Origin of the sequence: Wielerella bovis (assembly GCF_022354465.1) — a bacterium.
In the GTDB taxonomy this organism is placed as follows: Bacteria; Pseudomonadota; Gammaproteobacteria; order Burkholderiales; family Neisseriaceae; genus Wielerella; species Wielerella bovis.
In genome coordinates, this window is the sequence record NZ_CP092361.1 from 921,885 (window position 1) to 979,555 (window position 57,671).

The 57,671-nt window shown below is 42.9% G+C and carries 50 protein-coding genes (2 of these 50 cut by a window edge); 23 read left to right on the plus strand and 27 right to left on the minus strand.

All coding sequences use genetic code 11. The features are described from left to right. A protein-coding gene (gene pncB / locus MIS45_RS04605; protein WP_249451165.1) for a nicotinate phosphoribosyltransferase crosses the window boundary here: on the minus strand, positions 1-788 show its 5' portion. 409 nt of this gene lie to the left of the window's left edge; the window shows 788 of its 1,197 coding nt (coding positions 1-788); it begins with the start codon at positions 786-788; the stop codon falls past the left edge of the window. A 187-nt stretch (positions 789-975) separates the two neighbouring features. On the opposite strand from pncB, the gene ubiA reads away from it, so the two are divergent. After that, positions 976-1,851 (plus strand): 4-hydroxybenzoate octaprenyltransferase, encoded by an 876-nt coding sequence (ubiA, locus tag MIS45_RS04610; RefSeq protein WP_249451166.1) that lies wholly within the window; start codon positions 976-978, stop codon positions 1,849-1,851. A 289-nt stretch (positions 1,852-2,140) separates the two neighbouring features. On the opposite strand, the gene lpdA is transcribed toward ubiA, so the two are convergent. Further along, positions 2,141-3,931, minus strand: coding sequence for a dihydrolipoyl dehydrogenase (gene lpdA / locus MIS45_RS04615; protein ID WP_249451167.1), 1,791 nt, complete (start codon positions 3,929-3,931; stop codon positions 2,141-2,143). A 482-nt stretch (positions 3,932-4,413) separates the two neighbouring features. Between lpdA and dapC the strand changes: the two genes are divergently transcribed. The 3 genes from dapC to MIS45_RS04630 all read left to right on the plus strand — a co-directional run bounded on the left by dapC (position 4,414) and on the right by MIS45_RS04630 (position 8,688). Beyond that, complete coding sequence (gene dapC / locus MIS45_RS04620) at positions 4,414-5,601, plus strand: succinyldiaminopimelate transaminase (RefSeq protein WP_249451168.1); 1,188 nt, start codon at positions 4,414-4,416, stop codon at positions 5,599-5,601. 30 nt (positions 5,602-5,631) lie between these two features. Beyond that, complete coding sequence (locus MIS45_RS04625) at positions 5,632-5,802, plus strand: hypothetical protein (protein WP_249451169.1); 171 nt, start codon at positions 5,632-5,634, stop codon at positions 5,800-5,802. A 762-nt stretch (positions 5,803-6,564) separates the two neighbouring features. Then, on the plus strand, positions 6,565-8,688 hold the full coding sequence (locus MIS45_RS04630; RefSeq protein WP_249451170.1) for an AsmA family protein: 2,124 nt from the start codon (positions 6,565-6,567) through the stop codon (positions 8,686-8,688). 44 nt (positions 8,689-8,732) lie between these two features. Here the strand turns inward: MIS45_RS04630 and MIS45_RS04635 are convergent, their stop codons facing one another. The 4 genes from MIS45_RS04635 to MIS45_RS04650 all read right to left on the minus strand — a co-directional run bounded on the left by MIS45_RS04635 (position 8,733) and on the right by MIS45_RS04650 (position 12,667). Further along, positions 8,733-9,524: a polyamine aminopropyltransferase gene (locus MIS45_RS04635; RefSeq protein ID WP_430472157.1), complete on the minus strand. Its 792-nt coding sequence runs from the start codon at positions 9,522-9,524 to the stop codon at positions 8,733-8,735. Between the two features lie 302 nt (positions 9,525-9,826). Then, the gene (locus tag MIS45_RS04640) at positions 9,827-10,561 is read right to left on the minus strand and encodes a UDP-2,3-diacylglucosamine diphosphatase (protein WP_249451171.1); all 735 of its coding nucleotides are present in this window, start codon (positions 10,559-10,561) and stop codon (positions 9,827-9,829) included. A gap of 62 nt (positions 10,562-10,623) precedes the next feature. Further along, positions 10,624-11,433: an XAC2610-related protein gene (locus MIS45_RS04645; protein WP_249451172.1), complete on the minus strand. Its 810-nt coding sequence runs from the start codon at positions 11,431-11,433 to the stop codon at positions 10,624-10,626. 193 nt (positions 11,434-11,626) lie between these two features. Next, positions 11,627-12,667: a zinc-dependent alcohol dehydrogenase family protein gene (locus MIS45_RS04650; RefSeq protein WP_249443526.1), complete on the minus strand. Its 1,041-nt coding sequence runs from the start codon at positions 12,665-12,667 to the stop codon at positions 11,627-11,629. A 654-nt stretch (positions 12,668-13,321) separates the two neighbouring features. Between MIS45_RS04650 and MIS45_RS04655 the strand changes: the two genes are divergently transcribed. Further along, positions 13,322-14,011, plus strand: a complete 690-nt coding sequence (locus tag MIS45_RS04655) for a substrate-binding periplasmic protein (RefSeq protein ID WP_249451173.1) — start codon at positions 13,322-13,324, stop codon at positions 14,009-14,011. A gap of 187 nt (positions 14,012-14,198) precedes the next feature. Here MIS45_RS04655 and MIS45_RS04660 read toward each other — a convergent pair whose 3' ends face one another. Beyond that, positions 14,199-15,665 carry a DUF6882 domain-containing protein gene (locus MIS45_RS04660; protein WP_249451174.1) on the minus strand — a complete coding sequence of 489 codons (1,467 nt, stop codon included), beginning with the start codon at positions 15,663-15,665 and terminating at the stop codon, positions 14,199-14,201. A gap of 450 nt (positions 15,666-16,115) precedes the next feature. Continuing rightward, positions 16,116-20,003 (minus strand): phosphoribosylformylglycinamidine synthase, encoded by a 3,888-nt coding sequence (gene purL, locus MIS45_RS04665; RefSeq protein ID WP_249451175.1) that lies wholly within the window; start codon positions 20,001-20,003, stop codon positions 16,116-16,118. A 233-nt stretch (positions 20,004-20,236) separates the two neighbouring features. On the opposite strand from purL, the gene MIS45_RS04670 reads away from it, so the two are divergent. Beyond that, positions 20,237-21,007, plus strand: a complete 771-nt coding sequence (locus MIS45_RS04670) for a ferredoxin--NADP reductase (protein ID WP_249451176.1) — start codon at positions 20,237-20,239, stop codon at positions 21,005-21,007. 48 nt (positions 21,008-21,055) lie between these two features. Here MIS45_RS04670 and MIS45_RS04675 read toward each other — a convergent pair whose 3' ends face one another. The 3 genes from MIS45_RS04675 to MIS45_RS04685 form a co-directional block, all read right to left on the minus strand. Continuing rightward, the gene (locus MIS45_RS04675) at positions 21,056-21,910 is read right to left on the minus strand and encodes a mechanosensitive ion channel family protein (protein ID WP_249451177.1); all 855 of its coding nucleotides are present in this window, start codon (positions 21,908-21,910) and stop codon (positions 21,056-21,058) included. Positions 21,911-21,998: 88 nt separating this feature from the next. Continuing rightward, complete coding sequence (gene rep / locus MIS45_RS04680) at positions 21,999-23,999, minus strand: DNA helicase Rep (protein WP_249451178.1); 2,001 nt, start codon at positions 23,997-23,999, stop codon at positions 21,999-22,001. Positions 24,000-24,379: 380 nt separating this feature from the next. Further along, positions 24,380-26,767 carry a penicillin-binding protein 1A gene (locus tag MIS45_RS04685; RefSeq protein WP_249451179.1) on the minus strand — a complete coding sequence of 796 codons (2,388 nt, stop codon included), beginning with the start codon at positions 26,765-26,767 and terminating at the stop codon, positions 24,380-24,382. A 144-nt stretch (positions 26,768-26,911) separates the two neighbouring features. Here MIS45_RS04685 and pilM point away from each other — a divergent pair, with 144 nt between their 5' ends. The 16 genes from pilM to MIS45_RS04765 all read left to right on the plus strand — a co-directional run bounded on the left by pilM (position 26,912) and on the right by MIS45_RS04765 (position 41,397). Next, on the plus strand, positions 26,912-28,024 hold the full coding sequence (pilM, locus tag MIS45_RS04690) for a type IV pilus biogenesis protein PilM (RefSeq protein ID WP_249451180.1): 1,113 nt from the start codon (positions 26,912-26,914) through the stop codon (positions 28,022-28,024). A gap of 1 nt (position 28,025) precedes the next feature. Then, positions 28,026-28,643, plus strand: a complete 618-nt coding sequence (locus MIS45_RS04695; protein ID WP_249443535.1) for a PilN domain-containing protein — start codon at positions 28,026-28,028, stop codon at positions 28,641-28,643. Continuing rightward, the gene (locus MIS45_RS04700) at positions 28,640-29,284 is read left to right on the plus strand and encodes a type IV pilus inner membrane component PilO (RefSeq protein ID WP_249451181.1); all 645 of its coding nucleotides are present in this window, start codon (positions 28,640-28,642) and stop codon (positions 29,282-29,284) included. The genes MIS45_RS04695 and MIS45_RS04700 overlap by 4 nt, the downstream gene beginning before the upstream one ends. Before the next feature lie 25 nt (positions 29,285-29,309). Then, complete coding sequence (locus MIS45_RS04705) at positions 29,310-29,837, plus strand: pilus assembly protein PilP (RefSeq protein WP_249443537.1); 528 nt, start codon at positions 29,310-29,312, stop codon at positions 29,835-29,837. A gap of 37 nt (positions 29,838-29,874) precedes the next feature. Continuing rightward, positions 29,875-31,977, plus strand: a complete 2,103-nt coding sequence (locus MIS45_RS04710; protein ID WP_249451182.1) for a type IV pilus secretin PilQ — start codon at positions 29,875-29,877, stop codon at positions 31,975-31,977. Between the two features lie 43 nt (positions 31,978-32,020). Beyond that, positions 32,021-32,542, plus strand: a complete 522-nt coding sequence (locus MIS45_RS04715; protein ID WP_430472158.1) for a shikimate kinase — start codon at positions 32,021-32,023, stop codon at positions 32,540-32,542. 9 nt (positions 32,543-32,551) lie between these two features. Beyond that, complete coding sequence (gene aroB, locus MIS45_RS04720) at positions 32,552-33,634, plus strand: 3-dehydroquinate synthase (protein WP_249451184.1); 1,083 nt, start codon at positions 32,552-32,554, stop codon at positions 33,632-33,634. Between the two features lie 29 nt (positions 33,635-33,663). Beyond that, complete coding sequence (locus MIS45_RS04725) at positions 33,664-34,083, plus strand: ProQ/FINO family protein (protein WP_249443540.1); 420 nt, start codon at positions 33,664-33,666, stop codon at positions 34,081-34,083. Between the two features lie 117 nt (positions 34,084-34,200). After that, complete coding sequence (locus MIS45_RS04730) at positions 34,201-34,770, plus strand: peptidylprolyl isomerase (protein ID WP_249451185.1); 570 nt, start codon at positions 34,201-34,203, stop codon at positions 34,768-34,770. Positions 34,771-34,860: 90 nt separating this feature from the next. Then, positions 34,861-35,370 (plus strand): peptidylprolyl isomerase, encoded by a 510-nt coding sequence (locus MIS45_RS04735; protein ID WP_249443541.1) that lies wholly within the window; start codon positions 34,861-34,863, stop codon positions 35,368-35,370. 244 nt (positions 35,371-35,614) lie between these two features. Continuing rightward, positions 35,615-37,033 (plus strand): type I glutamate--ammonia ligase, encoded by a 1,419-nt coding sequence (gene glnA / locus MIS45_RS04740; protein WP_249449429.1) that lies wholly within the window; start codon positions 35,615-35,617, stop codon positions 37,031-37,033. A gap of 73 nt (positions 37,034-37,106) precedes the next feature. Then, positions 37,107-37,457 carry a RidA family protein gene (locus MIS45_RS04745; RefSeq protein WP_249449430.1) on the plus strand — a complete coding sequence of 117 codons (351 nt, stop codon included), beginning with the start codon at positions 37,107-37,109 and terminating at the stop codon, positions 37,455-37,457. Between the two features lie 94 nt (positions 37,458-37,551). Continuing rightward, on the plus strand, positions 37,552-38,229 hold the full coding sequence (locus MIS45_RS04750) for a lysophospholipid acyltransferase family protein (RefSeq protein WP_249444842.1): 678 nt from the start codon (positions 37,552-37,554) through the stop codon (positions 38,227-38,229). Further along, a complete protein-coding gene (locus MIS45_RS04755) occupies positions 38,226-39,176 on the plus strand; it encodes a phosphatidate cytidylyltransferase (RefSeq protein ID WP_249451186.1) in 951 nt (316 codons plus the stop codon). Before MIS45_RS04750 ends, MIS45_RS04755 begins: the two co-directional genes overlap by 4 nt. A gap of 164 nt (positions 39,177-39,340) precedes the next feature. Next, on the plus strand, positions 39,341-40,339 hold the full coding sequence (locus MIS45_RS04760) for a quinone-dependent dihydroorotate dehydrogenase (RefSeq protein ID WP_249451187.1): 999 nt from the start codon (positions 39,341-39,343) through the stop codon (positions 40,337-40,339). 182 nt (positions 40,340-40,521) lie between these two features. After that, positions 40,522-41,397 (plus strand): IS982 family transposase, encoded by an 876-nt coding sequence (locus tag MIS45_RS04765; RefSeq protein WP_249451188.1) that lies wholly within the window; start codon positions 40,522-40,524, stop codon positions 41,395-41,397. Between the two features lie 7 nt (positions 41,398-41,404). Here the strand turns inward: MIS45_RS04765 and MIS45_RS04770 are convergent, their stop codons facing one another. The 9 genes from MIS45_RS04770 to fabG all read right to left on the minus strand — a co-directional run bounded on the left by MIS45_RS04770 (position 41,405) and on the right by fabG (position 49,547). Further along, positions 41,405-41,638, minus strand: a complete 234-nt coding sequence (locus MIS45_RS04770) for a hypothetical protein (protein WP_249451189.1) — start codon at positions 41,636-41,638, stop codon at positions 41,405-41,407. A gap of 403 nt (positions 41,639-42,041) precedes the next feature. Continuing rightward, positions 42,042-44,021 (minus strand): ATP-dependent zinc metalloprotease FtsH, encoded by a 1,980-nt coding sequence (ftsH, locus tag MIS45_RS04775; protein ID WP_249451190.1) that lies wholly within the window; start codon positions 44,019-44,021, stop codon positions 42,042-42,044. Between the two features lie 66 nt (positions 44,022-44,087). Next, positions 44,088-44,708, minus strand: coding sequence for a 23S rRNA (uridine(2552)-2'-O)-methyltransferase RlmE (gene rlmE, locus MIS45_RS04780; protein WP_249451191.1), 621 nt, complete (start codon positions 44,706-44,708; stop codon positions 44,088-44,090). Between the two features lie 77 nt (positions 44,709-44,785). Continuing rightward, complete coding sequence (locus MIS45_RS04785; RefSeq protein WP_249451192.1) at positions 44,786-45,565, minus strand: ferredoxin--NADP reductase; 780 nt, start codon at positions 45,563-45,565, stop codon at positions 44,786-44,788. Between the two features lie 146 nt (positions 45,566-45,711). Further along, positions 45,712-46,083, minus strand: coding sequence for a hypothetical protein (locus tag MIS45_RS04790; RefSeq protein ID WP_249451193.1), 372 nt, complete (start codon positions 46,081-46,083; stop codon positions 45,712-45,714). A 157-nt stretch (positions 46,084-46,240) separates the two neighbouring features. Beyond that, positions 46,241-47,098, minus strand: a complete 858-nt coding sequence (locus tag MIS45_RS04795; RefSeq protein ID WP_249451194.1) for a DUF808 domain-containing protein — start codon at positions 47,096-47,098, stop codon at positions 46,241-46,243. Between the two features lie 127 nt (positions 47,099-47,225). Beyond that, on the minus strand, positions 47,226-48,167 hold the full coding sequence (locus MIS45_RS04800) for a CAP domain-containing protein (protein ID WP_249451195.1): 942 nt from the start codon (positions 48,165-48,167) through the stop codon (positions 47,226-47,228). Positions 48,168-48,261: 94 nt separating this feature from the next. Next, positions 48,262-48,678 carry a DUF2147 domain-containing protein gene (locus MIS45_RS04805; RefSeq protein ID WP_249443553.1) on the minus strand — a complete coding sequence of 139 codons (417 nt, stop codon included), beginning with the start codon at positions 48,676-48,678 and terminating at the stop codon, positions 48,262-48,264. Positions 48,679-48,800: 122 nt separating this feature from the next. Further along, positions 48,801-49,547 (minus strand): 3-oxoacyl-ACP reductase FabG, encoded by a 747-nt coding sequence (gene fabG / locus MIS45_RS04810; protein WP_249451196.1) that lies wholly within the window; start codon positions 49,545-49,547, stop codon positions 48,801-48,803. A 624-nt stretch (positions 49,548-50,171) separates the two neighbouring features. Here fabG and serC point away from each other — a divergent pair. Next, positions 50,172-51,269 (plus strand): 3-phosphoserine/phosphohydroxythreonine transaminase, encoded by a 1,098-nt coding sequence (serC, locus tag MIS45_RS04815; protein WP_249451197.1) that lies wholly within the window; start codon positions 50,172-50,174, stop codon positions 51,267-51,269. Positions 51,270-51,493: 224 nt separating this feature from the next. Here the strand turns inward: serC and hisD are convergent, their stop codons facing one another. The 7 genes from hisD to MIS45_RS04850 form a co-directional block, all read right to left on the minus strand. Beyond that, a complete protein-coding gene (gene hisD, locus MIS45_RS04820; protein WP_249451198.1) occupies positions 51,494-52,786 on the minus strand; it encodes a histidinol dehydrogenase in 1,293 nt (430 codons plus the stop codon). Positions 52,787-52,877: 91 nt separating this feature from the next. Next, entirely contained in the window at positions 52,878-53,546 is a 669-nt protein-coding gene (locus MIS45_RS04825; RefSeq protein WP_249451199.1) for a hypothetical protein, read from the minus strand. A gap of 209 nt (positions 53,547-53,755) precedes the next feature. Further along, positions 53,756-54,400 (minus strand): ATP phosphoribosyltransferase, encoded by a 645-nt coding sequence (gene hisG / locus MIS45_RS04830; protein WP_249444915.1) that lies wholly within the window; start codon positions 54,398-54,400, stop codon positions 53,756-53,758. A gap of 93 nt (positions 54,401-54,493) precedes the next feature. Further along, positions 54,494-55,183 (minus strand): SCO family protein, encoded by a 690-nt coding sequence (locus MIS45_RS04835; protein ID WP_249451200.1) that lies wholly within the window; start codon positions 55,181-55,183, stop codon positions 54,494-54,496. 60 nt (positions 55,184-55,243) lie between these two features. Further along, positions 55,244-55,930 (minus strand): monofunctional biosynthetic peptidoglycan transglycosylase, encoded by a 687-nt coding sequence (mtgA, locus tag MIS45_RS04840; protein ID WP_249443560.1) that lies wholly within the window; start codon positions 55,928-55,930, stop codon positions 55,244-55,246. Then, on the minus strand, positions 55,927-56,745 hold the full coding sequence (aroE, locus tag MIS45_RS04845) for a shikimate dehydrogenase (protein WP_249451201.1): 819 nt from the start codon (positions 56,743-56,745) through the stop codon (positions 55,927-55,929). The genes mtgA and aroE overlap by 4 nt, the downstream gene beginning before the upstream one ends. Positions 56,746-56,883: 138 nt before the next feature. Further along, positions 56,884-57,671 carry the 3' portion of a CorC family transporter gene (locus tag MIS45_RS04850; protein WP_249451202.1) on the minus strand. Its footprint extends 55 nt past the window's final position, so only the last 788 of its 843 coding nucleotides appear in the window; the start codon falls outside the window, past its right edge — the gene reads right to left on this strand; the stop codon is at positions 56,884-56,886.

Consider the following 57,671-nt stretch of genomic DNA (forward strand, 5'->3'; position numbering starts at 1 on the left):
ACCACATCGGTCAGCGCAATCCCTAAATCGCCGCGATATTCGTGTACCCATGCTTCCAATGCGGCTTTTTGGAAATCGCGCAATTTAACATTAAGCGCTTGAAAAGCTTGCAAAAATTCGTGAGCCATTGTACCGATTGGCGTGATATTGAGTTCTTTGGCAAGATACACATTGCTGGTACCGCGAAAAATTTCGGGGGCAGCCTGAACCAAGGTTTCCACCACATGTTTTTGCCATGCAAAATGATAACGGCGGCGTGTACCAAAATCGGATACCAAAAATGGATTATCATCAGGGTGTTGGCGATTAGATAAATTTTTGATAAATTTTGCTTTTTCTTGTAAACGGCGTTCGCCTTCTGCCAGTACTGCAGGTGTTTCCAAACGGCGGAAATATAATTCATTGACCATCGCTAAAATGTAAATTTCAAAGAACATCGCTTGAATCAATGGACCTTTCACATGGATATTGAGTTGCCCGTGTTCATTTGCCCAAACGCTAACAAAACGGCGTTTGAGTTGAAAAAGTTCCAAATAATCAACAAAATCGCTTTTAATAAAACGCAGACTACGCAAATAATCCAGTTCATCTGCTTGAAAACGCAATTCGCATAAATGATCCAATTCGCGTTCCAAATCGGGCAGAATTTCGGCGAGCGGATAGGCGGTTTGTTTGTTGCGACAGCGAAATTCATACACGCCATGTGCGGCTGGAAATTGGTGCAGCACGACTTGCAGCATGGTAAATTTGTATAAATCGCAATCCAAAAGTGAGCGGATGGTAGCCATAATTGTGTGCCATGTATGGTGATAAATGCGCTTATTTTAAACGATGTGGCATCAAATGCGTGTATTTTTTCAGGCTGCCTATTGTGGGGATAGGCAGCCTGAAAATCTGTTTAAAATCCAGTAAAATGTTATCATACGTTTTTTTTGAATCACTTATCTTTTCAATATGATAAATAGCAAAATATGGATGCAGCCTGAAAACGATTGGCGCAAACGATTGAATGTTTATATAAAATTAATGCGTGCGGATAAACCGATTGGCACTTTATTATTATTGTACCCAACTTTATGGGCAGTTTGGATTGCATCGGAAGGGCAGCCTGAATTTTTAACGGTTGCCATGTTTAGTTTGGGCACTTTTTTGATGCGTAGCGCAGGTTGCGTGGCAAATGATTGGGCGGATAGAAATTTTGATGGGCATGTGGAGCGTACCAAAAATCGCCCCTTTGCAACAGGTGCTGTGAGTGGCAAAGAGGCGAAAATGTTAATTGTGGCATTGTGTGCGTGCGCGGCAATGTGTTTGATTCCATTTTCTTGGCAAACTTGGGCTTTAGCATTACCTGCTTTATTTTTGGCATTTACCTATCCATTTATGAAGCGATTTTTTCCTGTGCCGCAATTTTATTTGGGTTTGGCATTTTCATTTGGTATTCCAATGGCGTTTATGGCGATTCGTGGCGAAGTGCCAGCCATTGCGTGGTGGCTATTCGCTGCGAATGTGTTTTGGACGCTGGCGTATGACACGATTTATGCGATGGCGGATAAGCCTGATGATGTAAAAATTGGCATGAAAACCAGCGCAATTACTTTTGGTATTTTTGATGCGGAAGTAGCGATGTTGTGCCATTTTGTGTTTGATGTACTGATGATACGCGTAGGTTTGTTACTGGGCGCAAATTGGGTCATTTGGACAGCATTGATTATTGTGATTATGTGGCAATGGCAACAATATCAGCGTATTTTTTCGCGTGATAGACAAGCATGTTTTGAAACATTTTTGTCTAATAATCAAATTGGTTGGTTGTGGTTGAGTGCGATTGCGGCACATTTTGCGTTTGTGTAATGGGTCTTTAGGCTGTCTAAATGAGTTAGGCAGCCTGAAATTTTTATAGTCGTTTAAAATAGAAATAAGACAAGACGATAGCGATTGCTATGTACTGGAACAGCACCAAAATACAGGCATCAAATTCCGAGTTAGCGGCTCAAATGGTGGCGAAAATTACACCGTTTCCCCTGCATACATCAAAGCATTTTTAGCCAAAGTACCATTTTAAAAATATCCCAAGTATTTTATTGTGAAGGCTGCCTGAAAAATTTTTCAGGCAGCCTTTTTACTTCACTGTTTCAAAACATCATTTCTTTTTGCGTTGCGGTGGTAAATCGGTACATACGCCCAATGCCACTTCCGCTGCCAAACCAATGGATTCGCCTAAAGTTGGGTGTGGATGAATGGTTTTGCCAATATCGGTCGCATCACAACCCATTTCAATGGCTAAACAGATTTCGCCAATCATGTCGCCGCCGTTTGGTCCAACAATCGCGCCACCAATAATGCGACCGCTTTGCGCATCAAAAATCAATTTTGTCATGCCATTATCGCAACCATTGGCAATGGCACGACCCGAAGCCGCCCATGGGAAAACAGATTTTGTGATGTTCAAACCTTGTGCTTTTGCTTGCGTTTCGGTTACGCCGACCCAAGCCACTTCTGGCGAAGTAAACGCTACACCAGGAATCACACGCGCATCAAAATATGCCTTGTGTCCCGCGCAGTTTTCGGCGGCAACGTGTCCTTCATGCACCGCTTTGTGCGCCAACATCGGCTGACCAACAATGTCGCCAATCGCATAAATATGCGGCACATTGGTACGTTGTTGTTTGTCCACTTCAATAAAGCCACGCTCAGTTACGGCAACACCTGCTTTTTCCGCGCCAATCAATTTACCATTCGGTGCGCGACCTGCTGCCACCAACACGCAATCGTAGCGTTGTGGCTCTTTTGGTGCGTTTTCGCCTTCAAATGTAACGTAAATGCCGTCTTCTTTGGCTTCAACTGCCACGGTTTTGGTGTTAATCATGATGCGGTCAAAACGGTGCTCGTTGGCTTTTTGCCATACTTTTACCATATCGCGGTCTGCGCCTTGCATTAAACCGTCCATCATTTCCACGACTTCCAAACGCGTACCCAAAGTGCTGTACACCGTACCCATTTCCAAGCCAATAATGCCACCGCCAATAATCAGCATGTTTTTCGGTACTTCTTTCAATGCCAACGCGCCTGATGAATCAATAATGCGCGGGTCTTGCGGAATAAATGGCAAATTCATCACGCGGCTGCCTGCGGCGATAATCGCGTTTTTGAATGCCACCACTTTTTTCTCGCCTGTTTCGCTGGCTTGCTCGTATTCGCTGCTGGTGGTCAGGGCAACTTCAATATGGTTCGGGCTGATGAATTGACCGTTACCTTGAATGATGTCTACTTTGCGTGCTTTTGCCATGCCTGCTAAGCCACCAGTTAATTTGCCAATCACTTTGTCTTTGTAACCACGTAACATATCCAAATCCACTTCAGGTTCTGGATATTTAATGCCATTGGCAGCCAAATGGCGCACTTCATCAATCACATTGGCATTGTGCAACAAAGCTTTCGATGGAATGCAACCCACATTCAAACACACACCACCCAAAGTAGCATAGCGTTCCACAATAGCCACTTTCAAGCCTTCGTCTGCTGCGGCAAATGCGGCTGAATAACCACCAGGGCCACCGCCCAATACCACAACATCGTATTCAGAATCTGCGCTGCCTGAAAAATTAGCTGCTTGTGGTGCAGGAGCAGCGGCTTTTGGAGCTTCCGCTGCAGGTGCTGGTTTTGTTTCGGTTTTTGGAGCAGATGCTGTTGCGCCAGCCGCCTCAATCACGGCAATCACGCCACCTTCAGAAATTTTGTCGCCTACTTTCACGCGCACTTCTTTTACCACACCAGCAGCATCAGCAGGCACATCCATGGTGGCTTTATCGGTTTCCAAAGTAATTAAAGTTTGTTCTACTTCTACGGTATCGCCTGTTTTTACTTCAACAGCGATGATGTCCACATTTTCGTGTCCGCCAATATCGGGCACTTTCAGCTCTATTAAGCTCATATTAAACCTTTCTGTATGTGCTTACATTTCATCAAAATCAGACCAAGGCAGCCTGAAAAAACACACTATTATACGCCTACATCAAATAATCGCGAAATTTTTGTTTGATAGCGTGGATTAGATTGAGTTTCTATGTATCGTCGTTTGAAATAGAAATTAAGATAATGCGACCGCCGTGTGCATCTAGTAATAATGGAGCTGGTAACGATGTATGGGTTAATTTGAAACAACTATAAATTAAATGATTGATATGCTTTCAGGCTGCCTTAATCCAAAATTTTCATATAATGCAGCCTGAAAAAGTTTATAATCCACTTGATTTTATAGTCGTTTTAAAATGGAAATTAAGGCAAGATACAGCGATTGCCGTGTACAAAATAGTATTTTAACGGAGCTGGCAACGCTGTATTATTCTTAAATGACGATAATCGTCATCCAATCATAGGCAGCCTGAAAAATACCTCAACTCAAAGGAAAATTGTATGAATAGTCATTTTAATCAACTCCAACCGTATCCGTTTGCCCGATTGCGTGAAGCTATGCAGGGAATTGATGCACCTGCAAATCTTTCCACTATTCCTTTACACATTGGCGAACCCAAACACCCTACGCCGAAAGTACTGACCGATGCGTTGGTTCAATCGCTCAACGAGTTAGCCAAATACCCACTCGCATTGGGTTTGCCTGAATTGCGCCAAGCCTGTGCCGACTGGTTACACCGTCGTTACGATGGTTTGACACTCAATCCAGAAACCGAAATTTTACCCGTTTTGGGTAGCCGTGAAGCCCTGTTTTCCTTTGTTCAGGCTGCCATAGACCCATTGGCGGATGAAAAACCCGTTATTGTATCGCCCAATCCGTTTTACCAAATTTACGAAGGCGCAACTTTGTTTGCTGGAGGCGAAATCGTATTTGCCAACACCAATGCACCACGTTTTTTACCCGATTGGTCAAGCGTATCCGCCGATAAATGGGCGCGTTGCAAAATCGTCTTTGTGTGTTCGCCCGATAATCCAACAGGCAGCGTATTAACACGCGAAGATTGGGCGGAATTATTTGATTTACAAGATAAATATGGTTTCATCATCGCGTCAGACGAATGCTATGCTGAAATCTATTTTGACGGACACAAACCGCTCGGCTGTCTGCAAGCTGCCGCAGAATGTGGACGCTCGTTTGACAACATCATCATGTTTACCAGTTTATCTAAACGCTCCAATGCCCCTGGTTTGCGTTCAGGTTTTGTGGCAGGCGATGAAAAACTCATCAAACCATTTTTGTTGTATCGCACCTATCACGGCAGCGCGATGAGCTATCCCGTACAACGTGCCAGCATCGCCGCATGGAACGATGAAGCGCATGTGGAAGAAAATCGCCGCCAATATCAACAGAAATTTGACCGCGTTGTCCCGATTTTGCAGCAAAAATTTGATGTGCGTATGCCAGAAGCATCGTTTTATTTGTGGCTACCTGTTCCCGATGGCGATGATTTAACCTTTACGCAAGAATTATTCCGTGCCACAGGCGTGCAAGTTTTACCCGGTAGATTTTTTGCGCGTGATACCGAGCACGGCAACCCTGGTAAAGGTTTTGTACGTATCGCCTTGGTGGATGAAGTGGAAAAATGCGTGGAAGCAGCGGAAAGAATGGTGGCTTGGTATCAGAAATAATTTTCAGGCAGCCTATCTAGCAAAAAAATCATGGAAACAGAATTATCATTTACTTGGCATTTTGCAATCGGATTTTTAGGTACGCTGGCAACATTATTGTGGCAAATTATTTGGCACAATGATGATTTGAATTGGCGAGAAATATTGTTGATTTCACTTGTATTTCCTTTAATTTATGCTGTTTTAGCAATGATTTTTTAGTATTTAGGCAGCCTGAAAAAATATTAGGCGCAACCGTATTCAGTACACGCGTTGCGCCGCGTACCACGCTGCTTTGACTCGAAATTGTGTATTTATTCGCTATTTTCAGGCTAAGACTTTTAGCAAAACTCAAAATTGTGGGTCGGATTCTTGAGTCCGACATTAAATATTTGTTTTGATTTGTAACGTTGGATACGAGTATCCAACTTGCGCGTTTTAAGGTAGCCTAAAATGGGTTTTGCAAAAGTTTCAGGCTGCCTTGCCACGTTAAAAAATATCATAGTCTATGAGACAGAAGTAAATTGAATTTTTGAATCCGATAAATTGATTAATTAACACAAATATTTCTGTAGAAAATATTGGGTATTAGGGGATAATGACAGCATAGTATAGTGAATTCAATTTAAACCAGTACAGCGTTGCCAGCTCCCTTATGTACTAGGTTGTACACGGCGGCCGCTGTCGCCTTGTCCTGATTTAAATTGAATCCACTATTAATGTTGTTTGCGGTTACTTTTTAGCTGCGCCAGTCCGTTTCGTCATCTTATTTTGACGATTTTGCCTGAAAATTCAACTTTATGCCTAAAATTGCTTTGACTGTCATTAGTCGCCATAATTTGGCTTGTTTTTATTTTAACCGACTATAATTGAATAAATAGATTGTTCTATTTAGTTTTCATTTAGTCTTCATGTAGCATATCTACACAGATTCAGCCTATTTTGTTAGAATATTCCCTTAAATTATCCTATTTTTTATTACTTATGTCGCTTGTTTCTAAAATCAGCCATTCACATATCAGTAAAACCGCGATTGCGATTATCGCGGTGCTTGGTTTGTATGTGGGCGGATATGCCACACTTTATCGTATGTCGGATGCAAATGTTTTGCAGCAACATGCGCAAAAGTGGCTATCTGGCACTGACCGAACGCTGAATTTTGATGCTGATGTAGGGCGACGCTTGTTCCCACGTCCAACGGTGATTATTCGTAATGCGGTATTAAGCGAAATGGACGGCACAACGCCAGCAATGAAAGTGCGTGAAATGCGTGTTGGGATTGCTTGGACAAGTTTGTGGGGCGAGCCAACAGTAGAAAAATTGGTATTAAACGACCCTGAAGTGCAATTTTCGCGTGATGCTTCGGGCTATTGGAACATCAGCGATTTGTGGCGCACTAGTGATAAACGTACAATTGTATTCAATCGTGTGCAACTACATAACGGTACACTCATTTTGCGTGATGAGCAATTAGGCAGCCTGAAACTTGGGCAAATGAATTTGGCTGTGTCGCGCTTGGGCGAAAATTTATCTTATGTATTATCTGCTAATAGTCAATCTCCATATTGGGAAACGCTGACTTTAAATGCCAAAGGAAATGCGCAAACAGCTTCAGGCAGCCTGAAACTGCCTGATGTTTATATGCAATTTAATGGTAAAGAAAATGGTTATACTTTTTCAGGCAGCCTGAAAACCGATGCTCAATGGCAAGGCGAAGATTTTATGGCAGATAATACGCGTTTGGAAATGGCAAGCCATCGCTACAACAGCACTTTTAACGCGACAGTCAATAAATTCAATAGTCGGCATGGTAATGCTAATTTAACAGGCATTAACGCAGTGTTTACCGCACCCAATGCGCATTATCAGCCCAACGGTACATTATCTGCCGCACAAGTTTCATGGCGCGATTATCATTTGCATAGTAGCGAAGTTAATTTAGGTTTTACGGCGCGTAGTTTGGATAGCATTTTTGATGCATCGGTTAAAGCCAATGTGGATTGGTCTATGCAAGCAGGAGTGCAGTTTCATAATGCCAAAATTGTTACGCTGCAAACGCCAACACAAGGATTACCTCGTTTTGCAAGCGAATGGGAAGGCAGCCTGAATGCTCCCACGCCTACTTTGTGGCAAGTTAATTTGCACGGTCTATTTGACCGCCAGCCCAGCACCATTGATTTGCGTCGTGAAGGCAATATTGTTTCAGGCAGCCTGAAATTTTCCAAGCTCAATATTAACAATTATTTGAGCCATTTGGATGACAGCATACCCAATATTAACCTGTTTCCCAAGCAAGATGTTTCATGGAAAATTGGATTGGATATCAATACATTGGAAACGCCAGCTGCGCGAGTGGATAATATTCATACCGATATTCATGTGGATAGCAAACGCGCTCTTTTCAAGCCGCTGTCAGCCGATTTGTATAGCGGACACACGACAGGCAGCTTATTGATTAGCAATACCGCGCCGATGAATTACCATTTGCAACAAAAAGCGCAAGATGTACAAATCCGCCCCTTAATACAAGATTTGTTGAAAATCAGCCGTATTACAGGTAAGGGGACAGCTGAATTTGATTTAAAAACATCGGGTAATACACATCAAGAAATGTTGAGCCAGTTGAATGGTAAAGTAAATTTGGATATTAATGATGGCGAATTATCGGGTTTGAGTTTGGCACGATTACGCAATATTTTGGTTGGTAGCCCAATCGGGCAGGGCGATGACGTAGATGATACCGAGCAAACCATGCCATTTGCTCATTTTGTTCTCAATGCCAATATCAAAAATGGCGTAAGTCGCCATCAAGCGCAAGCGGATTTGGTATCGCCAACTGCTACTATGAACAGCAAAGGCGAAATGGATTTTGCAAATGCGCGGATTTTGGAAGACATTGTTTTTCAAGGTGCTGACAGTAGCATTCCGTTACCGATTCGCGTGAGTGGCGATATTGTTAAGCCTGCGGTTAGTTTGAATTATCAACAAATTACATCGGGGATTACATCGCCAGAAGAACGCAAACAAGCAGTTAGCGATGCGTTGAAGCAACAATGGCAATGGTTTTTGAAACAAACACCAACTTCGGCTTCACAATCTGCGCAATAAAGTAAAGGCAGCCTGAAAATAAATTTTCAGGCTGCCTTTTGAGTTTATTTATGAAACAAAAATTGCTTTCCATTATTTGCATTTTTTCCTTTGGCATCATACAACATACGGAAAAAATCCAATTCATATTTATCCGATAATTTATCTGCCCGTTTTTTTAATTTTTCAATATTCAGTTCAGGCATAAAATTGAAAGCCAACACTGCCACATTGCCATGCGTTGCCGCAGGAAATTCCAGCACGCGATTGTTGAATACATCACGCAAACGCTTTAAAAACAAAGGATAACGCTTGTCGCCACTCCACCAATTTGTGATAAAAATACCATGCCCACTTAACGCATAACGACAATCATGGAAAAACGGCTCGCCGACCAAATCATCAATAATCTGCACGCCATCAAATCCGTCCACCATCATCACATCTACATTACCACGCAAAATTTGGACATATTCCGCACCATCTGTTTCCACAATATCAAAATTTTGTCCTTCAAAATCAAGGCAAAACGAAGTTCGTGCAATATGAATAACCTGCGGATTAATTTCCACTGCTACTTGATGCGTATCAGGCAAATAAGCATGCAACCAACGCGCAAACGAGCCACCACCCAAACCAATTTGTGTGATGTGCTTGGGCAACTCGTTCGCAAACAGCAGCCATGCCATCATTACACGGCTATACGACAACACCAATTCAGGTGGATTGTGGATATTCATGGAACTTTGAATGGTTGGCGTACCCAAATGCAGCGAGCGAATATTGCCCAGTTCGGACACATTGGCATCGGGCAGCGTGTTGCGAAAAAAACGATTGCGGCGGAAAGGGTGAGTCATAATGGTACTTTTTAAAGAAATAATGAATATTTTTCAGGCTGCATTACAGTTACACGATACAAATCTTTAATATTACCTGAAATCTATCCCCTCCCACGCTAGCGGGGGAGGGTTAGGGTGGGGGGGTTCTTTGATTTTCAGAAAAATAAATTTGTTTTCACATATTTCCCCACCCTAGCCCTCCCCCGTTGGAGACGGGGGAGGGGACAGGTTGGTGGTAACTTCAAAAAATTGTCGTGTACTGTCAGGCTGCATGAAAGATGAATGCAGCCTGAAAACAAAAATGAGCTTATTTTAACAAATTATATTTTTTCAGGCAGCCTGAAAAACGCAATTCCCGTTTCATCAACTGCCAAATAACCACCGGCGCCATCATACCAATCGGGCAGTACATAGCGCGTGATTTTACGTTGGGCAAAATGATGGCGATGCGTATTCGGTCTATGCGTATGCCCATGAATAATCAAAGAAATATCCGAAAATTGACGCAAGGCAGCCTGAACACCTGCTTCGGTTACATCTGAAATCGCATACACATTGGTGTATTGTTTACGCGACCGACTTTTGGCACGAAGATTTTCAGCGATTTGTTTGCGTTTACGAAACGGTAGCGCAAGCAATATTTTTTGTACTATGGCGCAACGCATCACACGCCGATAGCGCAAATATGCCACATCATCGGTACACATTTCATCGCCATGCGTGAGCAGAATTTTTTGTCCAAATAATTCAATCAAATGATTTTCAGGCAGCAGCGTCATATTGGCTTGCGCGGCATAGTGTTTACCAAGCAAAAAATCGCGGTTACCTGCGATAAAATACACGGGCGCAGTTTGGCTGAATGCACGGATTTCGGTGGCAACTTGTGCGGCGGTTGCACTATCGTCATCATCGCCTGTCCATGCTTCAAACAAATCGCCCAAAATATACAACGCGGCGGCTTTGCCTGCATGGTCGCGCAAAAATTGAGCGAATAGGGCGTTTAAATCGGGGGTGTTGTCTGAAAGATGAAGGTCGGCAATAAAAAGCGTTTGCATATTTTTTGATTTTTCGTGTTTTCAGGCTGCATGATTTAATAGGTAGCCTGAAAAAAATAGATTTAGTTAAGTGCAGCGCAACACGGTAAGTCATACCATTTGCCATTGCGCATTTCTAATAAGGTATTGTTAAAACGTAAAATGTTTTTTTCAGGATAGCGGCTTGGCGAGCCAGTCATTGAGCTTAATAATTCATCACGCACGAATTTGCCGCTGGTGGGATTGTAAAGCCAATATTGATGACACGAATCCAAAGTGGCTTGTTCGCCGATGTCTAGGCGCAAGTCAAAATATCCGTCAAAATTGTAATCGGCATAAATCGCTTCGTAATCACGCGCTTCAAAACCGCTCAATGTTTGTACCACTTTGCCTTGACTGATGACTTGAATTTGTTTGATGGTACGGATATAACTGGCATTGGGGTCGGTTACGCCGAAAAATTTAAACTGAAATTGTGGGCGATTTTTGATGGGAATATATGGCTCAAACGTGATGGCTTGTTGTTTATTGGGTGTGGTTAATACGCCGTCAATGCGATTATTGGGCAGATTAAGCGTGCCTGTGAAAATAAACTCGTCTGCTTGTTGTGCATTGCTGGGCGATTTGAGTGTGAGATTGTAGCCTTTTTGAGTGCCGATAAAATTCAGTTGATGATTATTGGCGCGATTGAGCATGATACCGTTCACTCGCCACGTTCCTGTATTGACCCAAAATAAATAGCGCCCATCTTTGCTGATTAAATCGCGTTCTACCGTCACGCCGCGTTCTAATTTCATTGGCTCAAGAATGGGCGAATTAGGTGTGGCGGTGTTGGTTCTGGCGTGTATGGGCAAGATGCTGAATAATAAAACAAATGGGATTATTTTTTTCATTTGGATTTTCTTTATGCTTGGATATTTTTTCAGGCTGCTTATTATATAGGGAGTTGGGTGTTTTTGTGTGTAGATAATGCTCGATAGAGAAGATATTCATTATTGCTAATAAATAGGGATATTCAATAAAATAGGCAGCCTGAAAACTTTTCAGGCTGCCTATTTTGTTTATTTAAAGAATAGCTTATATAGCTTATTCAGCAGTCAAAACCACTTTCATAGCTTGGTTTTCTGCTGCATGTTTGAATACATCGTAAGCTTTTTCCATTTCGCTGAATTTGAAATGGTGAGTCAGCATTTTGGTGTAATCCACGCTGCTGGTTGAAATAGCTTTCATCAACATTTCTGTAGTGTTGGCATTTACCAAACCTGTGGTAATTTTTAGGTTTTTAATCCACAATTTTTCCAGTTTGAAATCAACTGGTTTACCATGTACGCCCACAACTGAGATATTACCGCCCGCTTTGACGATGTCTTGACACATTTCCCAAGTAGCTGGTAAACCAACGGCTTCAATCGCAACATCTACGCCATCGGTACCAACAATATCAAATACTTGTTTTTGTACATCGCCAGAAGCAGGGTTAATCACATGAGTTGCCCCCAATTCTTTTGCCAATTTCAAGCGGTTTTCGTCCATGTCGCACATAATCAATACGCCTGGGCTGTATAATTGTGCTGTCAGCAAAGCAGACATACCTACAGGACCTGCACCTGCGATGAATACGGTATCGCCTGGTTTCACATCGCCATATTGTACGCCGATTTCATGCGCGGTTGGCAAAGCGTCAGACAGCAATAATGCTACTTCTTCGTTTACATTATCTGGTACTGGAATCAGACTGTTGTCTGCATAAGGTGTGCGAACAAATTCAGCTTGTGTGCCGTCAATCATATAGCCCAAAATCCAGCCACCATTGCGGCAATGTGAATAAAGTTGTTCTTTACAATTATCGCAAGTGCAGCATTTTGATACACAAGAAATAATTACTTTGTCGCCCACTTTGATATTTTTCACAGCAGAGCCGACTTCTTCCACAATACCGATACCCTCGTGTCCCAAAATGCGTCCTGGTGTGATTTCAGGATTCTTGCCTTTCCAAATGCCCAAATCTGTACCGCAAATTGTGGTTTTTGTAATACGAATCACAGCATCAGTAGGGTCAATAATGGTAGGTTTTGCGTGTTCTTCAAAACGAATATCGCCTTCGCCATAATAAACCATTGCTTTCATGGGGTTACTCCTGTATTAGGTTATTCAGTAGGGGAGAATAATTTGCCATTAATTTAATAAAGAAATAAAGACAAATTTGAGGTATGAATTAAAATCACAATGTTAAGGTATCAGTTTATTACCTTAACTTAAATTTGCGTTAATTCAGTATCTATTGTTATCTCAATGGCGGATTTTGTCAAATAAAAATTATTGCTATTTTTTGTATAATCAAAAGGTTATAGTATAACATTTGATTTGTGGGTTTAGTTTTTTATAACTGTCTCATTTTTGATTAAAGGCAGCCTGAAAGTTTTAAGTTGTTTATTTTATTGTAATATATTGTTTTAATTTGTATTATTTTTAAAAAATATTTTTGAATGTAAAATAAATGGTAACTAAATGGTATGAGAGTTTTGTTATTCAATAGGTTTTTGATAGAATCATCAGCCATAAACATAAATTAATTATTCTAAAAATAGTTTTACTTTTTTTCACACCCTTCAATAATCAATGAGGAAACACATATGAAGAAATCATTAAGTATTTTAAGCTTAAGTATTTTATTGGCTGCTTGCGGGGGGGGGGCAAGAAACTACGCCTGCACCGAAAGCTGAAGAGCAAACTCAAACGCAAACTACTTCTGCACCTGCGAAACGTGAGGGTAAAACGTACATGGTGGCAACGGAAAGTTCTAATCCTCCGTTTGTTACACGTGATGGAAATGGTCAAGTATCTGGTTTTGAATATGATTTGTTAGAAGCCATTGCAGAGAAAAAAGGATTCAATTTAACATTTATTCCAAAAAGTTGGAATGAAATGTTTGCTAGTTTGGATTCTGACTCGGTAGATATTATTACTTCTAATATCTCAATTACACCTGAACGACAACAAAAATATGATTTTGTTACGCCACATTTTGAATCTGGTAGCTATGTTTTACAAAAAAGTGGTAATAAGGTAAGCACTTGGAAAGATTTGGCGAATAAAAATGTTGCTGTACAAACGGATACATTGCAACAAGATTTGCTGAATAAATATAATTTAAAACATTCGGCTTATGATTCTGCTTGGGCAGGTGTGAAACCTGTATTGTCTGGTGAGCAAGATGCGTTTGTGGCAGATAAAGGTGTGATTTTATATTTCCACAATCAATATAAAAATGAAAGTTCTGTTAGTGCATTGCCTGATGAAGATGGTAAAGCTGATTTAATCGGTATTGCTGTGAAAAAAGGTAATACAGATTTGTTGAATATTTTGAATGATGGTATGAAACAAATTCGTGCTGATGGTACTTATGACAAAATTTATAATAAATGGTTAGGTAGCGATGATGGCGCACCATCTGCTGATGCTGCTAAATAATAATTGTATATGATTAAAATAACCGCCCACATTGTGATGATGTGGGCGGTTTTGGTAAATATAGTGAATTCAATTTAAACCAGTACAGCGTTGTCAGCTCCCTTATGTACTATGTGTACACGGCGGTCGCTGTCGCCTTGTCCTGATTTAAATTGAATCCACTATAAAAGCCATTAACTCAAAAATATCAAGTGTAGTCAAATGTCATTAAAACAGTTCGGCTTTCTGGTTCATAAAACAATAGCATATCATCTGCACCGTATTCTGCCCATGCCCAACCTGAGCTGGAACAAATAAAATAAAACGGTTTTCCCTGATAACTGATGCGCACGGCATCGGTGCCGTCAATTTGCTGTTGCAACAATTTGATGCCGTTTTGGCGGCTGTTTTCGTAACGGTAATACTCGGCATTGGTGTCGCACGCAAATGCGGTGGGCAGTGGCGGGTCAAATGTCCAATTGCCTTCTTGGATTTTGCCACCCAAGCGGTTGATGAGTACGGTTTCATCGTCTTTGCCATTTGCTTCGCGCTCGGCGCGGTAGGATTGGAATGTATCGTGTTGGGCGGCAATGTGTTCCTGTAATGAATCATTATCAGGTTCGCAGGCAGCCTGAAAATACGCTTCGCTAGCCAAAAATTCACAGCGGTTTTGTTCATCCAAACGCAATGCCAGCCAATTGGTGCCGCAAAATTCGTTGTGTGCGACTTCGGTGGCTTCGCCGATGTAGCCTTCCTCGGGTTCGCAGGGCAGCAGCATGTGGATTTTTCTGCCTGCCCAATCGGGGCGCAATACCGCCAAATCCAGCGTAAAACAGGGCAGCAAATGTTTGCCCACCCAAGAAGCCTGCTGTGCTTGGAAAACATCTTGAATATCAGGATAAAGTTGCATTTGCGGCAGCACTTCGCACACATCGGACAATACGGGCGCCCCGTTTTTCTGCTTGTCAAAATCCCAGCAGTTGTGCGCCCGACCGTTTTCATGAAACACATAATGCAGCACATCATCACCGCGCCGTGCAGACAAATTGCTGCCATCTTGCTGCACGTCGTACCCCTGTTGTGTCAGATAAGCGGCAACGGCTTGCCGATACGGCGCACGTTTATCGGCAACATATTGATGATAATAGGCAAATTCGGCAATGATGTGGCTGTGAAAACCGCGGCTGTTGTCCTGCCCGATTGCTGCCAATTCAGGTTGGCGCAAAGTAAACACACGATTGCCCGATTCAGGCAGTTTTCTTTTCTGTTCAATATGATACGCATCCGCACCACATAATACTGTCGCAATGGCGGCAAGTTGTTCGCGTTGCTGCCATGTTATGGGCAATTCAGGCTGCCTGAAACAGTTTATATGATGCTGTTCGCCGTAGGCTTTGAGTGCAAGCGCATCTTGGCGCAAGCTTTCTGGCAAAGTCTCGTCTGCCCATGCCCAATGCCACATACCTTGGTCGTCAAAACGCCCCATGCATTGTGCTTGTGTGGTAAAACCGTTGTCGAATTTCAGGTTGCCTGTTTGCCAATCCATTTGTGCAGGAGGCTGTTTGGTAATCGGCAACAGGTATTTGCCGTTGAAATACGATAAAACATGCTGTTTGGCAAACGCGGCAAGGGCGTATTCGATATAAAGTTGCGCTATTTCGGCTTGGTGTGTCATGGTGAACCTTTAATGCTGAATTGATGAACAATCTGAAACCTTTGCAAAACCTTTCAGGCTGTCTGAAATAGAGAAACTGTCGTCATTCCCGCATAGGCGGGAATCCATTGTTAACTTTAAGAAACAAAAGTTTGTGTCATGCAACTTTGGATTCCCGCCTACGTGCACTACTGTCCAAAATCAATTTCAGCATTGCAACTTTTGGATATTCAGCAGCCTATCCCCTCTCCCGTCTGGCGGAAGAGGGCTAGGGAGAGGGTGGTTCTTCGGGTTTTCCCCCGCCCCAACCCTCCCCCGCAAGCAGGGGAGGGAGCAAGTTACTGAAAATTTTTCAGTTTTATTTTGGACAATAGTGCGCCTACGCGGGAATGACGGCGTGAAAAGTTTCCGTAGTCGTTTTGCAAAGGTTTCAATCTTGAATATTCAGGCTGCCTTATTCTATTTCACAAATTAACCCAATGCCTTACGCGCCCCCGCAAACAAACGATACCACCCACTCAACTCGCTATCGCGCCATTCATCAGGCGACCACGACATTTGCGCTGTGCGGAACACGCGCTCTGGATGTGGCATCATGATGGTAACGCGACCGTCTGTGGTGGTAATGCCCGCAATACCATTTGGCGAACCATTTGGATTCAACGGATAAGTTTGTGTTACTTCGCCTAATCCGTCCACATATTGCAAAGCAATGTTCAGGCTGCCTGAAATTTCGCCACCCAAATGCGCAAAATCCGCACGACCTTCGCCATGACTCACCACCACAGGCAACATCGCACCTTGCATTTCACGCAAAATCACAGAAGGCGAATTGGCAACTTTAACCATGCTCAAACGCGCTTCAAATTGCTCGGATTCATTGCGACGGAATTTCGCCCAACCTTCTGAATTGGGAATGATTTCCGCCAAATTGCTGACCATTTGACAGCCATTGCATACGCCCAAAGTCAGTGTGTTTGGATTGGCAAAAAACGCGGCAAATTCATCGCGCAATTTCGGGTGGAACAAAATGGATTTCGCCCAACCTTCGCCCGCGCCCAACACGTCGCCATAACTGAAACCGCCACACGCTGCCAACATTTGCATGTCTGCCAAATTCACGCGACCTGCCATCAAATCGGACATGTGCACGTCAATCGCATGGAAACCTGCTCTGTGGAACGCTGCTGCCATTTCCAAATGACCATTTACACCTTGTTCACGCAAAATGGCGATTTTCGGTTTCAGGCTGCCTGAAATGTACGGCGCGGCAATGTCTTCTTTCACATCAAACGGCAAATCGGCAAACAAACGCGCTTTTTCATCGCCAATCAAGGCAAATTCGCTGTCGGCACACGCAGGGTTGTCGCGCAATTTTTGGATTTGGTAAGAGGTTTCTTGCCATACTTTTTGCATTTCCACCAAATTGAAACTGTGTGCACCAAATGCCATTTCGCCACTTTCAGGCAGCACATTACCCAATTGATACAGGGTTTCGCCAAAATCGTTGTTTTCAAAAAGTGCTTGAATGTATTGCAAATCTTCTTTGCGGATTTGCACCACTGCGCCCAATTCTTCATTGAACAAAATGTGCGCGTCAGTCAAATTATTGACCAAGCGTTCCATTGCAAAATCTTCTTCCAAATCAATGGCAAAACCACAACGTCCTGCAAACGCCATTTCCGCCAAAGTGGCAAACAAACCACCGTCTGAACGGTCGTGGTATGCCAACAATTTGTTTTCGTTGATGAGTTGCTGCATCAAATCGTAGAATTTTTTCAGGCTGCCTGAATCAATATCGGGAACTTCGCCACCCAATTCATTGTACACCTGCGCGAATGCCGAACCACCCATACGCGATTTGCCCAAGCCCAAATCAATCAGCACCAAAACGCTGTTTTCAACTGGTTTCAAATCGGGGGTAACGGTTTTGCGTACATCTTGCACAGGCGCGAATGCAGAAATAATCAGGCTCAAAGGCGACACAACGGCTTTGTTTTCGTCATTTTCCTGCCACACAGTTTTCATGGACAAACTGTCTTTGCCCACAGGAATGCTCACACCCAGTGCTTGACACATTTGCGAAACCGACTCAACTGTGCGATACAATTTTTCGTCTTCGCCTTTCACGCCACAAGCAGCCATCCAGTTGGCGGACAGTTTGATGTTGCCAATGTCGCCAATGTTCACGGCGGCGATGTTGGTAATTGCCTCGCCAATACACATGCGACCCGATGCAGGCGCGTCTGCCAATGCCAAAGCGGGTTTTTCGCCCATGCTCATCGCCTCGCCTTGATGTGTTTGGAAACCCATCATGGTTACGGCGCAATCGGCAACTGGCACTTGGTAACGCCCCACCATTTGGTCGCGGTGGGTCATGCCGCCCACGCTGCGGTCGCCGATGGTAATCAGGAAATTTTTGGCGGCAACGGCTGGCAAACGCAACACGCGATACGCACTTTCACGCACATCGTATTTTTCTGCGTGGAATGCTTTGACAGGCTGGCTGAATGTTTCGTCTGTGCGCGTGGTTTTCGGTGGTTTGCCGAGCAAGACATTCAATGGCAAATCAACGGGATTGTTGTTGAACAAATCGTCGCGTACTTGCAAATGACCATCATCGGTTGCCGTACCCACCACAGCAAATGGACAGCGTTCGCGTTCGCAAATTTGCTTAAACAAATCCAAATTTTCAGGCAGGATGGACAACACATAACGCTCTTGCGATTCATTGCACCAAATTTGCAAAGGATTCAAGCCATGTTCTTCCAAAGGCACATCGCGCAAAGCAAATTTCGCGCCACGACCTGCGTCATTAACCAATTCAGGGAAAGCATTGGACAAACCACCCGCACCCACATCGTGAATGGAAATAATCGGATTTTTGTCCGCACCAAGTTGCCAGCAACGGTCAATTACTTCTTGGGCGCGGCGTTCAATTTCAGGGTTGCCACGCTGTACGGAATTGAAGTCCAAATCCGCGCTGTTGCTGCCTGTGTCCATAGACGATGCCGCACCACCACCTAAACCAATCAACATGCCCTTGCCGCCCAATTGGATTAACAATGCACCTTCGGGGATTTGCTGCTTGTGGGTTTGCTCGGCATTGATGTTGCCCAAGCCACCTGCAATCATAATCGGCTTGTGGTAGCCGCGTACGGTATCGCCCTGCTTTTCTTCAAACGTGCGGAAATAGCCCAACAAATTCGGGCGACCAAATTCGTTGTTGAACGCTGCGCCACCCAAAGGCCCATCAATCATGATGTCCAAAGGCGAGGCAATGTGTTCGGGTTTGCCGTAAGCCTGTTCCCATGGTTGTTTGAAATCGGGGATATTCAGATTGGAAACCGTGAAGCCCGTCAAACCAGCTTTGGGGCGTGAACCGCGACCTGTCGCACCTTCATCGCGGATTTCGCCACCCGCACCCGTTGCCGCACCTGCAAATGGAGCAATGGCTGTGGGGTGGTTGTGGGTTTCCACTTTCATAATGATGTGTGTATTTTCATCATGGAAATCATAGCTTTGAGATTTATCCGCATCGGGATAGAAACGCGCAATCTTCGCACCTTCAATCACGGACGAATTGTCTTTGTATGCCACAACTGTGCCATTGGGCGATTTTTCATGCGTGTCGCGTATCATGCGGAACAGGGATTTGTCTTGTTTTTCGCCATTCAAAATGAAATCGGCATTGAAAATTTTGTGGCGACAATGCTCGGAATTGGCTTGCGCAAACATCATCAATTCAACGTCAGACGGATTGCGTTGCAATTGTTGATAATTTTCAACAAGGTAATCAATTTCATCGGTCGACAATGCCAAGCCCATGGTTTTATTGGCTTGTTCCAAAGCTGCTTTGCCACCACCCAAAATATCAACGGTTTCAAAAGTTTGATTTTCGTGTTCAATGAACAATTTGGCGGCTGCCTGAAAATCGGGCAACACAGATTCGGTCATGCGGTCGTGCAATAAGCTTGCCCATTGTTGGCGTTGTTCATCATTCAAGCTGCCTGAAAGCGTTACCGCCATGCCGCGTTCAATGCGTTCAACACCCGAAATGCCGCAATTTTGTGCGATGTCGGTGGCTTTGCTCGCCCATGGGGAAATCGTGCCGATGCGCGGTGTAATCAGGAAAAAATGACCCGATGTTTCAGGTGTTTGGACGTGTTCAGCTGCCAGCAAAGCCTGCAATTTTTGCACAGTTTCATCGCTCAAAGCGGCTGGTGATGACACAAAATACCAAAATTCACTGGAAAATTGGCTTTCAGGCAGCCCCAAATTTTGGGCTTTTTGCAACAATTTTTCCACACGGAAAGGCGACAGCGCCGATGCGCCACGCAAAGCAGTAATGACAGACATGGTAGATATGACTCGTTAATGTATGAGGGTTAAAAAACGAAAATTTTAAGGTGGGAATTATACGCGAAATTTGTGTTTTTTTAATATGAATAAATATTTAAGGCAGCCTGAAAATAGGAAATAGGAGAAATATTCTTTACCATTTCCACATCATGTTCATGGTTTTTTTCTCCATTCAGGCTGCCTAGGCTTGTTATAATTTAATATTCATCATTATGCAGCCTGAAAAAAATATGATAAACGAACAAAAATTTACCGAAGAAAAAATTGTATGGGTCAAACAACATAGTCCGAAACATCTAACTTTTGCCATCACACGCCCCGAGAATTATCGTTTTGCTGCGGGGCAATTTTCGCGTTTAGGTTTTCGTGAAGGCGAGGGCTATATTTGGCGCGCGTATTCGATTACTTCTGCGGAATACGCGGAGGAGTTAGAATTTTTTGTGATTTTGATTGAAGATGGGGCAATGTCGCGTTATTTTGCACAGATTCAAGCGGGTAGTACGGTATTGTTGGATAAAACTGCGCAAGGTTTTTTCATGCCACAACGTTTTCCCGATGGACGCGATTTGATTATGTTGTCCACAGGTTCAGGGATTGCACCATTTTTGTCTATGTTACAGCAGCCTGAAATTTGGCAACGTTTTGATACTTTGGCATTAGTGCATAGTGTTTCTTATCGGAGTGATTTGATTTTTAATGATTTTATTGCAAAATTATCTGAACATCCTTTGGTGGGCGAATACATTGAAAAATTGCGTTTTGTACCGATTACTACGCGCGAAAATGATGCCGAAACTTTGCATTTCAGGCTGCCTGAAAGTTTGAAAAATGGTAGTTTGGCACAAGCATTGGGTTTGGAGTTTAGTCGTGAACACAGTCGTTTTATGATTTGTGGCAATCCAGAAATGGTGCAAGATACTTTTAAAACATTGTTGGAACAAGGGTTTGCCATGCACAGGAATAAATTAGCAGGGCAGATTATTTTGGAAAATGGGTTTTAGATAATGAATTGAAAGGCAGCCTGAAAAACATTTTTCAGGCTGCCTTTATTATTTATTAAGTAACTGATATTGCACACGAATAAATTCATCTAATACTGCTTGCTGAATATCCAATCGCTGACTGATGGGCGAAGCAAATCGCACTACCAAACAGTACACTTTATCATCATGTGGCACGCGGCTAATGCGTGTTCGGGCGGCAGGTGTAATGAAAAATTGTTGCACTTTCACGGCTTCAAAATAAGCGGCGATTTCTTGCGTATAGGGCGAGCAATGTTTATCTAATACGGTTTGCAAGCGTGGAATAATCGCGTCTGAATCCAAATGAATTGGCACAGGAATATCAAACGTATGCACCACATAATCGCCCAAAATATTGTCGCGCTGAACGGCAAGGCTCAATAGTAAGCTGTTGGGAAATGATACGGAGCGTCCCGATAAATGTCCCACATGGGCGTTGGGTCCAATTTGCATCATCAGCGTGTTAAACAAATTGATGTCCACCACGCGTCCGCGAATTTGTCCAATTTCAATGTAATCACCAACCGAATATTGGCGTGTAACAAAACGCAATAGGCTGCCTGAAAGACACATAATCAATTCTTTGGTTGCAATAACGGTTGCCGCTGCCAATGCCACCATAGACAAAGCAAAGGTTTGGATTTGTGTCGCCCAAACCATAAACAGCCCAAGTAAGCCGATAATCAATGCAACATTGCGACTCATGACTAAGGCGCGGCGTTTGCGTTCCACTTCCCAAGTTGGATGACTTTGGAAATAGAGTCGCAACCACATATGTCGTGCAGCCCATACCAAAGGAATCCATATCAAAGAATAAATCCATTCATTTGAAAGTGGAATTTTAGAAAGCAGGGTGTGTAGAGATTTGATGAAAGCATCCATTTTTCATTTAACTTTTTGATTTTTTGTTTAAAAGTAGTATAAATATTTGAATTTATTCTATGTTTGTTGGTTTCAGGCAGCCTGAAAATTATTGCCCTGATTTGCCTTTCAACATATCCAACATATTACCCAATCGTTCCCGTCCTTCCGCTTTGGACACAATCGGCGCACCGCCTTTGCGCCCCAAAATTTCCACATCATTGCCTGCCATTTCATCAAAAAAACGACTTGGTTCGGGAAATTGCCACACACCTTGACGTTTGCGTTTGATGCAATGCGTCATGGTTAATTGCTGTTTGGCGCGGGTAATGCCGACATACATCAAGCGGCGTTCTTCTTCCAAAGCTTCATTTTCCAAACTATCAGCGTGTGGAAACAAGCCTTCTTCGCAGCCAACCAAATACACAAATGGATATTCCAAGCCTTTGGATGCGTGTAAAGTGGATAATTTGACCGCATCTATTTCTTCGCCATCTTTGCCTTCCAACAAGGTCATCAGCGCGATGGTTTGGCTCAATTCCACCAAATTTTTTTCGCCATCTTCGCCTTTGCGTGCCAACCATGCACATAAATCTTGCACATTGCGCCAACGTGCTTCTGCCATTTTGCTGTTTTCATCAAGGCTGCCTGAAAGATGCGCTTCGTATTGGATATCTTGCAATAAATCTTGAATGACCGTGCCTGCATCATCGCTTTGCGCACGCGTTTGATAATCGCCCAATAATGCCATAAATTGCTGCACACTTTCGCGACTTTTGGTCGGCAATTCCGCCAAAGCTTTCAGGCTGCCTGCGGCTTGGTACAAACTGCATTCGTGTAATTTGGCATAATCGTTCAATTTGCCCAAAGTGGTGTCGCCGATACCGCGTTTGGGCGTGGTGGCGGCGCGTAAAAACGCGGGGTCATCGTTGGGATTTGCCAGCAAACGCATATACGCCAATACGTCTTTGATTTCGGCTTTGTCGTAAAAACTTTGTCCGCCTGAAATTTGATACGGAATCCGTGCCGAGCGCAAGGCATCTTCAAATAATTTGGCTTGATGATTGCCGCGATACAAAATGGCAAAATCGGCGTAATTTGCGCCATAAATCATTTTATTTCGCGCGATTTGTCCGACCACATATTCGGCTTCGTGTGTTTCGTTTTTACACGCCACCACGCGCACCATCTCGCCTTCACCCAGTTGCGACCATAAGGTTTTGGGAAACAATTTGGGATTGTTGGCAATCACTTGGTTTGCCACGCGCAAAATGCGTGCGGTAGAACGATAATTTTGTTCCAATTTGATGATTTTCAGTTGCGGATAATCGTCTTGCAAACGGCGTAAATTTTCCATATTTGCGCCGCGCCATGCGTAAATGGATTGGTCATCATCGCCGACTGCGGTAAACATGCCTTCCAAACCTGTGAGTAAGCGCATCAAGGCGTATTGACAGGCGTTGGTGTCTTGGCATTCGTCCACCAGCAAATAACGCAGCCGCTTTTGCCATTTTAGGCGTACTTCGGTATTTTGTTGCAATAATAGCGTAGGCAAACGGATTAAATCATCAAAATCAACGGCTTGATAATGTTCCAAAGTGGCTTGATACGATGCGTAAATTTGTGCGATTTGTGTTTCCCAGTCATCGGAGGCAGCCTGAAAAACTGCTTCGGGTGTTTTTAAATCGTTTTTCCACAGAGAAATTTGGTGTTGGGCTTTGAAGACGGGTTCGCGTCCAGAACTGCCGAGTAATTCGCTGATGATTTTGCCGCTGTCGGAGCTGTCTAAAATGGAGAAATTGCGTTTGTAACCGATATGGGGGGCTTCTTCGCGCAAAATACGCATGCCTAATGAGTGAAACGTGGAAACGGTTAAGCCGCGCGTTTGTTCTTTGCCTAAACGATGGGCGATGCGTTCTTGCATTTCTTTGGCGGCTTTGTTGGTAAACGTGATGGCGGCGATGTGATGGGCTTTGTAGTTGGCTTGGGTAATCATGTAGGCGATTTTTTCGGTAATGACGCGTGTTTTGCCGCTGCCTGCGCCTGCAAGTACAAATAGTGCGCCGCCGAGATATTCTACAGCTTCTTGTTGTTGGGGATTGAGTTTCATATTGGATTGTTTGCTTAAAATGGTTTTCAGGCTGCCTTTTGTGGTTGATGTAAGATTATAGCAACAATTATTAGATGAAAGGCAGCCTGAAAAATATAGTAAATTCAATTTGAACCAGTACAGCGTTGCTAGCTTCCTTATGTATAGTAAATTAAAATAAGAAATCTGCTTCGTTGCCCACGCCCTTATGTACTAGATGTACACGGCGAGCGTGGTCGCCTTGCATCTTTTTTATTTTACTTCACTATATTACTCGTACACGATTACTCGTATGCGGCGGTCTCTGTCGCCTTGTCCTCTACGACTATACAAGTTAAGCGTGATGAAAATCCCCTTTGATTGCAATACTTCAATCAAAGGGGATTGGTTTTCAGGCTGCCTTAAAATAATTCATTTGTGGCATCTGTATTAGTATCACGCACTGCGGGACGTTGTGGTTGTGGTGTAGGTTGTGAGTTGATGGGCTTTAATGGAATTTCTTCTGCTTCCATCGGGTCAACCTCTTCTTTTTTAACAGGTGTTTTACGAACGGCTTCTGGTTTATCGGTCGCATTATTGATAGGAATGTTATCGCCCGTATATTGCTGACCTTTGATATAAACCTCACCATTGTCTCGTTTAACAACATCTCGTGGGGTTGCGAAACCTTTAACGGGCGTACCTTTAAGTGCGTGTCGCATATATTCCACCCAAATTGGTAAAGCCAGCGTACCACCAAATGCACGGTCGCCAATTTTGCGTGGTGTATCGTAACCGACATAAACTGCGGTAACAATTTGAGGGTTGTAACCCACAAACCATGCGTCTTTGAAATCGTTAGTTGTACCTGTTTTACCTGCCAAATCGTTACGCCCCAAAGCAGTTGCGGCAGTTGCGGTACCTCGTTGTACCACGTCACGCAACATTGATGTCATGACATATGCATTACCAGAATCAATAATTCTTGGTGCATTTTTACCTGCAACTAATGGCTGCATTTCAGCACGCAGATTACCTTTGGTATCGTAAATTTTGTCAATCACATAAGCTGATACCTTGTAACCACCATTAGCAAAGGCTGCGTAACCTTCTGCCATTTGCAAAGGTGTGGCTGAACCTGCGCCTAACGACAAAGCATAAGATTCAGGGATTTGTTCAGAACGGAAACCAAATTTTTTAATGTAATCACGTGTATAGTTTAATCCCATGGCTTGTGTAATCCGAACCGAAACGGTATTTTTAGAATACGTTAATGCTTGACGTAAAGTAATCATACCTGAATAACTACCGCCAGCATTTTGTGGTGACCAATTCCCAATGGTGATAGGGGCGTCATTAACCATAGTGGAAGCAGTCATGCCTTTGGATAAGGCTGCTGAATACACAAAGGGTTTAAAAGTGGAACCTGGTTGGCGAATACTTTGCGTAGCACGGTTAAATGCTTTTGCATGAAAGTCATAACCCCCTACCATTGCTCGTACTGCACCTGTATTAACATCTAGTGAAACCAATGCACCTTGTAATGCAGGTTGTTGCGTTACTGTCCAGCGACCATTTTGAACTTTTCGTACTCGAATAACAGAGCCTACTTGAATGGCTTTATCACCCAGTCGTTTATTGCCAATCGCATTTTTTGCAACACCCATATCATTTATGCCTAAGACAGCTTTTGTACCACCTTGCATGGCTACAGTAATACCTTTTTTGTTGTTAGCTTCTAATACAACAGCTGGTACCATGCCATCTACGGTATAGGTATTTGCTAGAAATTGTTCAGCGGCATCTTCTCGTTCTTCCATAGCTAGTTCTGCTAAATCTAATTGTTGCTCAACACCATGATAAACGTTACTTCTATCATTGCGTAATAAGGCTTTGCGCAAAGCAAGAGTTGCCGCTCTCTGGTCTGCAATCTTAACCGTTGTATAAACGTTAAAACCACGGGTATAAGCTTCTTCACCATAACGCTCAAATAATTCTTGGCGTGCCATTTCTGCAACATATAGAGAATTTTGGTCAATGGCTAAACGATAACGTTCATAGATTAATTCTTCATTTAAGGCTTCCTGACGTTGAACGGCTGTAATCATACCCAATTCAACCATATTATTAAGAATATATTCTTGGCGTAAGCGTGCTCGGCTTGGATTTACAATTGGATTGTAAGCAGAAGGTGCTTTGGGTAAACCTGCCAAAATCGTAGCTTCTGCCAAAGTTAAATCTTGTACAGGCTTATTAAAGTAAATTCTTGCAGCAGCGGCAAAACCATAAGCACGTTGACCAAGATAAATTTGGTTAAAATACAATTCCAAAATTTGATTTTTGGTTAACGTTTTTTCAATTTTATAAGCCAATAAAGCCTCGTTAAATTTACGAGTTAAAGTACGTTCATTGGTTAAATAAAAATTGCGCGCAACTTGTTGTGTAATGGTACTGGCGCCTTGTTGATGACCTCCTTTAGCGTTACTGATAATGGCACGACCTACACCAATTACATCAACTCCCCAATGCTCATGGAAACGTTTGTCTTCAGCAGCGATGACTGCATTTTTCAGAATGTCAGGAAATTGATCAATAGGAGTAAAAGCGCGTTTTTCATCGCCATATGTACCAATAATGACACCATCTGCCGAATAAATTGTCAGCGGTTCGCGTGGTTGATAATTTTGGACTTCAATCAAATCAGGTAATTTGGGATAAGTTACTAAAATAGCAACTGCAACCAAACCAACTGCAAATAAAAATAAACCTAAAAGCAGTCCCAATATAGTGGCAATAAAATTCTTAATCATAATCTTCCAATATTATTTTTGTAACAAAGTTTACCCTTGTATTTTAAAATCAAGTAAAATGTCGCAAAAGTTTTGTTGTTTAACTAATTTCGTGCAGTAGCTGCCATTATAAATGTTTTATGCGTCAGGTAAGGATTTAAAATTATGCGCTTTAAGAAAACTGAAAAGAATACAAGTAATAAAACTAATAAATCTACTGTTGCCACGTCTGGGCGAAGTGTTATTGGTGTAGATATTACTCCGCATCATATTCGTATGGTGCAGTTATCTGGGCGCCAATTAAGCCAAGTCCAGCTTGATAAATATGCCATTGTGCCATTGCCGCAGAATGTAATTTCTGGGCATGAAATTAATAATTATGATGAGCTTGTCTCTCTTTTACAACAGTGTTATGGAAAAATGAAAACTAGTTGTAAGCAAGCCAATGTTGCATTGCCAGCAAGCTTGGTAACAATTGAAGAGGGTTTGAATTACTCTTCAGATGAGGGTGAATTATCGTTGCAGGAGTTTGTGGAATCTTCAGTTGCGCAGGTTGGTGATTTAGATGAGATGAACTATGATTGGCAAGAATTGCCTAGTTCAGGGAAAGATCAATTAATACTGATGGTTGCTACTAAAACGGAAGTGGTTGATCGATATGTAGATTTGCTGGATGATGTTGGTATATCAGCATCTAATGTTGATGTTGATTTATTTGCTGTTGCCAATGCTTTTGCTTATGCGGATGTAAATGAGGGTGGAGAGTTTGCTCATGAGCGAATTGCTGTATTTGATGTTGGTGATGTGGCATTGAAAGCTTTAATTATTGAAGATGGGAAAATTCTTTATAAGCAAGAGAGTAATTTTGGTTTGGAACAGCTGATTCAACTTATTCAGCGGAATTATCAGGTAAGTGAGGGTGAGGCTATAGCTATGATTAATGGAGATGCGCCACGTCCAGCTGATTATAAAGATATGATATCAGATGGCTTCAATATGCAGATTGCTCAAGAAGTTCAGCGTACAATGCAGTTTTTCTATGCGACGCAAAATATGGATAATAATTCAGAAATTAAACATATTTTCATTAGTGGAAGTGCTTGTGTTGCGGGTTCAAATGTTGCTGATATGATTTATTCGCAAACTAATATTGCGACACAGCAATTAAACCCTGTAACTTTAGCAACGAATAAAACGAAGGTTGATGATGTGCAGTTGAAGAAGGATGCTTCATCATTAACTATCGCATTTGGTTTGGCATTACGAGGGTTGGTTTAAAATGAATTTAATCAAGATTAATTTATTACCGTATCGTGAAATTCAAGAACAGAAGCAAAAGAAACGATTTGCGGTAATTATGGGAATTGGTGCAGCTGCAGGTTTGGCTTTGTGTGGCATGATTTACCTTGGGTTAGAGGGTATGATTAGTCGGCAAGATAGTCGTAATGAGAGCTTGCAGGCTGGATTGAAAGTGCTGGATAAAGATTTAGCTGAAATTAAAGAGTTGCAAAAACAAAAGCAAAATTTTTTAGCTCGAAAACTTAAAGTGGAAGAGTTAGATCATAAGCGATTTGAAGGTGCTCGTATGATTGATACTTTAAATCAATTGGTTCCTGATGGTGCTTATGTATCTTCTATTAAAAGTAACAGTAGAGGCGATGGGGCTGCAATTAGTACTGATTATACAATTATCGGTAAGGCGATTAGTGATAATAAAGTTGCAATGTTTATGACGGCTTTGCCTAGTACTGGTGTTTTTGAAGCTCCTCAGTTAGTAGATATTAAGAAAACAGATGATGGTCAGCAGTTTACATTGAAAACTGTCTTAGTGGAGCAGAAAGTTGCATCTGTACCTGAATCAGTTGATCCAGCGAAGGATAAGGGAGGTGAGAAATGAATTTAAATGAAATTGATTTTAAAAAATTATATTTGCAGAATATATTTATACAATTTTTTATTGCTGCATGTTTAGCTATTGCCTTGGTTGTGATTGGTTATTTTTTGATTTTTCAAGGTCAATGGGAGAGTTATCAGTCTAATGTAGCTAAAGAAGTTGAGCTAAAAGAAGAATACGAAAGGAAAAGTATTCAAGCTGCTAATCTGGATAATTTGAAGCAAGAGTTGGTGGATTTGGAAGCTTCTATTGCAGTTTTATTGAAGCAGTTGCCAACAACGGCAGAAGTGCCAACATTATTGCAAGAATTGCATCAGGCTGCTGCTAAAAATGGATTGACGATGAGTAGTGTTATTCAGCGTCCACCTGTTTCAGAAAAGCCAATTGAAAGATTGCCTTTTTCTATTTCTGTTGTAGGTCGTTATGAGCAAATTGCGCAATTTGCTCGTGATGTGGGACAGATGTCACGAATTGTAACTTTGTCAAATATCACTTTTGAGATTCCTAGTAACAGTAATAAAGAAAATGTTGGTAAATTAATGTTTTCAGCAGTAGCTAATACTTATAAGGCAATGGAAGCAAGTGATGAGCAGAAAATGGCTTCTGCTGCTTCTGCTGCTGGTGTGGAAGGTAAGTCTAAATAATCTCATGTAAACTTAGGAAGCAATAATGAAAGTAAAACTTTTATTGATATCATCGCTTATTGCATTATCTGCGTGTTCCGAAGAGCATGGAGATTTGCAAAGCTGGATGTCTAATACGCGGAAAGCCGCAAAATCTAAAATTAAGCCAGCAGAAAAACCAGCTCCTGTTGAACGTGTTACTTATTTTGCACCTCCTGAATCAGGACCGCATGCATTTGATGTTCAACGTCTGAAAGCAGCCTATCCAAATGGTAGTGTTCCAGATTTGAATCGTTCTAAAGAAATATTAGAGAATTTCAGTTTAGAAAATCTTGAATATGTTGGCTCTATAGGAACTAATGAGAAGTTATCTGCAATGATCAGTGCAGATGGTCATGTGTATACAGTTCGCATAGGTAATCGTTTAGGGCAGAACTTTGGTAGAATTGTTTCTATTACACCAGATTTAATTAAGATTGTTGAAACAGTTGAAGATACATCTGGTAGATGGACAGATCGAGAAACTGAATTGAGAAAAGCTGATGCTAAAGCTGAAGGTTCAGGTGCTAAATAACGAATACGGTGTATTATATTTAAAGAGGTTTCATGTTATGAAAATAAATTCTATCAAAATAATGTCAGCAGTAGCATTAGGTTTATTATTTCAAGCTGCAAATGCGGGAAGTATTACTGATATTAATGTTTCGGTACTTCCAAATAAACAACGTGTAATTAAATTCAAGTTTGATAGTGGTGTGGTTGAACCTAGTGGTTTTATTACATCAGCTCCTGCTCGTATTGCTTTGGATTTTCCTGCAACAGATATTAAAGTTTCACAATCTCAATTAACTTTTAATGATCAACTGCTAAAACAGATTATTGCTGCACAAGGTAGTGAGCATGCTCGTGTACTGTTGGGGTTGGGTAAAGAAGGACAATATAGTACTGAAATTAAAGGAAATGAGGTTTGGGTATATTTGAGTGAAGCTGAATCAATTAATACAGCTGGAATTGCTGCTGCACAATCTGTTGTAAACTCAGCTCCTAAAAATTCACAATCTTACCAATCTTCTGGAATAACAGCGCCATTTAATATTGATTTCCATAAAGGCGCAAATAGATCAGGTGTAATTGAGTATTCATCAAATTATTCGGGTCAGCCTCAAATGAGAGTGCAAAGTGATCGATTGATTATCTTGTTAAAAGATTATCCATTGTCGGTTCAAGATCAACGCAATTTAGATGTAACTGATTTTTCTACTCCTGTGCGTACTATTAATGTTCGTCGTATTGGTAATGATGCGCAGATTATTATCAGAAGTCAGGGAACATGGGAGCATAAAGTTTCTGGTAGAAATGGACGCCAAACAATTCATATTGTTCCAACGAAAAATATTTCTACTATTGGGTTAAGTCGGAAGAATGATCAGAAATTTACAGGAAAGAATGTTTCATTAGATTTCCAAAATGTTGATGTTCGTACTGTGTTGCAGATTCTAGCAACAGAGTCAGGAATGAATATTGTTGCGAGTGATAATGTAACAGGTAAAATGACATTGTCATTGAAAGATGTACCTTGGGATCAGGCTTTAGATTTGATTTTGGATGCACGCAATTTGGATATGCGTAAAGTTGGTAATATTATCAATATTGCACCACGTTCAGATTTGTTGGCTCGTGATACAGAAGCACTTGAAGCTCAAAGAAAATTGGATGATTTGGGTCCTCTGATTTCTCAAAGTTTTCAGTTGAAATATAAAAATGTTGAGGAATTTAGAAAAATTTTACGCATCAGTGATTCTGCATCAGTTTCTGATAGAAATTCAATCCTTAGTTCACGTGGTAGTGCGTTGATTGATCCTGCAACAAATACATTGATCGTTACCGATGTTCAATCTGTAATTACGAAATTTAATAAATTAATTGAAGAATTGGATGTTCCTTCTCGTCAAGTAATGATTGAAGCTCGTATTGTTGAAGCTGCTGATGGATTTTCGCGTGATTTAGGTGTTCAATTTGGTTATCAGCGTTCAGGAGCACATACTTCTGTAGGCTCAAATTGGTCTAATAGTATTAATAATGCGAATGTTGGTTATGGGTCGGCTACATCAAGTATTTTAAATCCAAATGTTGCATTACCTTCTTCTGCATCAACAAGTTCTATCGGTATTGTGCGAGCTGTGTCGTCAGGTGCATTGGGTTTGGAATTGTCGGCATCAGAGTCGGAAAATCGCAGTAAAACGATTTCTACGCCACGCGTATTAACTCAAGATCGTCAAGAAGCGGAAATTCGTCAAGGTTATCAGATTCCTTATACAAAAAGGGAAGATGGTGAAACTTCTATCGAATGGAAAGCTGCGGAATTGGTCTTGAAAACAACACCTCGTATTACACCAGATAACAAAGTTATTTTGGATATTGAAATTAAAAAAGATGAACCTGATGGTACTTATACCGCAATCACAGGTGAAGCAGGTCTTGCAACACGTTATGTGAAAACACAAGCAATGATTGAAGATGGTGGCACATTGGTTGTGGGTGGTATTTATCAAGAAGCAACATCTAATTCAATTCGTAAAGTACCTTTACTGGGTGATATTCCAGTTGTTGGTAATTTATTTAAAGCGCGAGTGCGTAAAAGTTCACGCAATGAATTGCTGTTCTTCATTACACCGCGTATTATGGGTTCTGAAACCAGCGTATTACGTTACTAAAAAGAATCTGCACATTGTGCAAATTTAGGTTAAAATGCCTGTCATGGAAAACATGACAGGCAATTTTTTTTTAGTCGGATTAATGGGTTCTGGCAAAACAACTTTGGGTCGCCAGCTTGCACAGCAAATCCAGTTTAATTTTTATGATAGCGACCAAGTTCTGTGTGAACGAACGGGCGTTAGCATTCCTACCATTTTTGAATTGGAAGGAGAACAGGGTTTTCGTGAGCGAGAGAGTGTGGTCATTCAAGATTTGTGCCAATTACCCAATATTGTTTTGGCGACAGGTGGTGGTGCAGTTTTACGTGAAGAAAACAGGCAATATTTGCGCCAACATGGCATAGTTATTTATTTACATGTGCAGCCTGAAGTTTTATATGAACGTGTTAAAAATGACCGTAATCGTCCTTTATTACAAGTAGCTGACCCACTTGCAAAATTCCGTGAGTTGTACAAAATACGGGATTCTATTTATCGGCAAACAGCACATATCATTGTAGAAGTAGGACTTTCAGGCTGCCATACTACGCTCCAAACTCTTCTTAATATGATTCGCGCATCATAAAGGTTATCTATGTACACATTATCGGTTGATACCCCTTCACATCAATATTCTATTTATATTGGTAATAATCTTTTACAGCAATTTGAATTATTACAACCACATATTAATCAAAAAGTCGCCATTGTTAGTAACACAACAGTTGCAAACTTACACTTGCCAGCATTGGAAAATTTGTTGAAAAATAATGGTATAGATTTTTTTACCATTATTTTATCTGATGGTGAACAATATAAAAATCACGATTCACTCAATCAAATTTATGATGCTTTATTAAGTCATCATGCCGACCGAAAAACTACCATCATCGCATTAGGTGGTGGCGTGATTGGCGATATGGCGGGATTTGCGGCGGCAACCTATCAACGTGGTGTGCCATTTGTACAAATTCCGACAACTTTATTAAGTCAAGTAGATTCTTCTGTTGGTGGAAAAACCGCGATTAATCATCCACTTGGCAAAAATATGATTGGCGCATTTTATCAGCCACAAGTGGTATTGATTGATTTGGCGACATTGGATACGCTGCCTGAACGTGAATTATCGGCAGGCATGGCAGAAGTAATTAAATATGGCTTATTGGGCGATATTGAATTTTTGCAATGGCTGGAAGACAATATGCCTGCCTTGATGCAGCGTGATAAAACATTGTTAGCAGAGGCAGTACGCCATTGTTGCCAGATGAAAGCGGATATTGTTGCACAGGACGAAACCGAACAAGATGTGCGTGCTTTGTTGAATTTGGGACATACATTTGGACATGCGATTGAAACTGAAATGGGCTATGGCGTATGGTTACATGGTGAAGCAGTTGCAGCAGGTTCTGTATTAGCTTGTATTTTATCGGAACAAATAGGCAGCCTGAAACCTGCTGATACAGAACGTGTTAAAGCCATTTTCCGTGCGGCTCGTTTACCTGATACACCGCCAAAATTTGCATTTGAACGTTGGTTGGCGCATATGCGTCATGACAAAAAAGTACAAAGTGGTAAAATGCGCTTTATCACGCTTAAACAATTGGGACAAGCAACCATTACCACGATTGAAGATGAGCAGCCTTTGCGCAAAACTCTTGCTGCTTATTTGTCTCAATAATTTTTATTTTGTTTTAAGGAATCTATCTAATGACACAGGAAACCGCATTGGGTGCAGCACTTAAAAATGCTGTGCAAACCATGAGCAAAAAGAAACAAACTGAAATGATTGCGGAATACATTTACGGTAAATACGAAGTATTCAGCCGCTGCAAACCCTTGGCGGTTGGAATTGAAAAAGATTTGGTGGAAGCTTTACCGCAATTTGATGCCGCATTAATCAATCGAGTATTGTCTAATCATTGTCGCCGTCCCAAGTACATCAAAGCGATTGCGCGTGGCGGTAAACGATTTAATTTGAATAATCGTTTTCAAGGTGAAGTGAGTGCAGAAGAACAGGCACATGCGCTAGCGCAACCAGGTATTAAAGAGGCGATTGAAAAGCAAGATGCACGCCGTGCAGAAGCCAAACAAGCTCGCGAAAATCAACAACAGAAAAGTGCAGAATAAGAAAAGGCAGCCTGAAAAGTATAAATACTTTTTCAGGCTGCCTTTTCTTTATGTTTACAGTTGCTTACATAAAGCCTTGTTACAATCGCAACTTTGAAACACATTAAGGAAAATAAAATGAAACAATATCTGCAAAAAATGTTGTTAGCAACTGCTTTGGGCATGGCAACTGTGTCAGCTTATGCAGAAACGCATGCCGTTATTGAAACCAATATGGGCGATATTAAACTGGTTTTAGATGAGCAAAAAGCCCCCAAAACCGTTGCTAATTTTGTGCAATATGCGCAAAAAGGTTTTTACGATAACACGATTTTTCATCGCGTGATTGATGGTTTTATGATTCAAGGTGGCGGTTTCACAGTGGATATGCTGGAAAAACCAACCGCCAAGGCTATTAATAACGAAGCGGATAATGGTTTGAAAAATACCATTGGCACGATTGCAATGGCGCGTACTGCTGCCCCCAATTCTGCGACTAGCCAATTTTTTATCAATGTGGCAGACAATGATTTTCTGAATCATAAAAGCAAAAATGCGGCAGAATACGGTTATGCCGTATTCGGTAAAGTAGAAAGTGGCATGGATGTGGTTAATCGCATTGCCAAAGTTCGAACCACTAATAAAATAGTACATCAAGATGTGCCTGTTCGCCCTGTTGTGATTAAAAAAGTACGCATCATTAAATAATTGAATAAATAGGCAGCCTGAAAACTTGAAATTGTTTCAGGCTGCCTATATTTTGTGTTTTATCTTTAACCCTGTCTTAAAGGACACAAAATGATTAAATTGCACACCAATTTCGGCGTGATTGGCATTGAACTGAATCACGAAAAAGCACCGATTACCGCTGCGAATTTTGAACAATATGTGAAAGATGGCTTTTATGATGGCGTGATTTTTCATCGCGTGATTAAAGGTTTTATGATTCAAGGTGGCGGTATGGACGCAGAAATGCGTGAAAAACCAACGCGTGATTCGATTGAAAACGAAGCACATAATGGCTTGAAAAATGAAAAATACACCATCGCAATGGCGCGTACTTCTGCACCACATTCTGCCAGTGCTCAATTTTTCATCAACACTGCAAACAATGACTTTTTGAATCATCGCGCCAAAGAATTGCACGGTAAAAATGTGGTGCAAGAATGGGGTTATGCGGTATTTGGCAAAGTGGTGGAAGGCACGGACGTTGTAGATGCGATTGAAGGCGTGCAAACCAAAAGTCATGGTTACCACGATGATGTGCCAGTTGATGCGGTTGTGATTACAAAAGCAGAAATCGTATAAAAAAGGCAGCCTGAAAAGGCAAAATGGCTTTCTTTTAAAAGAATAGTCGGTTTAAATAATACAGTGTGGACAGTTATTGCCACTTTGTCTTGTTTTAACCGACTATATTTTTATTTGATGAATTTTCGATAAATTCTATCAATGTAAAAAAATTGTTAAATAATGTTGTCATGAGATATTCTGGTGTGGCACAATAAACCATATAAACTTCTCATCTCTATGTTTCTCACAGGAGCAACTCCTCATGTCTGTAAAAAAAGTCGTTCAATTAATTGAAGACAACGAAGTACGTTTCGTTGATTTGCGTTTTACCGATACCAAAGGTAAACAACATCACTTCACCATTCCAGCACGCGTCGTGTTAGAAGACCCAGAAGAATGGTTTGAACATGGACATCCATTTGATGGCTCATCAATGGGTGGCTGGAAAGGCGTGCAGGCATCAGATATGCAGTTGCGTCCTGACCCAACAACCGCATACATTGACCCATTTTATGATGATGCTACCGTGGTTTTGACTTGCGATGTGATTGACCCTGCTGATGGCAAAGGTTACGACCGCGACCCACGTTCCATCGCACGCCGCGCCGAAAATTATTTGAAATCAACAGGCATTGGCGATACCGCATTTTTTGGACCCGAACCAGAATTTTTTGTGTTTGATGGCATAGAATTTGAAACGCATATGCACCAAGCACGTTTTGAAATCACATCAGAAACTGCTGCATGGTCTAGCGGCAAACATTATGATGGACAAAACACGGGGCATCGCCCAATGGTAAAAGGCGGATATTCGCCAATTGCGCCTGTTGACCAAGGGCAAGATTTGCGTTCAGCAATGGTGAATGTGTTGGAAGAAATTGGCATTCCTGTGGAAGTGCATCATGGCGAAGTGGGTACAGGTTCTCAAATGGAATTGGGTACTAAATTCAGCACTTTGGTAAAACGTGCTGACTGGACACAAGACATGAAATATGTGATTTGGAATGTGGCGCATAATTTTGGTAAAACCGCGACCTTTATGCCAAAACCTTTGATGGGCGACAATGGCAGCGGTATGCATGTGCATCAATCCATTTGGAAAGATGGCAAAAATCTGTTCTCTGGCGATGGCTATGCAGGATTGAGCGAAATGGCGTTGTATTACATCGGCGGCATCATCAAACATGCTAAAGCCTTGAATGCGATTACCAATCCTTCTACCAATTCCTACAAACGCCTTGTGCCGCATTTTGAAGCACCTGTAAAATTGGCTTATTCAGCGAAAAATCGCTCGGCTTCCATTCGCATTCCTGCTGTGAGTAGTACCAAAGCGATGCGTATTGAAGCGCGTTTCCCTGACCCAACTGCAAATCCTTATTTGTGTTTTGCTGCCTTGTTGATGGCGGGTTTGGACGGCATTCAAAACAAAATTCATCCTGGCGACCCTGCAACGAAAAACTTGTATGATTTGCCGCCTGAGGAAGATGCACAAGTGCCAACCGTTTGTGCTTCTTTGGAAGAAGCTTTGCAAGCATTGAAAGCTGATCATGAATTTTTGTTGCGCGGTGGCGTGTTCAGTCAAGACTGGATTGATAGCTATATTGCATTCAAAAGCGAGGATGTACGCCGTATGCAAATGGCTCCACATCCACTTGAATTTGAAATGTATTATTCACTGTAATCAAGTGATTTAAATCCATAGGCAGCCTGAAAACTATTTTCAGGCTGCCTTAAAGATAATAAGGAATAGTAAAATGAATAAAATTCAACGATTTGGTTGTTATGAGCGTTTATCCGAAGCTGTGGTGGCGAATGGTTTTGTCTTTTTATCGGGCATGGTGCCAGAAATAGACGGAGATATTGTCGCGCAAACGGCAGATGTGTTGCGCCAAATTGACCATTGGTTAACGCAATGTGGTTCGGACAAAGCGCATATTTTGGAAGCGACCATTTTTCTGTCTGATATGACGGATTACGATGGCATGAATGCGGCGTGGGATGCGTGGGTGGATAAACAACATTCGCCAGCGCGTGCGTGTGTCGCAGCAAAATTGGCGAAAACGGAATGGAAAGTGGAAATTAAAATTTCTGCTGTGCAAAAATAAATTCAATGCAGCCTGAAAGATTGTTTCAGGCTGCATTTTTGCGCCATATCATGCCATAATGCAACCTGAAACTTCATCAACAAGGAGCGGCACCATGTCATTTTTCAAAAAACACATTGCGTGGTTAATAGACCAACTGCTTTGTTTATTCGTGGCATTTATCACAGGCGTGCGCCCCAAACGCGCCGACACGCTGCCATTCACACCACAACAAAAAGTCTATTTTGCCAACCACAACAGTCATGGCGATTTCGTTTTAGTGTGGATTTCGCTGCCACGCAAATGGCGCATGCACACGCGCCCCGTTGCTGGTGCAGATTATTGGCTGACCAGCAGCTTGAAACGATTTATTATTCAAAATGTTTTCAATGCCTTGCTGATTCCGCGCAACAGCGACAATCCCCAAGCCATTACCGAACAAATGGCAAACGCGCTGACACAGGGCGATTCGCTGATTATTTTCCCCGAAGGCACGCGCAACACCGATGACAACACGCTGCTGTTGCCATTTAAAAGCGGCATTTATCATCTTGCCAAAGCCAAACCCGATACCGAATTTGTACCGATTTGGATAGACAACATCAGTCGCGTGTTGCCCAAAGGCAAAATCTTGCCGATTCCATTGGTTTGCCATGTACAAATTGGCGATGCGATTAAATTGCAAGAAAATGAAAATAAAGAAGAATTTTTGCAACGTTGTCGCCAAGCCATGCTCAATTTAGCACCGAATCATTTTCAGGCTGCCTCAAATCCCACAGGAGAAGCATCATGAATCTTGCGCCGCAATTAGTACCACAAGCAGGCTATATTTTTGTCAGCGTATTCATCGCGCTGACCATCGCCAGTTTCATCGGACAAATGCTCAAACGCCAATACGGCAACAGCGACACCATCAGCAATCTCAACGCACGGATTTACGCATGGTGGCTGATGACAATTGTGTTATTGTGCGCCTTTTGGTTTGGGCGCATTGGCGCAACCGTCTTGTTTTTCCTGATTTCGTTTGCCGCCTTGCGCGAATTTATGACGCTGATTTATCGCCGCCGCATAGATTACAATAATATGGCAGTATGTTTCTATATTTTGCTGCCTGTGCAATATTATTTTGTGTTAGACCAATGGTATGGCATGTTCAGCATTTTTATTCCGATTTATGGATTCTTATTGCTGCCGATTGTATCCAGTTTAAGCGGTAGCACCACCAATTTCTTGGAACGCACCGCCAAAACGCAATGGATGGCGATGATTTGCATCTTCTGTTTATCGCACGTTCCCGCTTTGCTGACCTTGAAGCTGGATGGATTTTTGCCAGAAAACAATATTTTGCTGCTGATTTTTCTGATTGCGGTGGTGCAATGCAGCGATGTTTTGCAATATATTTGGGGTAAATTGGTCGGTGGCAAGAAAATTTTGCCCAGCGTATCGCCGTCAAAAACCATTTCGGGAACGGTGGGCGGTATTTTGTCTGCCACTGTATTGGCTGCTTTGATGTCGCCAATTACGCCATTTTCCACGTTTCAGGCTGCCTTAATTGGTTTTGTGATTTGTGTGATGGGTTTTTTGGGAGGATTGGCGATGTCTGCCATCAAGCGCGATTATGGTGTGAAAGATTGGGGTAATATGATTCAAGGACACGGCGGCATGCTTGACCGCGTGGATTCGGTGTGTTTCGCTGCGCCAGTGTTTTTTCATATTGTGCGGTATTTTTGGAATGGTTAAGTAGTACGGTATTTTGTACTATGATTGCAAGCGATGTTGTTTCACACTTATTTTGTGCAAGAACAACATCGTTGCGCTGTTAGCAGTCTCTGTACTATGAATAAAAATGATGCTATTGAATTTTATGATAAAATATTGATTTCCCATATTAAAGGCAGCCTGAAATGTACGAAACTCTAATCCGACCACTTTTGTTCAAACTTGAACCTGAACAAGCACATCATTTAACGATTCAATTATTGCATACATTCGGTGGTATGATGCCACGCGTGAATCCGCATAGTAAGCCCACTTCGCTAATGGGATTGCATTTGCCTAATCCTGTTGGACTGGCTGCTGGTTTGGATAAAAATGGCGAAGCGATTGACGGTTTGGCGGCATTGGGTTTTGGTTTTATTGAAGTGGGCACGGTAACGCCGCGTCCGCAAGAGGGCAATCCGCAACCGCGTTTGTTTCGTTCGCCTGAACACCAAGCGATTGTGAACCGTATGGGCTTTAATAATCATGGCATTGATGCGTTGATTGCGAATGTGCAACGCAGCAAATACACGGGTGTGTTGGGTATCAACATCGGCAAAAATGCCACGACGCCAATAGAAAATGCGGTTGATGATTATTTGATTTGCTTGGAAAAAGCGTATGCGTATGCTTCGTATATTGTGGTTAATATTTCATCGCCGAATACCAAAAATTTGCGTGATTTGCAAGGTGGCGATGAATTGAGCAAATTATTAGGCAGCCTGAAAGACAAACAGGCGCATCTTCGCGCCGTGCATGGACGTTATGTGCCATTGGCGGTGAAAATTGCACCCGATTTGGACGAAACACAAATCGCTGACATCGCGCATATTGTCTTGCAAACGGAAATGGACGGTGTGATTGCCACTAATACTACGATTGACAAAACCGCATTGGGCGCATCGCCATTAGCGCAAGAAGCAGGTGGTTTGAGTGGTGCGCCTGTGCGAGAAGCGAGTAATCGTGTGTTGGCACAACTGGTGCGCGAATTGGACGGCAAAGTGCCTGTGATTGGTGCTGGTGGTATTTTGAGTGGGCATGATGCGCGTGAAAAAATGCAGCTGGGTGCAGCAGCGGTGCAGATTTACAGCGGTATGATTTATCGTGGTGCAGGATTGGTTACGGAATGTATTAAATCGTTGTGATATATTTTCAGGCTGCCTTTTTTTGATAAAAAGGCAGCCTGAAAACTATTTTTATGATTATTTTTGGTACAGAAATATATTATAGTAACGCGAACTCGGGATAAGAAATTTCATAAAAATTAAAGGGCAAACGTGATAATCTATTGTTTGCACACAACCAAGTATCACGAAAGCCCTTTAACATGGATTATCTTACCGCACTTTTCTGCCAAATTGATGATTTTTGCAAAGAATTTGAACCCAAATTCAATAGCAAATTGATTAAAAACAATAAAATTCGTAATAGACCAAGTTGTATCAGTACCGCAGAAATCATGACCGTACTGATTGCTTTTCATCAATATCGCATGCGTGATTTCAAAACCTATTACCAATGGCAAGTCCAATCCATTTGGCAGCGAGACTGCCCCAATATGCCCAGCTACAACCGCTTTTTGGAACTGGCTACACGAGCCTTACCTGCTATGTTGGTATTTTTAACCACCCAAATGGGCAAATGCACAGGTATAGGTGTGGTGGATTCAACCACTTTGTCGGTTTGCCACAATCGCCGTATTCACTCGCATAAAGTGTTTAAAAACATCGCGCAAAGGGGCAAAAGCAGTACAGGCTGGTTTTACGGTTTCAAATTGCATGCGGTATTTAACCACTTGGGTGAGCTGGTCAATTTTTGCTTAACCGCAGGCAATGTGGATGACCGTCAAGGTTTAAAACAAATGGCAAAGCACCTATTCGGCATTTTGGTGGCGGATAGGGGCTATATTGGAAAAGATTTAAGTGATTGGCTTAAAGAGAAATATGGCATTACTTTACTAACGGGTATCAAAAAAGGCATGAAACCCAAACAATACACAAGTGAGCAGAAAAAGCTGCTTAAAAAACGTGGTGTTATAGAAACCATTTTTGGGCAACTGAAAAATTTGTGTCAAATTGAACATACTCGGCATCGTTTGGAGCGTGGTTTTATCTTGAATTTGATTTCAGGTTTGACTGCCTATTGCCTGTTTCCTTATAAGCCAATGATGTTTGGAAAAAAGTCTTTGTTACCAATGAAGTAAGAAAGACTTATCCCGAGTTCGCGTTAAAATTATTTTCTGTCCAATGAGCGGCTTTTAATTGCGCGATAACATCGGCAGAAATTTGAAAACCTTTTATTAAATCAATATGTTGAATAGAGTATGGCACAGCAGCTTGTCGCCAGAAATAAGCACATGTATTGGGTGTAGCCCAGCCTGCCAGCGTACCGCCTACTGAATACAATAACAATTCATCATATTTATCTTGTATACGGTACGGCATGCCACTCGTACAGGCTTATGGGAAAACATCAAACCGCTCTAGATGCCTATTGCCTTGTTAGCACAATGATTTTAACAGAAAAAGCAGCCTGAAAACAATTTCAGGCTGCCTGAATATTATCTGCCATCGGAAAATGAATCGGGCGTAACATTCACAATACTGATGATTTGAGTGCATTTATAGTGGATTCAATTTGAAAATGTTTGGTTTGCCAAAACATATTGATTTTCAACCCATTTAAAAAGGTATAAGTGTAGGGTGCAACTTATTGCACCATTTTTCTGATGAGACATGAGTTTGGTGCAACAAGTTGCACCCTACATTACGTCCTAGTTTTATCCCAAAAATGAAAAGGCAGTCTGAAAACCCATTTTCCCAGTTTTCAGGCTGCCTGAATCAAAAATTACGCTTTATTTTGATTATTGTCCGAATTGTCGGATTTGACCGTTTCGCTTTGGGCGGCAGGTTCAAATTCAGGCTGTTTGTCCGCTTCGGGCAATTTAGCAAATTCGCTGTCCGCATCTTGCGCTTGTTCCGCTTCCGATTTCACATTGTGGCTGTAATCTTTCGGCGGCGAAGGCTGTTTGCCCGCCATGATTTCCAGTACTTGGTCGCGGTCAATCGTTTCCCAATCCATCAAGGCTTTGCACATGGTTTCCATTTTGTCGCGGTTTTCGCTCAAAATTTTGTAGGCAACGGCATATTGCTCGTCCAAAATGCGGCGGATTTCCGCGTCCACTTCCTGTTGCGTTTTTTCGGAAATGTGTTGCGAACGCGTTACGCTGCGACCCAAAAACACTTCGCCTTCGTTTTCCGCATACACCATCACGCCCATTTTTTCACTCATACCAAAGCGCGTTACCATCTCACGTGCTAATTGCGTAGCGCGTTCAAAGTCATTTGATGCACCTGTGGAAATTCGTCCCACATACAAATCTTCTGCAATGCGACCGCCAAACAAAATAGAAAGCTGGCTCAACATCTGGTCTTTGTACATGGAAATGCGGTCGCGTTCAGGCAGTTGCCACGTCAAGCCCAAGGCACGTCCGCGTGGCATAATCGTAACTTTGTGAACGGGGTCGGAAAACGGCAAACTTTCCGCCACAATCGCATGACCTGCTTCGTGGTAAGCGGTGGCACGTTTTTCGTCTTCGTGCATGACCATGCTGCGGCGTTCAGGTCCCATGTAGATTTTGTCTTTGGCGTCTTCAAAATCGCTTTGGTCCACTTTTTTCTTGTTGCGGCGACCTGCAAACAAAGCCGCTTCATTGACCAAATTCGCCAAATCCGCACCCGAAAAACCAGGGGTGCCACGCGCCAAGGTAACCAAATCCACGCTTTCGTCCAAAGGCACTTTTTTCGCATGCACTTTCAAAATTTGCTCGCGACCGCGAATATCGGGAAGCGGCACAACCACTTGACGGTCAAAACGTCCAGGGCGTTGCAAAGCTGGGTCAAGCACGTCTGGGCGGTTGGTGGCGGCAATCACAATCACGGTTTGATTGCTTTCAAAGCCGTCCATTTCCACCAAAAGTTGGTTCAATGTTTGTTCGCGCTCGTCATTGCCACCGCCCAAACCTGCACCGCGTTGGCGACCAACCGCGTCAATCTCGTCAATGAAAATGATGCAAGGCGCGTTTTTCTTCGCTTGTTCAAACATATCGCGTACACGGCTCGCGCCCACGCCCACGAACATTTCCACAAAATCCGAACCCGAAATGCTGAAAAACGGTACGCCCGCTTCGCCCGCAATCGCTTTTGCCAACAAGGTTTTACCCGTACCAGGGCTACCTGCCAACAAAATGCCGCGCGGCACACGTCCGCCCAAAGATTGATAGCGGTTGGGGGCTTTCAAATAATCCACGATTTCTTGGACTTCTTCTTTGGCTTCATCGCAACCTGCCACGTCGGCAAAAGTAATTTTGTTGGCATCTTTATCCAATAATTTGGCGCGCGATTTACCAAATGAGAATGCGCCGCCTTTGCCACCACCCGATTGCATACGCATAAACCAGAACCATGCGCCAATCAACAAGGCAACAGGCAACAAACTCATAAACAAACTTTGGAGCATTCCTGGTTTCTTTTCAGGTGTCACTTTGACGCGGACTTTATTGTTAATCAGCGTTTCCACCATTTTGTCATCAACAGGTGCATTGGTGCGGAATGTGGTTTTATCCGTGCGTTCTCCCGTGATTTCATAACCAATAAATGAACCTTGAATGTTTACATTATTGACTTGTCCTTCTTTCACTTGTTGAATAAATTGTGAATATTCAATTTGTTGTGAATCAGGTTTTTTCTCTTGGGCATAATTGATGCCGAACATAATTGCTGCACCTAAACCCAACCATAATAGTAAATTTTTTATGTTGCTCCCCACAGAAACACGCTCCCTAAATGTGTGATATAAATTGAATGCTAATTTTAAGGCAGCCTGAAAACCTTGTCAGCGTTTATTTTTGCCTAATAGATAAATTTCGTTAGACCGATTGCGTGAAGCATCGGGTTTACGCGTTTGTACGCTTGTGAAAACTTCGCGCATGGCTGCCATGTATTCTTGATAACCCGTTCCTTGAAACACTTTAACCAAGAAATTACCACCTGTTTTCAAATGGTTATTGGCGAAATCCAAAGCCAATTCGCATAAATAAAAACTGCGTGCTTGGTCAATGGTACCGTTGCCCGACATATTGGGTGCCATGTCACAAATTACAAGGTCTAACGGACGATTACCCAGTAATTCTTCAAATTTTGCCAATACATCGTCTTCACGAAAATCGCCTTGAATAAATTCTACGCCGTCCAGCGCATCCATTGGCAAAATATCCAAAGCAAAAACTTTACCTTGTTTGCCAACCAATTTAGCGGCAATTTGCGACCAGCTACCTGGTGCGCTGCCCAAGTCTGCTAAAACGGTGCCATTTTTAATTAATTTGTCTTTTTCATTTATTTCTAATAGCTTATAAGCTGCACGAGCGCGATAACCATCTTTTTGTGCGCGTTTGACATAAGGGTCATTGACGTGTTCGTGCATCCAAGCAGGAGAAGATTTGGAACGTTGTACCATATTTATTGTGTTTATAGCGTTTTAGGCAGCCTGAAAAACGTGTTATTTCGTTTTCAGGCTGCCTGTTTAAAAATAGATTATTGTTCTACAAATGCGCGTTCAATTAAATAATCGCCGCGCACACCTGTTTTGGGCGATGCCACCAAGCCAAAACTGTCCAAAATAGCGGAAGTATCGGCATTCATCGGCATGCTGCCACACAACATGGCGCGGTCATCTTTTGGATTGATGGGCGGTAAACCAATGTCATCAAACATTTTACCGCTTTTCATCAAATCGGTTAGGCGACCTTGATGTTCAAACGGTTCGCGTGAAACAACGGGATAGTAAATCAATTTTTCGCGCACCATGTCGCCTAAAAATTCGTGATTGGGCAGTTCTTGGGTAAAGTGGTCGTAATACGCCAAATCTGCTTTATTACGCACGCCGTGTACCAAAATCACTTTTTCATATTGTTCATAAATATCAGGGTCTTTGGTAACGCTTAAAAATGGGGCAAGTCCTGTGCCTGTGGACAATAAATATAAATGTTTGCCACCTTCATTCAAATCGCTGGCGATGAGTGTACCTGTTGGTTTTTTACTGATGAGAATTTCGTCGCCTACTTTGATGTGTTGTAAACGTCCTGTTAATGGACCGTCTTGTACTTTAATGCTAAAAAATTCAAGGTGTTCTTCCCAATTTGCGCTAGCAACGCTGTACGCACGCATAAGGGGTTTGCCGTCCACCATCAAACCTATCATCACGAATTGTCCGTTTTCAAAGCGCAAGGATTCATCGCGTGTGCAAGTGAAACTAAAATAAGCGTCTGTCCAATGGTGTACGGATAGAACTTCTTGGGTATTGAATGCTGCCATTAAGATTCTTTCTTGTGATGCGTTTCAGGCTGCCTGAAACTGTGCGAATAAATAAACGCGCTATTGTATGCAAAATGCGAGTGTGTATCAAGTAAATAGTGTTTTTATACTATATACTGTGTTTTCAGGCTGCCTATTTGGGAAGTTTATTGCAAGAATGTGCCACCCATGCGACCAAAGAAATCGCTGATTTCAAAATACACTTTGCGTGTTGAACCATTGGCAGCCTGAACCGTGATTTCATCGTAAATGCCTGTTTCTTCTTTCAATAGGGCTTGACCGATTTTGCGATATTGCGGCAAATTGGATTGTAACCACGCATTTTCGGCGGCGATGCCGCGCATGGTGTCGTTTTCACGGATTTTGATGGCTTGTGCCATGCTGCTGCCATCGGCGCGAGCGAATTGTTGTATGGTGCTGCTGGTAGGCGTAGCGGTGCTTGCGGTTTGTGTCGCGCACGCGCTGGTCATCAAGGCAACAGCAATCAACGAAAGAGAAAAGAATTTTTGGATTTTCATGATAAGGTTTTCTTGTGTGGATTAAGTTTAACAAGACAAGCTAATTCTGCGCTGTTCAATATAATTGATTATTATGATTAAGACAATCCATATTTTCAGGCTGCCTTATTTGATGAAATGATGTTAATCAAATCAAAATAAGGCAGCCTGAAAAAAATCAATGCGCTTTTTTGCTGAATAATTTGACCAAGGGCAACACGATGGCACACACAATCGCGCCAATAATGATGCCGACCGATAAGGTAAACAAAGTATCCAGCCACACGTTATGCCATTGGAAATGATGCAACCATGTGACATTGTGGGTAAAAATACCGCCACCCACCAAGAACATCGCCAGCGTACCCACCACGCTCAAAGCACGCATAAACCACGGCATAAATGCGATGATGCCGCGCCCCAACCATTGTTTGATGCGACTGGTTTGGCGTATCAAATAAAAGCCCAAGTCATCTGCTTTGACAATCAAACCAACCAAGCCATAAACCACAATGGTAATGCCGATACCAATCGCAGAAAGTGCGGCAATTTTCACGCCCAAACTGGCATTTTCCACCACGCCCAGCGCAATGATGATGATTTCTGCCGACAAAATAAAATCGGTACGAATCGCGCCTCTGACTTTGTCTTTTTCGCTATCCAAAGTATCGGAAGCAATTTCGTGGCTGGCATCATCGCGATGAAGAAATTTGTGCAGCAATTTTTCTACGCCTTCAAAACACAAATAAGCCCCGCCAATCATCAATAAGGGTTTAATCAAAAAAGGGGCAAACACCGCTAAAATCAAGGCAACGGGGATTAAAATCATTTTGTTGATAAACGAGCCTTTTGCCACCGCCCACACAATCGGAATTTCGCGGTCGGCATTCACGCCTGTTACTTGGTTGGCGTTGAGTGCCAAATCATCGCCCACTACGCCAGCCGTTTTTTTCGCTGCCATTTTGGTCATCAAGGCAACATCGTCCAACATGGAAGCAATGTCGTCTAGCAGCGTGAACAGGGAAGCAAATGCCATTTTATGTCCTTATATTCAAATATATTGGGGTTAAAAAACGCGGATTATAACGGCAAAAATGGTTTCAGGCAGCCTGAAAAGATTGATTTTATCTATTAAAAAAAATCAAGGCAGCCTGAAAAACATTTTAAGGAGTAGGTTGTGGCAAAGTTTTGGGTGGACGCGGCGCAGCAAAATTTTGTACCCAATAAATTTTAAAACGCGCATTGTCGCGATAGGCATATGCCATGCCCAATTCGCTTACATTCGGGTCCATTAAATTTTCGCAATGCAGCGGACTGGCGAGCCAATTATCCAAAACTTGTTGCAGCGATAATTGCCCAGCCGCCACATTTTCTGCCGCTTCCAAAAACACATAACCTTCTTGATTGATACGCTGGCGCAAAGTTCGCCCATCGCGGCTAACATGTCCATAATAATCGTTGTTTGCCATATCTTGCGCGTGTTTTTGTGCCGAAGATTGTAATAATTTATTCCAGCGCAAAGGTGGGGCAGCCTGAAAACGGCGCGTGCCACACATTCTACCTTGCAAGCGGATACGATTCACCGCGTTAAGCATTTGTTCTGATGAATAATCTTGTGCCGAAACGCCTGCATACATCACCCAATAATTCCCATAATATGAACCTGCTGCGCGAACTTGCGCGATGCCAATTTCATTGATGTGTTCGTCCATCAAAGTGTAGGCGCAAAATTGTGAATTTGTCCATTGCGCCAAAATATCATTGACATTGTGATAGCCTGCGCCAATCGCCGCCCGCGCGTCCCAACCCGCATAATTGCTTGCCATGATGCGCTGCCACGGCGTAACACCGCGCGGGCTGTCGTATGCCATATAATTATTTTTCGCCATATCCAAAGCATGTTGCGCGGCGGCGTGTGCTAATTGCTTGTTCCACCTTAATTTTTGTCGGGCAGGTATGATTTTGCCGCCACATTGTCGCGCTTGGCTGCGAAATTCGTTGATGCGATTGAATAATTCTTTTTGATTAGGCGATAGCGTTTCCGCGCCCACCGATAGCGAAACAATGCCCAAACTGATAGCCAAAAACCATTTTGCTTGCATCATGATTTCTCCCTGATTTTCATAACTTAAAAGGCAGCCTGAAAAACGAATTATCGCATTTTCAGGCTGCCTATTGTTTAAAAATAATGAGATGAAATTATTGAACGCGCGTCCAAGTTTGCGTGCGACCCAATGCCGACACGCCAATAAATCCGCGTACTTTCAAGGTGCGGCCATCGGCGGATAAAGTTGCTTTGACACGATAGGTTTTACCACCTTTTGGGTCATAAATCGTGCCACCATCGTATTCATTGCTGTTTTTGGATTTCAAGCCACGCACAACGGTTAAACCGACCAAAGGTTTATTGCCGCCACAAGCAGGGCAAACATTGTCCACGCCTTGCGCCAAGCCGACAATCGTGCCATTGAATTGGTTGCCATTTTGGCTGATTTGCACGATGGCTTTGGGTTTTTTGGTTTCATCGTCAATGGTGCGCCATTTGCCTTCAATGCCTGCGGCAGAAGCGGTAGTGGCGATGATAAAGCTCAAAGTTGCTGCGAAAATTTTTTTCATATCAGATTTTCCTGCGTGGAATAAAGTAGATATTCTATTCTATTTTAATGATGCCGACAATATTTTCACAATATAAAAAGGCAGCCTGAAAACATGATTTTGTTTTCAGGCTGCCTGTATTTTTACGGCATCAACATACCGCCATTCACATGCAAAGTTTGCCCCGTAATATAGCTGGCTTGCTCGGAAGCCAAGAATAAAACGGCATTGGCAATATCTTGCGCTTCGCCAAATTTGCCCAGCGCGGTTTGATTTTCAAACATTTTGCGCGTTTCTTCGGGCAAGGCGCGGGTCATGTCGGTGTCAATAAATCCAGGGGCAATGCAATTGACGGTAATGCCGCGACTGCCCACTTCACGCGCCAAGGATTTGCTGAAACCTTGCAAGGCGGCTTTGGCGGCGGCGTAATTGGTTTGCCCTGCATTGCCCATCGTGCCAACCACCGATGTAATCGTGATAATGCGACCACTGCGCTGTTTCATCATGCCACGCATGACGGCTTTGCTGGCGCGGTAAACGGATTTCAGGTTCACATTCATGATGTCGTCCCATTCATCGTCTTTCATGCGCATGAGCAAATTGTCGCGCGTAATGCCTGCGTTATTGACCAAAATATCCAGTTTGCCAAATTCTTTTTCAATTTCGCCAATCAGGTTTTCAATCGCGCCATTGTCTGCTGCGTTCAAGGTGCGACCCACGCCGTTCCATTGAGCCAAACGCTCGCCAATCGCCGTCGCGCCGTTTTCCGAAGTCGCCGTGCCAATCACGGTTGCACCAGCTTGCGCCAACGTGTCCGCAATCGCTGCGCCAATGCCACGAGATGCGCCTGTTACCAAAGCGATTTTGCCTATTAAGTTTTGTGTTGTCATCGTTTCAAATCCTTGTTTTAAAATGGGAAAATGAGTTTCAGGCTGCCTTTCAGTTGTAGCCCGACATTATCACGGTATGTTGTGTCGGGCATTAATGCCCGACCTACGGAATCTGCCTAGCCATCAAATATTAAAGATATATATAGTCGTAGAAATGAAAATGCAGTACAAGGCGACAACGCCCGCCGTGTACGAATAGTACATAAGGGCGTTGGCAACGCCGTACTGCTTTTTCAGTTCTGCGACTATAGTTGCAGATTCAATTCTGCGACTATATCAATGAAATCACCTATTTTTCAGTCGTAGATACCATTAGGCAGCCTGAAAATAAAAATGGGATTATAGCAGTTAGTTTTTCTACTCAAATGATTTTTATCTGATTAAAATCGGGTAAACTGCATACTGGTTTTCAGGCTGCCTTTTGCATCATATAGTCGCAGAACTGAAAAAGCAGTACGGCGTTGCCAACGCCCTTATGTACTATTCGTACACGGCGGGCGTTGTCGCCTTGTACTGCATTTTCATTTCTACGACTATATTTAAATAACGATAATATTAAAAAATCTTGTAAAACAGTCATCATCAAGACTACAATCAAAATCTCATTCAGTTAAAGGATTATTTATGCGCCCATACAATTTTTCCGCAGGACCCGCCGTGTTGCCCGAAAGTGTGTTACGCACCGCACAACAAGATATGTTGGATTACAACGGCACAGGTTTTTCTGTGATGGAGATGTCGCACCGTTCTGATATGTTTCACAGTATTTTGTATCATGCGGAACAGGATTTGCGTCAATTATTGGCGATTCCATCCAATTATAAGGTCTTGTTTTTACAAGGTGGTGCATCGGCGCATTTCACGCAAATTGCGCTGAATTTTGCCAATGGTTTCAAACGTATAGACAGCGTGGTAACAGGAAATTGGTCGGGCATCGCGCATTCGCAAATGGGAAAATTGTCTGATGTGAAAGTGCATTTGGTGGCGCATGGTGGCGATTTGTATCACTACAATGATTTGCCGCCTGCATCGCAATGGGACATCAGCCCTGATTCAGCATTTGTGCATTATGTGATAAACGAAACGGTGCATGGCTTGCAATACCGCGATATTCCGCAATTAGGCAAAGATGCACCGCCTGTGATTTGTGATATGTCATCAGAAATTTTGTCGCGCCGAATCAATGTGGCGGATTTTGGTGTGATTTATGCGGGCGCACAGAAAAATGTGGGCCCAAGTGGCGCAACGATTGTGATTATCCGCGAAGATTTGTTGGAACGCTGTTCGGAACGTGTGCCAAATGTGTGGAATTATCAAAAACATATTGAAAAAGATGGTATGTACAACACGCCTGCAACCTATCCGATTTATATGGCGGGTTTGGTGTTCCGTTGGTTGCAAACGCAAGGTGGTGTGGCGAAAATGGAAAAAATCAACACGCTCAAAGCGCAAACTTTGTATGATGCGATTGATGGCAGCGGTGGTTTTTATCGCAATCCGATTCAGCCACAAGCGCGTTCGTATATGAATGTGATTTTTACGACTGGCGATAAAACTTTGGACGAACGGTTTATTGAGCAAGCCGCTGTGCGTGGTTTGATGTTTTTGCGCGGCTATCCTGTATTGGGTGGTATGCGCGCGAGTATTTATAATGCGATGCCTTTGGCTGGCGTGGAGGCATTGGTGGCGTTTATGGCAGAGTTTCAACGGAGATATGGGTAAGGGTTTGAGCTGGTGTTCTAATACAAATATTTTTTATAGTCGTTTGAAATTGACACAGACAAGGCGACAGCGACCGCCATGTACGCCATAGTACATAAGGGAGCTGGAAACGCTATACTGGTTTAAATTGAATTCACTATATTTCAGAATTTTGGGATAAAAAAACTTTTCAGGCTGCCTTTCCAAAGTCTTGTAGAATGGTAAAGGCAGCCTGAAAATTCACATCAATCTTTCAAACGCATTTCCGCCGCGCGAGCGTGCGCGGTCAGCATTTCGCCATGCGCCAACACGCTGGCGATTTTGCCCAATTTTTGCGCCCCCGCTTCTGATACTTGAATCAAGCTGCTGCGTTTTTGGAAATCATAAGTGCCAAGTGGCGATGAAAAACGCGCTGTGCGGCTGGTCGGCAAAACGTGGTTTGGGCCCGCGCAATAATCACCCAAACTTTCGCTGGTGTATTGACCCATGAAAATCGCGCCTGCGTGGCGGATTTTTTTCGCCCATTGTTCGGGATTTTCCAACGACAACTCAAGGTGTTCGGGCGCAATATAATTGGCAACTTCGCAAGCTTCGTCCAAATTGTCCACTAAAATCATCGCGCCACGATTATTCAGGCTGGCTTCAATAATTTCACGGCGTGGCATTTCTTCAATCAGACGATTCATGGCAGCCTGAACTTCATCCAGATACGTTTTTGATGTTGAAATCAAAATGGCTTGCGCGATTTCATCGTGTTCCGCTTGGCTGAACAAATCCATTGCCACCCAATCGGCTGGCGTGCTACCGTCCGCAATCACCAAAATTTCGCTTGGACCCGCCACCATGTCAATGCCCACCACGCCAAACACGCGGCGTTTCGCTGCCGCCACAAAGGCGTTGCCTGGCCCTGTGATTTTGTCCACTTGTGGCACGGTGTCGGTGCCATACGCCAAAGCTGCCACCGCTTGTGCGCCACCAATCGTGTAAACTTTTGTTACACCAGCAATAAATGCTGCCGCCAACACAATATCATTGCGCTCCCCTTTGGGTGTAGGCACGACCATAATGATTTCTGGCACACCTGCAACGTGCGCGGGCATGGCATTCATAATCACGCTGCTGGGATAAGCAGCTTTGCCCCCAGGGACGTAAATGCCCACACGGTCAAGTGGCGTGATTTGCTGACCGAGCAGCGTGCCATCTTCATCGGTGTACGTCCATGATTCCATTTTTTGTTTTTGATGATACGATTCAACGCGTTGAGCAGATATTTTTAATGCATTTTGCATATTTTCAGGCAGCCTGAAAAAGGCTTCGCGCAAATCGTCTTGCGATAAAGTCAAATCCGCCATGGATTGCGCGGACGTGCCGTCAAATTTGTTGGTGTATTCCACCACCGCCGCATCGCCACGTTTTTGCACATCGGCGCAAATATCGGCAACAATTTGGTCAATTTTCGGGTCTTGCGCGGTTTCAAAGGCGAGCAAGTTTTTCAGTTCGGTTTGGAAATTGGGGGATTGTTTGTTTAAAAATTGCATGGTTTGCTTCCTCTTGCTAATAAAATAAATTAAATATCTTTAAAACTTATTTTTCAGGCTGCCTCCATATAAAAGCAGCCTGAAAGCAATGTCAGAGATAACGGATATTTTCAGCTACATCAATTTCTATGATGCCTTTGTGTTGCAGTTGCGACAAAATATTATCGGCACGTTGCGTATCATGGCGAACGCTGCTAGCAATTAGGCGCACCAAATCGTTTTTCTTTTTTGGGCGATTATGTTTCAGCAACAATAAGGCGGCAATCACATCGGGTTCAATATCTGGATTATTGTTGTTGAACTTGGCAGACATCGGAGCGACAACGATTGATGCGTGTTCATCGCTGCGCTGTTCATTATCTGTGCTGATTTCAGCGATTTCTTCATATTCATCGTTTTCAGGCTGCCTATCGGCATATTGAATAAAACGATAAGTCTTTTTGCCCAAACGTTTTTTCAATAATAATTCTGCTTCGGGATAGGCTTTTTGCAAATCTTCCAGCGCGGGGAGTAATTTCTTGCGTGGTGAAACAATGGCAATACGAGCATCGGGATGATGCGACAAAATTTCTTCGGCTGCAGCGATGATGCTGAACGCTGCGTTTTTCTTCGGCAACACATAAATGCTGTGTGGTTCTTCGGGCGCAATCATGCGTTTGGCTGCTTTTAAGGTGGCGAATAAACCGACTTTGGCATCTTCAAATGGAATATCTTGCCATTTGGTATCGGTTTTGGCGAGGTCAATCAATAAATAATTCATGGTGTTCTCCATGTTATAAGAAGATATTTTCAGGCTGAAACCTTTGCAAAATCCCCATCTTTGGCACATTTCTTCGCGATGCGTTTCTCAAACGCTTGCCTATCTAGATGATATGTCTGCGCGTTTTGCGATACTATCGCTTTGAACTGCGCTCAAATCTGGGGTTTTGCAAAGGTTTCAGGCTGCATATTGAGTAGGCAGCCTGAAAATCAGGCAACAACAGCTTCTGAAAATGCCGTTAGAATAGGGGAGAGTACATCGTATTTGGTTTTTAACGCAGCTTTATTGACTACCAAGCGACTGGAAATATCTACAATATGTTCAACGGCTTCCAAACCATTGGCTTTAAGTGTGCCACCTGTGGAAACTAAATCCACAATTGCATCGCTCAATCCTACCAGCGGCGCAAGTTCCATTGAACCGTATAATTTGATAATGTCCACATGCACCCCTTTTTTAGCGAAATGTTCCGCCGCAATATTGGGATATTTGGTCGCCACACGCAAGCGGCTGCCTGCGACCGAAGCCGCTGCATAATCAAAACCCTTGCATACAGCCACCATCATGCGGCATTTGGCGATATTCAAATCCAACGGTTGATACAAACCTTCGCCACCATGTTCAATCAACACATCTTTTCCTGCAATACCAAAATCTGCCGCACCATATTGTACATAGGTTGGTACATCTGATGCGCGCACAATAACCAGTTGAATATTATCGTGATTTGTTCCAATAATCAATTTACGCGAACTTTCAGGATTTTCGTTTGGCACAATGCCTGCCGCCGCTAGCAAAGGCAGCGTTTCTTCAAAGATACGTCCTTTGGATAATGCGATGGTTAATTGAGTCATGTAGTGTCCTTTCGTAGGGGTATACCAAAGAAATATGGTTATATTTCAGGCTGCCTTTTGCTTGAAAATAAGCTAGAAGGCAGCCTGAAAACATTATTCTGCTAATAATTTGCGAATATCTGCCGCAATTTGCGGTGCTTCTGCGCCAAAACGTTCTTGTATGGCAACATTGCCATTTTTGTCCAACAAATATGCGCCAGAAGTGTGGTCAACATTATATATTTTATCTGATTTAATTTCAGTTTTTGCTGACACAATGCGGAATTGTTGTTTGATTTGTGCGATGTCGCGTCCCCCTTTTGTATCGGTTAAACCAATAAACTCAGGATTGAATTGTGCCACATATTTGCCAATTAAATCAGGCGTATCACGTTCATAATCCACGCTGACAAATACCACCGCTACATCTTTTGCTTGCTCGCCCAGTTGTTTGAGCGTATCGCTGTATGTCAGCAATTCACTTGGACAAACATCGGGACAATGGGTGAAACCAAATGCCAAAATAACCACTTTCCCTTTCAGGCTGCTGATGCTAAATGGTTTACCCTTGCCATCGGTTAGCGTGAAATCGCCCCCCAAGTTTTCTTTACGCATATCCACACCAACCGAAACAATGTTGTTGTCGGCTGTATTGGATGCAGACGTATTAGTGGCGGAAGCAGGAGATTCTGCTTGAATTTCTTGTGCTGCTTGTGAAGCCAGTTGGCTGACACCTTCTTCTTGTTTACCACAAGCAGTTAAAGCCAATGCAGTAACAAGTGTACTTAATAATAATTTTTTCATGATGTTTTATCTTTCTATTTGATAAAGTAAAGAAAATGTTTATTTCAGGCAGCCTGAAAACTATTCAGGCAATGTTGCCGATCCCATGCGTTTTAAAATAATATTGGTTTTAGCACGCAAGCCTTTGTCGCGTGGATGGTCAATGTAAAACAAGGGTTTAGGCACACGCGCTGCTAATTGTGCCGCTTGAACTTTGCTTAAATCGGCTGCTGATTTGTGATAAAAAAACTGCGCTGCACTTTCGGCACCAAATACGCCATAACCCCATTCAATCACGTTTAAATACAGCGCGTAAATGCGGTCTTTATCGGTGGTGGCTTCCAACATGGCGGTTAAAGCGGCTTCTTCTGCTTTGCGAAAATAACTGCGTTGTTCGTTTAAAAACAAATTTTTGGCTAATTGCTGGCTGATGGTTGAGCCACCCGCACGAATTTTGCCACCGCGTTCATTGCGTTTCATCGCATTACGGATGCCATTCCAATCAAAGCCATTGTGTTCAGCAAAAGTCGCATCTTCCGAAGCAATCAAGGCTTTTTTCAAATTGATGGAAATTTTGTCATATGCGACCCAGCGATAATCCAGTTTGACATTGGGTTTGCTGCTCGCCAATTCGTCCATACGCATGGTCATGAAAGCGGTGCGATTGGGTGCAAGGGCGCGATAGCCGATGATGGTGCCATAGGCATACACATTAAACAAAATGAGTGCGGCAAACGGGGCTGCCAAAAGCCATTTCAGGTATTTCATGCTGATAACTCCGCGCGTAGTGTTGCGATAACGGGGGCAATTTGCGGCGTAAATCCGCGCCATAATTGATAGGCGGCGGCGGCTTGTGCGACCAACATACCCAAACCATCGGCGGTATTTTGTGCGCCATGTTGGGCGGCAAATTGTAAAAATGCGGTTGGTTTTGCGCTGTAAAACATATCATACGCCCACAGGCAGCCTGAAAATATTGGGGGCGAAATCGGGGGAATATCGCCTGATACGCTGCCTGATGTGGCGTTAATAATCAAGTCAAATTCGGGTTTCAAAGTGGCGAATTCTTGCGCGTGTATGCCAAATTGATTGGCTAAATCAATGGCTTTGCTGTGCGTGCGATTGGCAATCACAATGCGTTCTGGTTCACATGATAATAGCGGCAAAATTACGCCACGCGCTGCGCCACCTGCGCCTAAAATCAAAATACGGCAGCCTGAAAGTGTGATGCCCAAATGGTCGCGTAAATCGCTGACCAAGCCGATACCATCGGTATTATCGCCCAAAATCGTGCCATTGCTTTGCGGTATCAGCGTATTGACTGCGCTAGCGGCTTGGGCTCGTTTGCTCAATGCATCGCACAGGGAAAATGCGTGTTCTTTGAAAGGCAAGGTTACATTCGCACCGCAACCACCGTTAGCAAAAAATTGATTTAAGGCAGCCTGAAACGCTTCACGATTATTTTCTACCAAAGTGCGTGTGTAGGAAATCTGCGCCTGTTCTTGTGCGGCGAATAAGCTGTGAATTTGAGGAGATTTGCTATGGGCGATAGGGTTGCCGAAAACAGTATATTGGGTGGTCATGGCTTTGAAATCAAATGAGGAATAGAATTTGTGGATTGTAGTGTGAATTGCTTGGAAAACCAAGTTTTTTCAGGGTTGTTCTGTATAAACATTATCAAAAAGGCAGCCTGAAAATATTTTCAGGCTGCCTATATGGCATTATTCTTCCATTTCTTTTTCTTTAATGCGCGTTGCCATGAGCGTGTGCAAACGGCGATTATCTGCACGCGCAACATTGAACAACAAATCGCCCAATACCACTTTTTCGCCACGCACAGGTAAATGCCCCAACTGATGAATGACTAAGCCACCAATCGTATCTGCTTCTTCGGTGCTGAATGTGGTGCCAAAATAGGCATTGATGTCTTCAATTTCGGTGGTGGCTTTAATACGCCAACGTTCTGATGATACAGGGAAAATTTGGTCAGCACTGTCATCTTCGTCAAACTCGTCTTCAATTTTGCCGACAATCTGCTCAATCACATCTTCAAAGGTAACCAAGCCCGAAATGCCACCGTATTCGTCCACCACAATCGCCATATGATTGCGCTGTGTTTGAAATTCTTTAAGCAAAATATTCAAAGATTTGCTTTCTGGGACAAACACCGCAGGACGCAAAATATTTTCCAATTTGAAATGTTCGGGATTGAGCGTGTATTTCAGCAAATCTTTGGCGTGCAAAATGCCGATGATGTGGTCTTTGTCTTCTTCAATCACAGGAAAACGTGAATGTGCGGTTTCCACCACATAAGCGATGATACGCTCCATGCTGTCGGTGGTTTTAATCACGTCCATTTGCGCGCGAGTCATCATGGCATCTCGCACATTCATTTCTTTGAATTTAAACAAATTTTCTATGCGAGACAAGGTGTCGCTGTCCAAGACATTGTGTTGGGTACTGCGGCGTAAAATATCGCGCAATTTGTCGGTGCTGTCGGGCGTATTGC

Coding starts and splice junctions, on each gene's coding strand:
- aroE (WP_249451201.1), bottom strand. CDS start 56,745: ATGACCACCCAATATACTGTTTTCGGCAACCCTATCGCCCATAGCAAA.
- MIS45_RS04685 (WP_249451179.1), bottom strand. CDS start 26,767: ATGATTAAGAATTTTATTGCCACTATATTGGGACTGCTTTTAGGTTTA.
- MIS45_RS04640 (WP_249451171.1), bottom strand. CDS start 10,561: ATGCAAACGCTTTTTATTGCCGACCTTCATCTTTCAGACAACACCCCC.
- MIS45_RS04700 (WP_249451181.1), top strand. CDS start 28,640: ATGAATTTAAATGAAATTGATTTTAAAAAATTATATTTGCAGAATATA.
- MIS45_RS04670 (WP_249451176.1), top strand. CDS start 20,237: ATGATAAACGAACAAAAATTTACCGAAGAAAAAATTGTATGGGTCAAA.
- serC (WP_249451197.1), top strand. CDS start 50,172: ATGCGCCCATACAATTTTTCCGCAGGACCCGCCGTGTTGCCCGAAAGT.
- aroB (WP_249451184.1), top strand. CDS start 32,552: ATGTACACATTATCGGTTGATACCCCTTCACATCAATATTCTATTTAT.
- pilM (WP_249451180.1), top strand. CDS start 26,912: ATGCGCTTTAAGAAAACTGAAAAGAATACAAGTAATAAAACTAATAAA.
- MIS45_RS04625 (WP_249451169.1), top strand. CDS start 5,632: ATGGAAACAGAATTATCATTTACTTGGCATTTTGCAATCGGATTTTTA.
- MIS45_RS04655 (WP_249451173.1), top strand. CDS start 13,322: ATGGTGGCAACGGAAAGTTCTAATCCTCCGTTTGTTACACGTGATGGA.
- MIS45_RS04750 (WP_249444842.1), top strand. CDS start 37,552: ATGTCATTTTTCAAAAAACACATTGCGTGGTTAATAGACCAACTGCTT.
- mtgA (WP_249443560.1), bottom strand. CDS start 55,930: ATGAAATACCTGAAATGGCTTTTGGCAGCCCCGTTTGCCGCACTCATT.
- hisG (WP_249444915.1), bottom strand. CDS start 54,400: ATGACTCAATTAACCATCGCATTATCCAAAGGACGTATCTTTGAAGAA.
- MIS45_RS04715 (WP_430472158.1), top strand. CDS start 32,021: ATGGAAAACATGACAGGCAATTTTTTTTTAGTCGGATTAATGGGTTCT.
- dapC (WP_249451168.1), top strand. CDS start 4,414: ATGAATAGTCATTTTAATCAACTCCAACCGTATCCGTTTGCCCGATTG.
- MIS45_RS04710 (WP_249451182.1), top strand. CDS start 29,875: ATGAAAATAAATTCTATCAAAATAATGTCAGCAGTAGCATTAGGTTTA.
- MIS45_RS04760 (WP_249451187.1), top strand. CDS start 39,341: ATGTACGAAACTCTAATCCGACCACTTTTGTTCAAACTTGAACCTGAA.
- lpdA (WP_249451167.1), bottom strand. CDS start 3,931: ATGAGCTTAATAGAGCTGAAAGTGCCCGATATTGGCGGACACGAAAAT.
- MIS45_RS04790 (WP_249451193.1), bottom strand. CDS start 46,083: ATGAAAATCCAAAAATTCTTTTCTCTTTCGTTGATTGCTGTTGCCTTG.
- hisD (WP_249451198.1), bottom strand. CDS start 52,786: ATGCAATTTTTAAACAAACAATCCCCCAATTTCCAAACCGAACTGAAA.
- MIS45_RS04705 (WP_249443537.1), top strand. CDS start 29,310: ATGAAAGTAAAACTTTTATTGATATCATCGCTTATTGCATTATCTGCG.
- MIS45_RS04785 (WP_249451192.1), bottom strand. CDS start 45,565: ATGGCAGCATTCAATACCCAAGAAGTTCTATCCGTACACCATTGGACA.
- MIS45_RS04645 (WP_249451172.1), bottom strand. CDS start 11,433: ATGAAAAAAATAATCCCATTTGTTTTATTATTCAGCATCTTGCCCATA.
- MIS45_RS04730 (WP_249451185.1), top strand. CDS start 34,201: ATGAAACAATATCTGCAAAAAATGTTGTTAGCAACTGCTTTGGGCATG.
- MIS45_RS04755 (WP_249451186.1), top strand. CDS start 38,226: ATGAATCTTGCGCCGCAATTAGTACCACAAGCAGGCTATATTTTTGTC.
- MIS45_RS04630 (WP_249451170.1), top strand. CDS start 6,565: ATGTCGCTTGTTTCTAAAATCAGCCATTCACATATCAGTAAAACCGCG.
- MIS45_RS04800 (WP_249451195.1), bottom strand. CDS start 48,167: ATGATGCAAGCAAAATGGTTTTTGGCTATCAGTTTGGGCATTGTTTCG.
- MIS45_RS04745 (WP_249449430.1), top strand. CDS start 37,107: ATGAATAAAATTCAACGATTTGGTTGTTATGAGCGTTTATCCGAAGCT.
- MIS45_RS04825 (WP_249451199.1), bottom strand. CDS start 53,546: ATGAATTATTTATTGATTGACCTCGCCAAAACCGATACCAAATGGCAA.
- MIS45_RS04660 (WP_249451174.1), bottom strand. CDS start 15,665: ATGACACACCAAGCCGAAATAGCGCAACTTTATATCGAATACGCCCTT.
- ubiA (WP_249451166.1), top strand. CDS start 976: ATGCAGCCTGAAAACGATTGGCGCAAACGATTGAATGTTTATATAAAA.
- MIS45_RS04770 (WP_249451189.1), bottom strand. CDS start 41,638: ATGCCGTACCGTATACAAGATAAATATGATGAATTGTTATTGTATTCA.
- rlmE (WP_249451191.1), bottom strand. CDS start 44,708: ATGGTACAACGTTCCAAATCTTCTCCTGCTTGGATGCACGAACACGTC.
- MIS45_RS04835 (WP_249451200.1), bottom strand. CDS start 55,183: ATGAAAAAATTATTATTAAGTACACTTGTTACTGCATTGGCTTTAACT.
- MIS45_RS04735 (WP_249443541.1), top strand. CDS start 34,861: ATGATTAAATTGCACACCAATTTCGGCGTGATTGGCATTGAACTGAAT.
- purL (WP_249451175.1), bottom strand. CDS start 20,003: ATGTCTGTCATTACTGCTTTGCGTGGCGCATCGGCGCTGTCGCCTTTC.
- MIS45_RS04695 (WP_249443535.1), top strand. CDS start 28,026: ATGAATTTAATCAAGATTAATTTATTACCGTATCGTGAAATTCAAGAA.
- MIS45_RS04795 (WP_249451194.1), bottom strand. CDS start 47,098: ATGGCATTTGCTTCCCTGTTCACGCTGCTAGACGACATTGCTTCCATG.
- MIS45_RS04765 (WP_249451188.1), top strand. CDS start 40,522: ATGGATTATCTTACCGCACTTTTCTGCCAAATTGATGATTTTTGCAAA.
- MIS45_RS04725 (WP_249443540.1), top strand. CDS start 33,664: ATGACACAGGAAACCGCATTGGGTGCAGCACTTAAAAATGCTGTGCAA.
- MIS45_RS04650 (WP_249443526.1), bottom strand. CDS start 12,667: ATGAAAGCAATGGTTTATTATGGCGAAGGCGATATTCGTTTTGAAGAA.
- rep (WP_249451178.1), bottom strand. CDS start 23,999: ATGAAACTCAATCCCCAACAACAAGAAGCTGTAGAATATCTCGGCGGC.
- MIS45_RS04805 (WP_249443553.1), bottom strand. CDS start 48,678: ATGAAAAAAATTTTCGCAGCAACTTTGAGCTTTATCATCGCCACTACC.
- glnA (WP_249449429.1), top strand. CDS start 35,615: ATGTCTGTAAAAAAAGTCGTTCAATTAATTGAAGACAACGAAGTACGT.
- MIS45_RS04635 (WP_430472157.1), bottom strand. CDS start 9,524: ATGACTCACCCTTTCCGCCGCAATCGTTTTTTTCGCAACACGCTGCCC.
- fabG (WP_249451196.1), bottom strand. CDS start 49,547: ATGACAACACAAAACTTAATAGGCAAAATCGCTTTGGTAACAGGCGCA.
- MIS45_RS04675 (WP_249451177.1), bottom strand. CDS start 21,910: ATGGATGCTTTCATCAAATCTCTACACACCCTGCTTTCTAAAATTCCA.